This window comes from Streptomyces sp. NPDC020780, from assembly GCF_044334475.1.
GTDB lineage: Bacteria > Actinomycetota > Actinomycetes > Streptomycetales > Streptomycetaceae > Streptomyces.
Genome location: NZ_JBIRTB010000001.1, coordinates 134,326 through 191,054, shown reverse-complemented (window position 1 = coordinate 191,054; position 56,729 = coordinate 134,326). Strand labels below are relative to the sequence as shown.

The window sequence follows — 56,729 nt, the reverse complement described above, 5'->3', positions numbered from 1 at the left end:
CCGGAAGCCGTGGGCCTCCAGGGCCGCCCGCAGGGCCGTACGGCGCCGCGCGTACCGCGCACGCTGCTCGGCCACGTGCGTGTCGTCGCCCAGCGCCGCGACGGTGGCCGCCTGGACCGGCGCCGCGGTCATCATTCCGCCGTGCTTGCGGATCTGGAGCAGTTCGCCCAGCACGGCCGCGTCGCCCGCGACGAAGGCCGCTCGGTAGCCGGCCAGGTTGGACCGCTTGGAGAGCGAGTGGACGGCCACGATGCCGTCGTAGCTGCCGCCGCACACGTCCTGGTGCAGCACCGAGACGGGATCGGCCTCCCAGCCGAGCTCCAGGTAGCACTCGTCGCTGAACACCAGCACACCGTGCTCACGCGCCCACGCGACGATCCTCGTCAGCTCGTCCTTCGCGAGGACGCGGCCCGTCGGGTTGGACGGGGAGTTGAGCCAGAGCAGCTTGAGCCCGGCCGGGTCCAGCTCCGTCGGGTCGTCGTAGACGACGGGTTCGGCCCCGCAGAGCCGGGCGCCGACCTCGTACGTGGGGTAGGCGAGCCGGGGGTAGGCCACTCTGTCGCCCGCGCCGAGGCCGAGCTGGGTCGGCAGCCAGGCCACCAGTTCCTTGGAGCCGACGACCGGCAGGACGTTCTCGTGCGTCACGCCGGCCGCGCCGAGCCGGCGTTCCACCCAGCCCGTCAGCGCGTCCCGCAGGGCGGCCGTCCCCCACACCGTCGGATAGCCGGGGCTGTCGGCGGCGTCGATCAGCGCCCGCTGGATCAGCTCGGGCACCGGGTCCACGGGCGTACCGACGGACAGGTCCACGATGCCGTCCGGGTGGGCGGCGGCCGTCGACTTGTACGGCGCGAGCCTGTCCCACGGGAAGACGGGAAGGCGGGAGGAGACGGGGGCTTCTGCGGACACGGAACTCTGCTTTCTCGTCTTTCCCGTACGGACACTCCCCGTACGGACACTGCCCGTACGGACTGTGCCGTACGGCCGTTCAAGGGGTACGGGGCACGGGGGCCGGGAAACACCTCGGTCCCGCACGGGGACGAGCCGTACGGGACCGGGCGGCGCTCGTGGTGCCGCTGTTACTGGTTCTGCGGCGGCAGCGCGGCGATGAAGGCGTGGTCGCGCTCGATGAGGCCCAGCTTGGACGCGCCACCCGGCGAGCCGAGGTCGTCGAAGAACTCGACGTTCGCCTTGTAGTAGTCCTTCCACTCCTCCGGGGTGTCGTCCTCGTAGAAGATGGCCTCCACCGGACAGACCGGCTCACAGGCTCCGCAGTCGACGCACTCGTCCGGGTGGATGTACAAGGACCGCTGGCCCTCGTAGATGCAGTCGACGGGGCACTCTTCGATGCAGGCCTTGTCCTTCACGTCGACACAAGGCTGCGCGATGACGTAGGTCACGCTGTCGTTCCTCCTCGGTAGGGCGTTGGCTCTCGCGCGGGAGCGCGGCGTCGTCGATGCCCGCCCCTAGTATCTCCGTTCCGGAGCACGATCCGAACAGGAGGGGCGAACAGACCTGTGGAATTCACCATCAGCGGACGACTCGAGGTTCGCATAACACCCGCTGACGTGGGCAAACGCGTGTCCGTACGGCGCGTCGCCGATGCCCCCGAGGCGGGTGCGAGGTTCGCCGACACGGTCGGGGTTCTCACATCCTGGGACAACGGCGTCCTGTCCGTCACGCCGAAGAACGGTGAGAGCGTCCGCATTCCGGAGGCGGCGCTGGTGGCGGGCAAGGTCGTCCCGGCCGCCCCGGCGCGGCGGCGCGGCCCCTCCGCCTCCTTCGGTGAACTGGCCCGGGTCACCGCACGTGCCTGGCAGCCCGTGGAGAGCGAAGCGCTGGGCGAGTGGCGGCTGCGCGCCGCCGCCGGATTCACCCGCCGGGCGAACTCCGTGCTCCCGCTCGGCGGTCCGGGGATGCCGCTGGACGAGGCGCTGCGGCGGGTGGAGCGGTGGTACGGGGCGCGGAACCTGCCGGCCTACGTCCAGACCGCCACCGGAGGCGAGGACACCCAGGAACAGCTCTGCGCGGACCTGGAGGCGTCCGGGTGGCGGCGCGAGGTGTCGGCCGAGGTGCGGGTCGCCGCACTGGCGCCGCTCGGCGACCGGGACGCGGACGTGTCCGCGGTGCGGACGGCCCGCGGAACGGACACCGCGTGGCTCTCCCGGTACCAGCGCTTCGGCACCACCGGCCAGGCCCCGGCGGCCCACGTGCTGAAGGTGCTGGAGAGCGGCCCCTCCGTGTGGTTCGCCACCGTCCCCGGTGAGGACCCGGCGGGCGTGCCCGCCGCGATCGGCCGGTGCGTGGTGGACGGCCGCTGGGCGGGCTTCATGGCCGTCGAGGTGGGGCCGGAACACCGGCGCCGCGGTCTCGCGACGGCCGTGATGACCGCCCTGGCCCGCACGGCGCTGGAGGAAGGCGCGTCCGCGGCCTGGCTCCAGGTGGAGACGGACAATGAAGGGGCACGCGCCCTCTACGACGGCATGGGCTTCGCCACCCACCATCGCTACCACCACTTCCGCGCCGCGTAGCGCGGACACCGGCAGGGGAACGCCAGACATGAGCACGCAGCATCCCGAAACGGCCGGACTCCGGCGGCGGTTCGCCGAGGAGGCGCGCGCGGAACGGCCGGATCTCGCGCTCCTCTGCCTGCTGCTGGGAGCCGAGGCGGGAGAGACCGAGCCGGGCTCCGCCACCGACCCGTACGGCATCGACGCGGCGCAGATCGAACTGGACCGGCTGGCCGGTCTCCTTCCCTACGGCGTGCGCGGGGCCCGGGGGTGGGCGGCGGCGCTCGCGGAACTGCTCGGCGCGCGCTGCGGGTTCGCCGGCACGCCGGGCGACTACCAGCGGCTGGAGTCGTCGCTGCTCCAGCAGGTCCTGCGGAGGCGCAGGGGGCTTCCCATCCTGCTGGCGGTGGTGTGGACCGAGGTGGCGCGGAGGGCGGGCGCCCCCGTGTACGGGGTGGCGCTGCCCGGCCACTTCGTGGTGGGTTTCGGCGACCCCGGGGAGCGGGTGCTGGCCGACCCGTTCGCCGGCGGTGTACCGCTGAGCAGCGAGGACGCGGAGCTGCTGGTGGCCGGGACGACCGGCCGGCCGCTGGAGGCGTCGATGCTGGTGCCCGCCGGGCCGCTGGAGACGGTGCTGCGGATCCTGAACAACATCCGGGCCTGGGCCGCCGCCCGCCCCGAGCGCACGGACGTGGCGCTGTGGGCGCTCGAGCTCTCGCTGCTGCTGCCCTCCCACCCGGCCCGGCTCCGCCTGGAGCGGGCTCACCTGCTGGTGCAGCGCGGGGAGTTCCTGCGCGGGGCCGCCGAGATGGAGGAGTACGCGGAGGTCGTCGACGGCATCGAACCGACGGCGGCCCAGGCCATCCGCCACCGCGCCCGGGCCGCCCGCGCGATGCTGAACTAGGGCGATGTCCCTGAAGGACCGCCGCCCGCCCGCAGGGCAGGACCGCAGGCGTCCGGTGTGTGTCATCGCACGGCGGAGGGCCGCCCCGATACCGGATGTGCCGGGGGCGCTCCCGACCACGCGGCGCGTGTGCGCGCAGGACGCCGCCCGGGTGGGCGGGCCTTTCGGAGCACGCCCTGGTATCCCCTGCGCCGCACCCCGTCCTCCCCGGTCAGCGCCGCTCCCGCGGCCGTCGGACTCCGTCGGATCGGAGCCCTCCACAGCCGGCCCCGGCATCTCGATGTCGAGGGGGCCACGTCGACCCGGCTCACACGCCGCGGCGGCGGTGCCGCCGGTCGCGAGGCGGGCAGGACGGACGTCATGCGGAGCGGATGACGCCGCCCCCGTCCGGGATGCGAGCGGGGGCGGTCGTGCGCGGGTGGGGGCGGCCGGTCAGCCCTCGCCGTCGAGGTTGATCGTGACGGTCCGTTCGGCAGGGGTCTTGCCGATCAGCGCGCTCTGCATGGCATGGGCCACGTCGTCGGCGCTGACTTCGTGCTTCTTACCGTCGCCCTTGGTGATCATGATGCCGTCGAACACGCCGTCCAGCAGGGTGTCGATCGCCTTCTTGTCGTAGACCTCGACGAGCCGGCCGTCGACCGGCTTCATGGACAGGATCTGCGGCAGCGACCTGGCGGGGCCGAAGTCGATCTGCTTGCTCCCGGCCTTGATGGTGATCAGCCCGGACATCGCCGGCTCGGCGAACTCCTTCATCGCCCGGTCGATCTCCGCCTGACTGACGGTGGGTTCGGTGGTGGCGACCGGCAGTTCCACGACAGAGGGCTCGCCGGTCTCGACCTGCGCGCGATACGCGTCGCGTACGGAGATCATCGACCGGTTGACGTCGAGCGCCTTGCCCGATTTCCCGGGAACGGCCACGGCCTTGTTCGGCTCGAACCTGATCGTCCCGTCGTTCGCGGAGCCGGAGGCGCCCGCGAGGTCGGTCAGGGCGACGCCGAGCTTCTCCTCGTCGACCGGGATCACCGGATCGGCGGGGCGCGCCCCGCCGAAGAGGGAACCGATCACCGACACCGGGTTGTAGTCGCTGCCCGCGGCACCGCGGACGGTCTCCTGACTGTCCAGGGTCAGACCGGCCTTGTCCGGGGCGAGCTTCTCCTCCTTGCCGTCCACGGACAGCCGCAGGGGCTTGCGGGCCCGCTCACCGAGGGCGCCGTCGAGCTTGGCTACCGCCTGCTCCTTCGTGCCGCCGCCGATGTCGACGCCGAGGACGGTGGTGCCCTTGGGTACCTCGGAGTGGTTCAGCAGCAGTCCGGCGCCGTAGGCGACTCCGAGGAGGACGAAGACGGCTGCCCCCAGGAGGACGAGCTTGGAACGGCCCTTGGCCGGGGCGGGCGCCGCGTTCGGCGTGGGCCGGGGTGCGGGCGCCGGTGTCTCCGGGCCCGCGGGCCCACTGCCCATCGGGTCGGACGGCCGGCCCCCCAGGGGGGCGCGCGGGCCGCCCGGGGAACCGGGGCCGCCCGGGAAGGGCGAGCGGGACTCCGGGGGGACGACGGGGATGCCGCTGGTGAGCGTGTCACCGGAGACGTGACCGGCGGGGCCGGGCGCGGGGGCGGCGGGCTGCGGCGTGAGGATCGCCGTGTCGTCGGACATCCGCGGCGGTACGCCACCGGGGCCGGACGGACCGCCGGGCCGGGGGCCGGCGGGGCCGCCCAGGCCGGGGATGCCGTCGAGGTTCGGCGTCAGCGACGAACTGCCGGTCACCGGACCGGTGGTGGGCCCCGCCGGGCCAGGAGTGCGTGCGCCCGGGCCCTGGGCGGGGGGCCGGGGGCCGCCGGGGCCGTCCGCGCCGAAGGCGTCGAGGGCGCTCCCGCCCGGTGTGCCGGTTCCCCGGTCACCGGTCCGGGCGTCCGGGCCGTACGGCAGGTCGGAGTGGGGCGGCACGGGGCCGGAACCACTGCCCGGTGCGGCCGGGCCGCCGGGGGCGGGCCCGCCGGCCGGGGCCGCGGAGGGCCCGGCGGCGGGGGCCTTGCGCGGGGCGAACCAGTCGCTGCCGCTCTTCTCCCTCGCGGGCTTCTCGGCCGCCGCCTCGCCGGGTCCACGGTCCCGCGCGCCACCGTCCCGCGCGTCCGGGCCGGTACCGCCGCGCTCACCGGAACCGGACGGCCCGTCAAACGGCCCCGCGGCCGCGGCGGGCCTCGGGGTGCTGCCGGTGCGCTCGGCGTCCGGAGGTCCGCCGGCCGGGCCGGTGTCGCTCATCGGCGTACGCATGACGACAGGCGGGATCGGCCGGGAACCCGGGATGTTGATCCGGATGCGCGTCGTCAGCGTCGTCTCTGTTCTGGGCTCCTCGGGCTGAGCCGGATCCGCAGGCTCCGGAGTCCCCTCCGGCCCGTCCTGGGACGGGTGCGACGACGGATACTGGCGTGATCCGTACGGCGGCGTACCTGACGGGTACGCGGCTCCTCCGCGCCCCTGGGGCCCGGACGACGAACTGTCAGTTTCACGACTCAAAGCAGGTTCTCCCGATTGGCTCCGCCGCCCGTACTTCCCCCATGCCGCAGGCCAGGGGACGGCTCGGCGCGCGCACCACCATACTGGCCGCCGCCGTAAGACTCTCCGCGCCCGGGCTGAACAAGGATGCACCCATGCCCGCCCACGGGGTCAATCCGGGAGCGGACATAGCACATCACGCACCAGGTCGACCGGTGCCGGTGGCCGAATACGGCAGCCTCGACAGGGTGGCACACATCACAGCGAGGGCCGTCCCGCCGAGCATGAAGAGCGTCAGGCCGAGTTCGTCGCCGAAGACGTAGTCGCCCTCCGGCCGCCCGCCGAGCAGCACGAGCAGGGTGAGGAACCAGCCCACCGCCGGTGCCAGCGCGCCGAGCTGGGTGCGGGTGAGCACCCGGCCTCCGTAGAAGAGTCCGGCGGAGGCGGCGAGGGCGAGCAGCAGACCGCCCGGGAACAGAGCGGCCTGGACGAGGGCCCCGGCGAGCCCGACGGCCGCGCCCAGCACGGCGAGGCCCAGATACAGGGGAATCCGCGCCGGATCGAGGGGCGCGGCGAGGCCGGTGGGCGGGGCACCGGCGGGCGAGGACGGCGACGAGGCACGCGGCCTCTGCTTGCTGCTCATACCCCTGCTCCCGGCGCGGCCTCGGTGTCCGGCACGCCCGCGAAGAGGTCGTGCTCCCGGGCACCGCCCTCCGCACCGGCACGGCCACGCACCAACTGGTAGTACTCGGTGGTGAAGACGGGCTGGCCCAGGTCGTTCGAAAGAGCGAAGAACGGGCCGTCCACGGCGATCTGTGTGGCATGCGCCCGCATGGCCGCGGTCTTCGCCGCGGCGTACCGGGAACCGTCGATCTCGGCGGTGATCTCCGCGTCGTCCACCACCCCTGGGACGTCGTCGATCGCGGCGATCCCGGGGAAGGCGCCGGGGGCGGTCTCCCGCAGCCGGGCGAAGCCCTCCTCGGCCGCGGAACGGGGCACCCGGTTCCAGTAGACCTTGGCGACGGTGTGCGGGGCGCCGGCACCGTGCCCGGGGTCGGCGGCCAGATCCACCGCGCGCATCGCCACGCGGTGGGCCTGGATGTGGTCGGGGTGGCCGTAACCGCCCTCGGGGTCGTACGTGATCAGGACCTGCGGGCGCACGGACCGGATGACCTCGACGAGATGGCCGGCCGCCTCGTCCAGGTCCGCGTCCCAGAAGGCACCGGGCCGGTGGTTCTGCTCGGTGCCCATCATTCCGGAGTCGCGGTACCGTCCGGGGCCGCCCAGGAAGCGGTGGTCGGTGACCCCGAGCTCCCGCATGGCGGCGGCGAGTTCACCGATGCGGTGGGCGCCCAGGGTGCCGTCCCGGTCGGCTGCGAGGTGGGCCAGGCCGGGTGGGATGACCTCGCCCTCCTCGCCGAGTGTGCACGTCACCAGGGTGACGTGAGCGCCCTCGGCCGCGTATGCGGCCATGGTGGCGCCGTTGTTGATCGACTCGTCGTCGGGGTGGGCGTGCACCAGGAGCAGACGGCGGGCGGGGAGGTCCTTCATGGGACCACCCTACGAGCCGCCCGCCCCTGCCTCCGACCGCCCCGCGGGGTCCGGCGGCGTGCGGAGCCCCGGGCGCGGGGCTCCGCCTCAGAACTTGATGCCGCCGATCATGCCTGCCACGTTGGACGTCACCTCCGAGATGGTCGGGGCGATCGACGAGCTCGCGAGATAGAACCCGAGCAACATGCAGACCACCGCGTGTCCGCCCTTCAGTCCGGATTTCCGGATCAGCAGGAAGACGACGATCGCCAGCAGCACCACCGCCGAAATCGAGAGTGCCACGGCGGTTCACCTCCATCAGTACGGTCGGGACAGGCAGCACACATGGAGCCAGCAGGTTCTTACCCACCGAGCGCTACGGATCATAACTATCCGTGCCGACGCATTGATCGGGGCACAGCAGCACGAGGGGCGCACGGAGGGGCGGGCGCGGGCTAGGTTCACAGCCATGACCTCGAAGAATCTGTCGTTTCCCCGCCAGCACGCCCGGACCCAGCGGTTCACTCTCGGCGCACCCCGCGCCTTCACCGTCTCACCGGATGGGACGCGGGTGGTCTTCCTCCGGTCGGCCTCCGGGACCGACCGGACGAACCGGCTCCACGTGCTGGACACGGGGACCGGCAAGGAGCGCGTCGCCGCCGACCCGGACGCCCTGCTGGGCGGTTCGACGGAGACGCTGTCACCGCAGGAGCGGGCCCGCCGCGAGCGGCTCCGGGAGGGTTCTGCGGGCATCGTCGCCTACGCGGTGGACCAAGCGGTCGAGTTGGCCGCGTTCGCCCTGTCCGGGAAGGCGTACGTCGCCGAACTGAGAGCGGGCACGGCCCGCGCCCTCCCGGTGCCGGGCCCGGTGCTCGACCCGCACCCCTCGCCCGACGGCCGGCACGTCGCCTACGTCTCGCGGGGCGCGCTGCGGGTCGTGGGCGCGGAGGGCGCCGGCGACCGCGCGGTCGCCGAACCGGAGGACGGGCACACGTCGTACGGGCTCGCCGAGTTCGTCGCGGCGGAGGAGATGAGCCGCTACCGCGGCTTCTGGTGGTCGCCGGAGTCGGACCGCCTGCTGGTCGCGCGGGTCGACGACAGCGCCGTACAGCGGTGGTGGATCGCCGATCCCGCGCACCCCGGCAGCGAGCCCGCCGAGATCGGCTACCCGGCCGCGGGGACGGCCAACGCGGAGGTGCGTCTGTTCCTCATGGACCTGGAGGGGGGCCGGACGGAGGTCGTCTGGGACCGTGCCCGCTTCCCGTACCTGGCCCGGGTGCACTGGTCCTCGTACGGCGCTCCGCTGCTTCTGGTGCAGGCCCGTGACCAGCGCAGTCAGCGGTATCTGGCCGTCGACACGGAGAGCGGCACGACCCGCACGGTCCATGTGGACGAGGACCCGGTCTGGCTGGATCTTTTCGCCGGGGTGCCTGCGTGGGCGCCCGACGGGCGGCTCGTGCGGATCGCGGACGAGGGGGGCGCACGGGTCCTCTCGGTCGGTGACCGGCCGCTGACCGGCGGGCAGTTGCACGTCCAGGCAGTGCTGGACATCGGGGCGTCGGACGTCCTGGTGTCGGCCACCGCGGGCGAGCGGGCCGCGGACCCGGAGACCGGCCAGATCCACGTGTACCGGGTCAACGAACTCGGCGTCGAGCGCGTCAGCGAAGGCCCCGGGGTGCACTCGGCGGTCCGCGCGGGCGGGGTGACGGTGCTGCTCTCGGCCACCCCGGACACCCCGGGGACGGCCGTGCGGGTCCTGCGGGAGGGCAAGGGGATCGCCACCGTCGCCGACCTCGCCCAGGAACCGGTCCTGAGGGCCCGGGTGCGGCTGACGGAGGGGGGCGCACGGCGAATTCCGTGCGCCGTGCTGCTCCCCACCGACTATATGGAATCAGACGGTCCGCTTCCTGTCCTGATGGATCCGTACGGCGGTCCGCACGGCCGCCGGGTCGTCGCCGCCCACAACCCGCACCTCACGTCCCAGTGGTTCGCGGACCAGGGGTTCGCCGTCGTCGTCGCGGACGGCCGCGGCGCGCCCGGCCGGTCGCCCGGCTGGGAGAAGGCGGTCAGGGACGACTTCACGCTCACCCTCGACGATCAGGTCGAGGCCCTGCACGCCCTGGCCGGCCCCTTCCCGTTGGACCTGTCGAAGGTGGCGGTGCGCGGCTGGTCGTTCGGCGGCTACCTCTCGGCACTCGCGGTACTGCGGCGCCCGGATGTCTTCCACGCGGCCGTGGTGGGCGCCCCGGTGACCGACTGGAGGCTGTACGACACCCACTACACCGAGCGCTACCTCGGCGACCCGGCCGAGCGGCCCGAGGTGTACGCGGCCAGCTCCCTGGTGACGGACGAGGGGCTCTCCCGGCCGGCCGCCGAGGCGCGGCCGATGATGATCGTGCACGGCCTGGCCGACGACAACGTGGTGGTCGCCCACGCCCTGCGGCTGTCGTCCGCCCTGCTCTCGGCGGGCCGGCCGCACGAGGTGCTGCCGCTGAGCGGAGTGACGCACATGACCCCGCAGGAGCAGGTCGCGGAGAACCTGCTGCTGCTCCAGGTGGACTTCCTCAGGCGGTCGTTGGGGCTGCCCCGCCCCTGAGACCCCGCGGCCGGCTGGTGGACCAGGGGACCTGGGGGCGAGGCGGGACGGGGGTAACCGGCCGGGGCGACGTGATGAACGCCCCGGCCGGTTCACGGCACCCGCACGGCCGTACGCTCATCATGGTGAGGCGTTCGTATATCGGTGCGGGAACAGCCGAGTTGCCGCGTCGTTAACGAAACGTCCGGCCCCGCGTCAGGGTGTCGTCCCCTCCTCGCCGTCGCCCCGGGGCGGAGGCGGTGGGGCGTCCTCGGGCTCCGGCGTCTCCAGCAGCCCGCCCGGGGGGACGACCCGCTTGTCCTCGGCGAAGTGACAGGCGGAGTCGTGCCTGGCGGGCGTGCGCACGTCCCGCAGGACCGCCGGCACGGCCAGCAGCGGCACCTCCAGCTCGCAGCGCTCCTGGGCCTTCCAGCAGCGTGTGCGGAAGCGGCAGCCCGAGGGGATGGCGGCCGGCGAGGGCACGTCCCCGTGCAGGATGATCCGCTCGCGGTACGCACGGGCCGACGGGTCGGGCACCGGGACCGCGGAGAGCAGCGCCTGGGTGTACGGGTGCGTGGGGTGGTCGTAGATCTCCTCGTCCGTACCGATCTCGACGATCCGGCCGAGGTACATGACCCCCACGCGGTCGGAGATGTGCCGGACGATCGACAGGTCGTGCGCGATGAACAGGAAGCTCAGGCGGAATTCCGCCTGCAACCGGTCGAGCAGGTTGACCACCTGCGCCTGCACCGACACGTCCAGTGCGGAGACCGGCTCGTCCGCGACGATGATCTCCGGGTTGAGCGCCAGGCCGCGGGCGATGCCGATGCGCTGGCGCTGACCGCCGGAGAACTGGTGCGGATACCGGTTGATGTACTCCGGGTTGAGCCCCACGACGTCGAGCAGGTCCTGCACCTTCTGCCGCCGGCTCCCCCGGGGCGCGACCTCGGGATGGATCTCGTACGGCTCCCCGATGATGTCGCCGACCGTCATGCGCGGGTTCAGCGAGGTGTACGGGTCCTGGAACACCATCTGGATGTTGCGGCGCACGGCCTTCAGCGCGCGGCCGGACAGCTTGGTGACGTCCTCGCCCTTGTAGCGGATCGCGCCCGCGGTCGGCGGCTCCAGGTGCACGAGCATCTTCGCGACGGTCGACTTGCCGCAGCCGGACTCCCCCACGATGCCGAGCGTCTCGCCCGCCGCGAGGTCGAAGTCGACGCCGTCGACGGCCTTGACGGCGCCGATCTGCTTCTTGAAGAGGACGCCCTGCGTCAGCGGGTAGTGCTTGACCAGGCCCCGCACCTCCAGGATGGGGTCGCCCCCGGCGTGGGGCCGCGTGGGGCCGGGCCCGCGCCCCTCGGACAGGAGCACGGAGCCTGCGGACGTCCTGTGCCCCCCGGCGCGGTCAGCGCTCATCGAGCGTCTCCTTCCAGAAGTGGCAGGCGCTCCGGCGTTCCGCGTTCACGGTGTACAGCGGCGGCACATCCGTACGGCAGACCTCCCGGGCCTGCGGGCAGCGGGGGTGGAAGGCGCACCCGGGGGGGATGTGCAGCAGGTTGGGCGGCAGTCCCTTGATCGCGTAGAGCTCCTGGCCCTTCTGGTCCAGTCGCGGGATCGACCGGAGGAGGCCCTTGGTGTACGGGTGCGCGGGTGCTTCGTAGAGGGCGTGGACGGGGGAGGTCTCGACGATCCGGCCGGCGTACATCACGGCGATCTTGTCGGCGACGTCGGCCACCACGCCGAGGTCGTGGGTGATGAGGATGAGCCCCATGTTGAGCTCGCGCTGCAGTTCCGCGAGGAGGTCCATCACCTGGGCCTGGACGGTCACGTCGAGGGCGGTGGTGGGCTCGTCGGCGATGATCAGCGAGGGTTCCAGCGCCATCGCCATGGCGATCATGATGCGCTGCCGCATGCCGCCGGAGAACTGGTGCGGGAAGTTCCCGACCCGTTCCCTGGCGGCCGGGATGCGTACCCGGTCCATCAGCTCGACGGCCTTGGCCTTCGCGTCCTTGCGGGACATCCCGCGGTGCACGACGAACATCTCGCCGAGCTGGTCTCCGACGCTGAGCACCGGGTTGAGCGAGGACAGGGCGTCCTGGAAGATCATGGCCATCTCCCGGCCGCGCACCTTGCGCCGTTCATCGGGCCTGAGCTTCAGCAGGTCGCGGTCCTTGAAGAGGATCTCGCCCCCGCTGATCTTCCCCGGCGGCATGTCGAGGATGCCCATGATCGCCTGGGCGGTGACCGACTTGCCCGAGCCGGACTCCCCCAGCACGGCGAGCGTCTCGCCCTCGGCCACCGAGTAGTTGACCCCGTTGACGGCCTTGGCCACGCCGTCGCGGGTGTGGAACTCCACGTGCAGATCGCGCACTTCGAGCAACATGGCAGCGGGCTCCTCAGCGCAGCTTGGGGTCGAGGGCGTCGCGCACCGCGTCGCCGAGCATGATGAAGGCCAGCACCGTGACCGCCAGCGCCGCGGCGGGCCAGAGCAGCATGTGCGGCGCGTTGCGGATGTACGGGGAGGCGGCGGAGATGTCGATGCCCCAGGAGACGGCCGGTGGTTTCAGGCCGACGCCGAGGTAGGAGAGGGTTGCCTCCAGCGAGATGTAGGTGCCCAGGGCGATGGTCGCGACGACGATGACGGGGGCGATCGCGTTGGGCGTGATGTGCCGCAGCAGCATGCGGGAGTCGGAGGCGCCCAGCGCCCGGGCGGCCTGGACGTAGTCGTTCTGCTTGGCGGTGATGACGGACCCGCGGGCGATACGGGCGATCTGGGGCCAGCCCAGCAGCACGATGAAGCCGATGACGGGCCAGACCGTGGAACTGGTGACCACGGAGAGGAAGACGAGTCCGCCCAGCACCACGGGGATGCCGAAGAAGACGTCGGTGAGGCGGGAGAGCAGGGCGTCCCCGGTACCTCCGTAGAAGCCCGCGAGGCCGCCCAGCACCCCGCCGAGCAGGGAGACGCCGAGCGTGGCGCAGACACCCACGGTCACCGAGGTCCGTGCCCCGTAGACGGTGCGGGTGTAGACGTCACAGCCCTGCCCGTCGAAACCGAAGGGGTGGCCCGGCTGCGAGCCTTCCTGGGCCTTGGCCAGGTCGCAGTCGAGCGGGTCGAGGCTGGTGATCAGCGACGGCCAGATCGAGATGACCACCAGGAAGAGGATGATCAGCCCGGAGATGATGAAGACGGGGTTCCGGCGCAGGTCCCGCCAGGCGTCGGACCACAGGCTGCGCGGTCTGCCGGAAGGGCCGGTGCCACCGGGGCCGCCGGGTGTCTTCTCCAGCGTGGCGCCCTCGTCCATGGCGAGGTCCATGGCCCCGCCCGCACCGGCCCCCGAGATCGCTCCGCCCCCTGACGCGTCGTCCCACGGCTTCGGCTCAGGCATAGCGGATCCTCGGGTCGAGTACGGCGTACAGGAGGTCGACGATCAGGTTCGCGGCGAGGAAGACGAGGACCAGTACGGTGACGAAGCCGACGACCGTCTGGGTGTTCTGACGGAGAATCCCCTGGTAGAGCTGGTAGCCGACTCCGTGGATGTTGAAGATCCGCTCGGTGACGATCGCCCCGCCCATCAGGGCTCCCACGTCCGTACCGATGAAGGTGATGACGGGGATGAGGGAGTTGCGCAGCAGATGGCGCACGACGACCCGCCTCCGGGGCAGTCCCTTGGCGACGGCGGTGCGCACGTAGTCGGCGCGGGTGTTCTCGGCGATCGAGGTCCGGGTCAGCCGGGTGACGTAGGCCAGCGAGACGGAGGCGAGGACGAGACCGGGGACGATCAGTTCGTCGAGGGGCGCCTCCGAGGAGACGGACGGTGAGATGACACCCCAGTTCACTCCCAGGAGGAGCTGGAGCAGCAGACCGGTGACGAACGTCGGCACGGAGATGACGACCAGGGTGAGGACGAGGACACCCGTGTCGACGGGCCGGCCGCGGTGCAGACCGGTGACGACACCGAGGCTGATGCCGATGACGATCTCGAACACGATCGCGACGAGGGTGAGCCGGATGGTGATGGGGAAGGCGGTGGCCATCAGTTCCGTGACCTTCTGGCCGTTGAACGCGGTGCCGAAGTTCCCGGTGAAGACGTTGCCCATGTACGTCAGGTACTGCTGCCAGACCGGCTTGTCGAGGCCGAACTCGGCGCGCAGCCGGGCGGCGGTCGCCGGGTCGCACTGGCGGTCGCCGCAGAGGCCCGCGACGGGGTCACCCATCACGTTCACCATGAGGAAGATCAGCAGCGTGGTGCCGAAGAAGACCGGGATCATCTGCAGCAGCCGCCGGATCACATAACGTCCCATGCGGGGCTCCGGAGGTCGGGGCGGACGGGCGAAGGGCCGGAAGCCGGGCTGCCGGCGGGCGGTCGCCGCGCCGGCCGTCCGGCCTCAGTGCGTCACTTGACCTTGATCTGGTCGTACACCGGCACGCTGAACGGGTTGAGCGAGACGTTCTCGACGCGGTCCGAGTAGCCCGCGCTGCCGTTCTGGTACCAGAGCGGGATGACGGGCATCTGCTCGGCGAGGACCTTCTCGGCGTCCTGGAAGGTGGTGACGGCCTGCGCCTTGTCGCTCTCTCCGTTGGCCTTGTCGACCAGGCCGTCGAACTTCTCGTTGCTCCACTTGCCGTCGTTGGACGAGGCGTTCGTGTAGTACAGCGGCTGGAGGAAGTTCTGGATCAGCGGGTAGTCCATCTGCCAGCCCGCGCGCCAGGCGCCCGTCAGCTTCTGGGTGGAGACCTGGCTGCGGAAGTCGGCGAAGGTGCCGACCGGCGCCCCGACACAGGCCTTGTTGTTCCCCATGACGTTGTTGATGCTGTTGCAGACGGCGTCCACCCACTCCTTGTGGGAGCCGGTGTCGGCGTTGTACGAGATCTTGAGCTGGCCGCCGGGGATGCCGCCGCCCTCCTCGATCAGCTTCTTCGCCGCGGTCTTGTCGTACTCGCAGGGGGAGCCGCACAGGCCCGGCTTGTAGCCGCCGTCCTTGCCGAGGACGGGGGAGGTCCAGTCGGTGGCGGGGGTGCGGGTCTTGCGGAAGATCTGATCGGTGATCTGCGCGCGGTTGATGGCCATCGACAGGCCCTGGCGCACCTTGGCCGCGTCCGGGGTGTTCCACGCCTTGACGTAGAACGGGAAGGCGAGCGTCTGGATGATGCCGGCCGGGGTGTTGATGTAGCGGTTGCCCAGGTCCGCCTGGACGTTCTTGAGCTGCGAGGCGGGTACGTCGTCCACCAGGTCGAGGTTGCCCGCCGTCAGGTCGGTGTAGGCGGTGTTGTTGTCGGTGTAGACCTTGAGGTCGATGCCGCCGTTCTGCGCCTTGTCCGTACCGGGATACCCGTCCCACCGGCGCAGGTTCATCGAGGAGCCCTTGGTGTAGGTCTCGATGGTGTACGGCCCGTTGCCGACCGGCTTGGCCAGCCAGGCGTCGTGGTTCTCGTAGAAGGTCTTGGGCAGGGGCACGAAGGCCGCGTAGCCGAGCGTGTCGGGCCAGAGCGAGAACTTCTGCGACAGCTTGACCGTGAAAGTCGTGTCGTTGACGACCTTGAGGCCGGAGAGGGTGCCGACGGAGGCCGAGCCCGACTCGGGGTGCACCGTGTCGTAGCCGTCGATGTACTGGAAGAAGTAGGCGTTCTTCTGGTTGTTCTTCAGTGCGGCGCCGTAGTTCCAGGCGTCCACGAACGACTGGGCGGTGACCTTCTCGCCGTTGCTGAAGGTCCAGTTGTCCTTGATCGTGATCGTGAAGTTCTTGGAGTCCGTCGACTCGATCTTCTGGGCGATCTCGTTCTTGGCCTCACCGGTCTTGGGGTCGTACCGCACGAGGCCGCGGAAGACCATGTCGAGGACCTTTCCGCCCTGCACCTCGTTGGTGTTGGCGGGCTCCAGCGGGTTCTGCGGGTCCCCCCAGGAGGAGCTCACGATCCCGTCGGCGCCGCCACCGCTGCTGCTGCCACCGCCGCAGGCCGTCGCTGCCAGGGCTACGGCGACCGCGCAGGCGGCCCACCTCACCTGTGTGGCTCCGCGCATGGAGTGCCTCCTCGGGTTCCCGTGAGTAGCTCAGTGCCCCATATCACCCCATATCAAGGTATGACGCATGTTCATGTCCTCCGTACGTGCGCCGGGACGCGCGGAGGCGCCCGGCCCCTTGGGGGGCCGGGCGCCTCCGCGCGGCGCGGCGACTAGGCCGCGTGCACCACGTCCTTCTCCTCGGCGAAGTGGCACGCCGACTCGTGAGCGGCGGGCGTGTCCGAGGCCCTGAAGCGCTCGGGGATCGCCAGCAGCGGCACCTCGGTGGCGCACTTGTCCTGGGCCTTCCAGCACCGGGTGCGGAAGCGGCAGCCCGACGGCGGGTTCGCCGGCGAGGGGACGTCACCGGAGAGGATGATCCGGTCACGGCCCTCACGGGCGTCCGGGTCCGGGACCGGGACCGCCGACAGCAGCGCCTGGGTGTAGGGGTGCGTCGGGTGGTCGTAGATCTGCGTGTCCGTACCGATCTCGGCCATCTTGCCGAGGTACATGACGCCGACCCGGTCCGAGATGTGCCGGACGATCGACAGGTCGTGCGCGATGAAGAGGTAGGACAGGTTGAACTCGTCCTGGAGCTTCTCCATCAGGTTGATGACCTGTGCCTGCACCGACACGTCGAGCGCGGAGACCGGCTCGTCGCAGATGATGATCTCCGGGTTCAGCGCGAGGCCGCGGGCGATGCCGATGCGCTGGCGCTGACCGCCGGAGAACTGGTGCGGGTAGCGGTTGATGTACTCGGGGTTGAGCCCGACGACGTCCAGCAGGTCCTGGACCCTGCGGCGCCGCTCGCCCTTCGGGGCCACCTCGGGGTGGATCTCGAACGTCTCCCCGATGATGTCGCCGACCGTCATGCGCGGGTTCAGCGAGGTGTACGGGTCCTGGAACACCATCTGGATGTTGCGGCGCACGGCCTTCAGCGCGCGGCCGGACAGCTTGGTGATGTCCTGGCCCTTGTAGAAGACCTCACCGGCGGTGGCCCGCTCCAGCGTCATCAGGAGCTTGGCGACCGTCGACTTGCCGCAGCCGGACTCACCGACGATACCGAGCGTCTCGCCCGCGTACAGGTCGAACGAGATCCCGTCGACCGCCTTGACGGCGCCGACCTGCTTCTTGAACAGGATGCCCTGGGTCAGCGGGAAGTGCTTGACCAGGTTGCGCACCTGCAGGATCGGCTCCCCCTGCGCCACCGGGGCGTCGACGGCCGCCACGGCCTCGGCCTCGGTGGCCGCGTTGACCGTCCCCACTTCGGTGACGTTCGGGGTGGCGTCCACGGGCTCCTTCTTGAGCTCAGCCATGGATCGTCTCCTTCCAGAAGTGGCACGCGCTGCCGCGGCCGACCAGCTCGGTGCCGTCCTGCTCGGTCACCGGAAGCAGTGCCGGGATCTCCGTACGGCAGATGTCCTGCGCCATGGTGCAGCGCGGGTTGAAGGCACAGCCCGAGGGGACGTGCAGCAGGTTGGGCGGCAGCCCCTTGATCGCGTAGAGCTCCTGGCCCTTCTGGTCCAGGCGCGGGATCGACTCGAGAAGACCCTTGGTGTACGGGTGCGCGGGGCGCTTGTAGATCTCGTGGACCGGGGCGGTCTCGACGATCCGGCCCGCGTACATCACGGCGATCTTGTCGGCGACGTCGGCCACGACACCGAGGTCGTGGGTGATGAGGATCAGACCCATGTTGAAGTCGCGCTGGAGCTCCGCGAGCAGGTCCATGACCTGCGCCTGCACCGTGACGTCGAGCGCCGTGGTGGGCTCGTCCGCGATGATCAGGTCGGGTTCCAGGGCCAGCGCCATCGCGATCATGATGCGCTGGCGCATACCGCCGGAGAACTGGTGCGGATAGTCGTTGATCCGCTCCTTCGCCGCCGGGATGCGCACCCGGTCCATCAGCGCGATGGCCTTGGCCTTCGCGTCCTTCTTGGACATGCCCTTGTGGACACGGAACATCTCGCCGAGCTGGTAGCCCACCGAGAGCACCGGGTTGAGGGAGGAGAGCGCGTCCTGGAAGATCATCGCGATCTTCTGTCCGCGGATCTGCCGGCGCTCCTCGTTGCTCATCTTGAGCATGTCCTGGCCGCGGAAGAGGATCTCGCCCTTCGGGATGCGGCCCGGAGGCATGTCCAGGATGCCCATGATCGCCTGCGCGGTCACGGACTTGCCGGAGCCGGACTCGCCGAGCACGGCGAGGGTCTCGCCGGCACTGACGTGGTAGTTGACTCCGTTGACGGCCTTGGCGACGCCGTCGCGGGTGTGGAACTCCACGTGCAGGTCGCGGACTTCGAGCAGCGGGCCGCTCTCGTCGTTCGAACCACGCGGAGCAGGAACATCCGCCGTCTTGTCGATGATGGTCATGTACGCCTCCCTCAGCGCAGCTTGGGGTCGAGGGCGTTGCGTACCGCATCGCCGAGCATGATGAACGCCAGGACGGTGATCGACACCATGACCGACGGGATGATCAGGACGAACGCGGCGTTACGCAGCTGCTCCTGGCCCGAGGAGATGTCGACACCCCAGGACACGGTGGGCTCGGCGAGGCCGATACCCAGGAAGGACAGCGTGGCCTCGGCCGAGATGTAGCCGCCGAGCGCGATGGTCGCGACGACGATCACCGGGGCGATCGCGTTGGGCAGGATGTGACGGAGCAGGATGCGGGTGGTCGAGGCGCCGAGCGCCTTGGCCGCCATCACGTAGTCGGCCTGCTTGATCGTCAGCACCGAGCCGCGTGCGACACGGGCTATCTGGGTCCAGCCGAGGAAGGCCAGGGCCAGGATGACGACCCAGATGTGCCGCTCCTCGAACGAGGTCAGGACGACCATCGCGCCGAGGATGAACGGGACGCCGAAGAAGATGTCGGTGACCCGGGACAGGATCGTGTCGATCCAGCCGCCGAAGTACCCGGCCAGCATGCCGACCACGGTGCCCAGGACGGTGACGAGCGCGGTGACGACCACGGCGACCATGATCGAGGCGCGGGCGCCGTAGACGACACGCGCGTAGATCGAGCGGCCCTGGATGTCGTAGCCGAACCAGTCCTCCTGGAAGAAGTTCCCCCACTTGGGCTTCTGCAGGTAGTGGTGGGCCAGGTCCGCGTAGCGCGGGTCCGCGCCCGTGAACAGGCCGGGGAAGACCGCCATCACCAGCAGGAAGACGATCAGGATCGCCGACACCACGAACAGCGGGCTGCGCCGCAGGTCGTGCCAGGCATCCGACCACAGGCTGCGGGGCTTGCCTGCCGCGGCCGCGGGGACCGGCGCGGCCGCAGCCTCGACGGTCGGGTCCGGGGTGGTTTCCTTGAGCGTCTCAGGCATAACGGATCCTCGGGTCCAGGACCGCGTAGAGCAGGTCGACGAGCAGGCTGGTGACGAGATAGACGATGACGATCAGCGTCACGATGCCGACGACCGTGGCGCCCTCCCGGTGCTGCAGCGCGCCGAACACGGCCCGGCCGACACCCTGGACGTTGAAGATGCCCTCCGTCACGACCGCGCCGCCGAGCAGCGCGCCGAGGTCGGTGCCGAGGAAGGTGACGACGGGGATCATCGAGTTGCGCATGAGGTGGACCCCGACGACGCGGCGTCGCGGCAGCCCCTTGGCCACTGCGGTCCGCATGTAGTCGGCGCGCAGGTTCTCCGCGACCGACGTACGGGTCAGCCTCGCGACGTAGGCCAGTGACAGCGACCCGAGGACGACGGCGGGCAGGAACAGTTCGCTCCAGTTCGCTTCGGCGCTCACGTTGGGATCGACCCAGCCGAGCTGGAAGGCGAAGAGGTACTGGCCGAGGAAGCCGAGCACGAACGAGGGCACCGAGATGAGCAGGAGCGTCAGGATGAGCAGCCCGCGGTCGCGCAGGGTGTCGGCCTTCAGGCCCGCGAAGACGCCCATGGAGATGCCGACGATGACCGTGAAGAGGAAGGCAAACAGAGCCAGCCGGATCGTGATCGGGAACGCGTCCGCGATGGTGTCGGCCACCGGACGTCCGCTGGCGATCTCGGTACCGAAATCCCATTGGAACAGACCCGTGAGGTAGTTCCAGTACTGGTGCCACAGCGGCAGGTCGAGACCGAGCTTGTGCTTCATTGCCGCGATCTGCGCCGGGTCGACGGTCTGTTCGCCTGCCAGTGCGCGCACGGGGTCGCCGGGAAGCGCGTACATCATGGCGAAGACCAGCATTGTTGATCCGAGGAAGACCGGGATCATCTGGAGCAGTCGCCGCGCGACATAACGCCCCATGTTTGCCTCCGATAGGGATAATGCAGCCCAGGGGCCGCTCTCCGGATGCGGAGAGCGGCCCCCGGGGCCTACTGCCTGGTGTGGGCGGCTGATGGCCGAGTGGGGGCCCTCAGGCGTGTGTTACTTGACGGTGACGTCGGTCATGACGTAGTCGCCGCGGTAGTCGATGCCGACGTTGTCGACGGCCTTCGAGTAGCCACCGTTGATCTTGTAGTTCCACAGCGGGATCGCCGGCATCTTCTGCAGGACGAGCTTCTCCGCGTCCTGGTAAGCCTTGATCGACTCGTCCAGGCTGGCCGCGTTGTCGCCCTTCTTGAAGGCCGCGTCGACCTCCTTGTCGGAGAACCGGCCGTTGTTGGCCTCGGCCGTGGTGCCGTACAGCTCGCGCATGAAGTTGACGTTCAGCGGGTAGTCGGCCACCCAGCCACCGCGGTACATCGACTTGACCTGGTTGTTGTCACGCGCTTCCAGGTCCGTCTGGAAGTCCGGCTTGGCGTCCGGGGTGCAGTCGACCCCGGTCGAGTTGCGGATGGACTCGCAGACAGCGGTCACCCACTCCTTGTGGCCGCCGTCGGCGTTGTACTGGATCCAGAGCTTGTTCTCCGGAACGCCGCCGCCTTCCTTGATGAGCTGCTTGGCCTTCGCCGGGTCGAACTTGAACACGTCGGTGTTCAGGTCCTGGTTACCCGCGACGCCCGGAGGCGTGAAGCTGGTGGCGGGCTGACGGGTGCCGTTGAGCACGGTCTTGGTGATCGTGTCGCGGTCGATACCCATCGACAGACCCTGGATGACCTTCGGGTCGATGCCCTTGAAGGTCTTCGAGTAGAAGACGGGGACGAGCGACTGGACGGCCGCGTACGCCTGGTCGACGGTGCGGTCGCCGAGGTCCGTCTTGTACTTCGGCAGGTCCTTCGGGCCGATCTGGCGGATCATGTCCAGGTTGCCGGACAGGAGGTCCTGGTACGCGGCCTCGACGGTCGCGTAGTTCTTGAACAGGATGCCCTTGTTCTTGGCCTTGTTCGGACCCTGGTAGTCCGGGTTGGCCTTGACCTGGATGAGCTTCTTGTGGTCCCACTTCTCGAAGACGTAGGGACCGTTGCCGACCGGCGCCTGGCCGAACGCCTTGGTGTCCTTGTAGAACACCTCGGGCAGCGGGGCGAAGGTGTAGTAGCCGAGCTTGTACTCGAAGTACGGCACGGGCTTGTCCAGCTCGATCGTGAAGGTGGTGTCGTCCACCGCCTTCAGACCGGACATCTCCGTGCCCTTGGGGTCACCCTTCTCAGGGTGGACGTCCGCGTAGCCCTTGATGTCCTCGAACCAGAAGGCGTTCTGCTGGTTGTTCTTGATGTTGGCGTACCAGTTCCACGCCTTGATGTACGACTCGGCGGTGACAGGGGTGCCGTCGTGGAACTTCCAGCCGGGCTTGAGCTTCACCGTCCACGTCTTGTTGTCGTCCGACTTCACGGACTCCGCGTTCGTGTAGACGATGTTGCCCTTGGCGTCGAATTCCAGGAGCTGGGTGAACAGGGCCTGGATGACGTAGCTGCCGAGCGACTCGTTGGTGTCAGCCGGGATCAGCGGCTTCTGCGGCTCGCCGACGTCGACGGAGACGTAGCCCGCAGGCTTGCCCTTCTCCTTCGAAGCCGAGTCGCCGCTGTCGTCGTTGCCGCCGCCACAGGCGGTCGCGGCCAGGGCGATGATTGCCGCTCCCGCGACCCACTTGGCGCTCTTGGCACCGCGCATGGGTTTCCTCCTCATGAGTCCACTTTTGACTACAAGAGGGGCACTGCAGAGATCCACCGACACCCCTGACGGTGATCGTTTCCAGTGCCCCGAGTGTGCTCGTGAGTCCGCACTCCCCACAGTGCGTCGACCCATTGACCCGAGCTCAATGGAGCCAACTATTAAGGAACACCGGGCTGTAAACCACACTTAAAGGGTCTCGGTTTGACAACATCAGCAAGCCATGGTTGCCCGAAATCCGGACAAAATGATCCCAGACAGACACCCCCGAAACGGACCGTTAACACATGTTCCGGAGAGCGACGCCCGATAACCGGACACCTCGGTCGGAAAAACCGTTTGACGAAAGGCCCGGGCCCCCACAGTCTCTGCGGGGGCCCGGGCCTCATGACAACGGCTCTGCGCCGGCGGACGGCCGGCGGACGCCGACCGTCCGGTTCAGCCGTTCTTCGCGCGCGAGGCCGTGCGGCCACGCTGCTTCTGGTCCAGGACGACCTTGCGGATGCGCACGGTCTCCGGGGTCACCTCGATGCACTCGTCCTCGCGGCAGAACTCGAGCGACTGCTCCAGGGAGAGCTTGCGAGCGGGCACCACGTTCTCGGTGGTGTCCGCCGAAGCCGCACGCATGTTGGTGAGCTTCTTCTCCTTGGTGATGTTCACGTCCATGTCGTCGGCGCGCGAGTTCTCGCCGATGATCATGCCCTCGTAGACCTCGGTGCCCGCCTCGGTGAAGATGACACCGCGCTCCTGGAGGTTGACCATCGCGAACGGCGTGACCGTGCCCGCGCGGTCGGCGACCAGCGAGCCGTTGTGACGGGTGCGCAGCTCACCGAACCACGGCTCGTGGCCCTCGAAGATGGAGTGCGCGATGCCCGTACCGCGGGTCTGCGTCAGGAACTCCGTGCGGAAACCGATCAGGCCGCGGGAGGGGACGATCCACTCCATACGGACCCAGCCCGAACCGTGGTTCGTCATCGTCTCCATGCGGCCCTTGCGGGTCGCCATCAGCTGCGTGATGGCGCCGAGGTGCTCCTCGGGGGAGTCGATGGTCATGCGCTCGATCGGCTCGTGCGTCTTGCCGTCGATCTGCTTGGTGACGACCTCCGGCTTGCCGACCGTCAGCTCGAAGCCCTCACGGCGCATCTGCTCGACCAGGATCGCCAGCGCGAGCTCACCACGGCCCTGGACCTCCCAGGCGTCGGGGCGCTCGGTGTCCAGGACGCGGAGCGAGACGTTACCGATCAGCTCACGGTCCAGACGGTCCTTCACCTGACGGGCGGTGACCTTGTGGCCCTTGCCGCCCTTACCGACGAGCGGCGAGGTGTTCGTACCGATGGTCATGGAGATGGCCGGCTCGTCGACCGTGATCAGCGGGAGCGCGATCGGGTTCTCGGGGTCGGCGAGGGTCTCGCCGATCATGATGTCCGGGAAACCGGCGACCGCGCAGATGTCGCCCGGGCCCGCCTTCTCGGCCGGCTTGCGGGTGAGCGCCTCGGTCATCAGGAGCTCGGTGATGCGCACGTTGGACATCGTGCCGTCACGCTTGATCCAGGCGACCGTCTGGCCCTTGCGCAGCTCGCCCTGCTCGACGCGGCAGAGCGCGATGCGGCCGAGGAAGTTGTCGGCGTCGAGGTTGGTGACGTGGGCCTGCAGCGGGGCCTCTTCGTCGTACTCGGGAGCCGGGACGGTGGAGAGGATCGTCGTGAAGAACGGCTCCAGGCTGTCGCTGTCCGCCGGGACGGTGCCGTCCTCGGGCTTGGTCAGCGACGCGACGCCGTCACGGGCGCAGGCGTAGACGATCGGGAACTCGATCTGCTCCTCGTCGGCGTCCAGGTCCAGGAAGAGGTCGTACGTCTCGTCGATGACCTCGGAGATCCGCGAGTCCGGCCGGTCCGTCTTGTTGATGCAGAGGATGACCGGCAGCTTGGCCGTCAGCGCCTTGCGGAGCACGAAACGGGTCTGCGGGAGCGGACCCTCGGAGGCGTCGACCAGCAGGACGACCGCGTCCACCATCGACAGACCGCGCTCGACCTCGCCGCCGAAGTCGGCGTGGCCGGGGGTGTCGATGATGTTGATCGTGATCGGGTCCCCGCCGTCCTTGGGGTGATACTTCACCGCCGTGTTCTTGGCGAGGATCGTGATGCCCTTCTCACGCTCCAGGTCGTTCGAGTCCATCATGCGTTCGTCGAGGTTCTCGGCAGCGTGCGCCGCGAAGGCGCCGGCCTGCTTGAGCATGGCGTCGACCAGGGTGGTCTTGCCGTGGTCGACGTGGGCGACGATGGCTACGTTACGGATGTCGTGACGCGTGGGCATGGGTGGCTTGCGCTTCTCTCGCTCGGGGATCAGGCGTCTCAGTCGGTCTCGAGTCCTCGTACGCCCGCCGGGCGGCACGCCACGGCTAGTCCAATGGTACGGGCCCGACGCGTCCGGAGCTTCCCGGCCCGATCCGCGGGACCGTTCTCCAGTCACTGTTCAGCCGGTATTCAGCTGGTATCCAGCCATCGTCCGGCCGGTGGGGACCGGCCGTCAAGGGGGGTGTGGGGGTGGGAGGCCCGGGTCTGGGCGGACAACACCTTGCCCGCCGGCGGCACCGACGGGCAAGAGACTTGAGCGGGTTCTGAGGTTCGAATATGCGTGTGACCTGCTACTTCTTACGATTCGCGGCGGTACCTTCCGCTTGTCACCGGGTGAATCCGATGTCTTCGTAGCGGGGCGTGGCGAACCCGAAGGCGCCGACGTTCGCCAGTTTCCTGTCGACGGCGACCAACTGTGGCCGCTGATACAGCGGAATCGATCCGGCGGCGGCCCAGATTCGGGCGTCCGCCTGCTTCAGCAGCTCCCTGGAGGCGTTCGCGTCGAGCTCGGAGACGGCACGGTCGAAGAGCTGGTCGATGTGGTCGGAGCCCACCCGTGTGTAGTTCTGCTCGACGAGCAGCGAGCCGTCGGTGGCGGGCTCCGGCTTGGCGAAGATCGGGCGGCCGTCGGTCGCGGGGTAGGCGGTCGCCGGCCAGGAGTACAGGGCGAGGTCGTAGTCGCCGGAGGCGACGTGGTCAGTGAAGTAGCTGTCGTCGGGGACCTTGGTGATCACCGTGCCGACGCCGATGGCGTCCAGCATGGCGACGATCTTGTCGCCGACCCCGCGCAGGGACTGCGAGCCCGGGCCCGACGGGAGTACGAAACGCAGGGTGAGCGGCTTGCCGTCCTTGCCGAGACGGCCGCGCAGGGAGGCCGGGGCGGGCGCGGGGGTACCGGCGGGGGCGTAGGCGCCTGCGGCACCTCCCTGCCGCCTGTCCCGGGCGGTGACCCCGGCGGCGTCGTCGCCGGTGGCTTCGAGGGCTCCGGCCTGACGGCGCGGCGGCGCGCCGTGGGCCACTGCCGCGGGGACGGTGGCGAGGGCCCCGGAGGCGGAGGCCGGCGCGGGGCGGTCGCCCGGCTTCTCGTCGTCACCGACGATGTAGAGCCCCTCGTCGCGGGAGGCCTTGTCGTCGCCCTCCTCCTCGCCGGCCTTCTTGCCGCCCTCTGCCTTCGTTCCTTCTCCGGTCTTCGTTCCTTCTTCGGTCTTCCCGCCCGTCCCGGTCTTCTTGTCCGCCTCGCTGCCGGCCTTGGTGTCCCCGGGCTTGCGCACGGCCCCGCCCACGGTCCAGCCGGCGTCCGCCAGGAGCGCCTGCGCCTCCTTGGGGTCCTGGTCGCCGAGCGCGCCGCTGCCGTCCCGGTACGCCGGCTGCCCGGCCAGGGCCAGGTGGCTGCCGGGCGGCTTCGCGGGCAGGCCCAGCGGTTTGAGTACCGTCTCGGCGAGTTCCTGGCGGTCCAGTGCGCGGGCGATCGCACGGCGCACCCGGTCGTCGGCGAGGGGCCCGGACTCACCGTTCAGCGCCAGCTGCGTGTAGGCGGGCTCCAGGGACTTGCGTACGGCGAAGCCGGCCAGGGACTTCTGCTCGGCCGCGTACACCGCGACGGCCTCGCGGTTCTTCGCCCGGGCGGCCTGGGCGGTCTCGGCGGCCTTCTCGTCCGATCCGTGGGCCAGCGCCCAGGAGCGCAGGGCGGCGGCCGGGGTGATGTCGGAGCCGGGTCCGTGGGCGGGCGGCTGCCCGTTCCCGCCGCGGTAGCGGGCGGCCCGGGCGACGGCGTTCGCGGTGGCCGGGTCGATGTCGGCGACGTCCACCGTGCCCTCGGTCAGGGCGTCGGCGCGCTTCTTCGGGTCGACGGCCCGGAAGACGAGCGATTCGAGCTTCGCCTCGTCGCCCCACCAACGCGGGTTCCGGTCCAGCGTGACCGTCCCCTCGTCCTTGTTCACACGGCGCAGGCGAAACGGTCCTGCGGTGTTCTTGAGGGCGGCCCTGGCGCCGTCGTTGAAGGTGCCGGGCGAGCCCGTCACCTCCTTCGGGTACAGCGGCGAGAAGAGCGAGCGCCAGTCCCCGTACGGCTTGGCGAACGTCACCCGGACCTGGAGGTCGTCCTTGCCGCGTTCGATCTTCTCGATCCGCTCGTACCCCGCGTTTCGCGCGGTCCAGAACGCCGAGTCCTTGCCGCTCAGCGCGCGCCACTGGGCGACGAAGTCGGGGGCCCCGATCTCCCGGCCGTCGCTCCACACGGCTTGCTGGTTGAGCTTGTACAGGACGACCTGCTTGGGCTCCCGCTCGATGACCTTCGCCGACTCCAGGTAGTCCGGGTTGAGCCGCGGCTCGCCCCGCGTGTCGAGCGGGAAGAGGGTGGGCAGCAGGGCGCCGGTGATCCGCGTGGTCGCGCCGTCGGCGTCGGCCTGGAAGGCGTTGAGGGTGGCGGGCACCGCGTCGATCGCCCAGGTGAGCTCGGACCCCGCGGTGACCACGTCCCGTGACGCCGGGGCGATGTCCTGCCCCGCGGCCGGGGCGACGGGGCCCTCGCCGCCCGAACTGCAGCCCGTCAGTACCGGGACGGTGAGTACGCCCGTCGCCAGGAACGCGAGGGAGCGGCGCGTGCGGGCCGTCCCGCGTGGGACGCCGACGTGGGCCATGGCTGATACCTCCGGGACCGGCCCGGCCCACCCGTACCGGAAGGGACCGGATCATGCGTTTAGGTGGCTTTGCGGTTGATCACACTGGTTCGCTGGTCCACTGAACGCACCTCCCCGCGCGAGGAACGGCAGACACGGCCGGTGGGGCCCCCGACATCACCCGTGCGGCCCCGCGGCCACCCTGCCCGCTCCTCCACAAGACCGGCCTCCCGGCGGCGCGGCCGGAGGCACCGGCCCGTCTTGCCCGCCCGCATGCCCGCGACCTAGGGTGAATGCGCTTTCAGAAGAGGGTCGGTACGTGCAGCGGCAGGTACGCGAATGCGGAAGAAGAAGCGGACGGTCGAGTGAGCGCGCCCACGGTGTACGACGTCGCCGAGCGGTCGGGCGTCTCCATTGCCACGGTCTCCCGGGTGTACCGCAATCCCGACTCCGTGCGCGGCGAGACGCGCGAGCGGGTCCTGGCGGCGGCCCGCGAGCTCGGTTACGTACCGAGCGGCAACGCCCGGGGCCTGGCCAGCCGCACCACCGGCGTGCTGGGGCTCTGCTTCCCGGACTACGCCGATCCGGACGCCGAGGCCGACGCCGAGGCGGACAGTGACGCCGACGACGCCGTGATGCTGTACTCCGACCAGATCATCCGGGGCATGGAGCGAGCGGCCCGGCGCCACGGCTACGCGCTGCTGATCGCCGCCTCCCTGCAGGGCGGCCCGGAGAGCCTCGTCGCGAAGGTCGCGGGGCGGGTGGACGGTTTCGCGGTGCTGGCGCAGACCGTGCCGACCCAGGATCTCGAGGTGATCTCGCGCCGGCTCCCCGTGGTGATGCTCGCCGGACCCCGGGAGATCGACCACCTCGACCACCTCGTCGTCGCGAACGCCGACGGCGAGCGCGAGCTGGCCCGCCACCTGATCGAGGACCACGGGCTGCGCAGACTCGCCTTCGTCGGGGGCGACCCGGACTCGCCGGACGCCGAGGCGCGGTTCCGCGGCTTCCGGGAAGCGTGCCGCGACGCCGGGCTCCCGGTCCCCCAGGAACCGGATCTGCGCACCGCGATGATGACCCAGGCCGAAGGTGCGCGGGCCGCCGAGACACTGCTGGACCGGGGCTCCGGCAGGCCCGACGCGGTGCTGTTCGCCAACGACCAGATGGCGGTGGGGGCACTGCGCGCCCTGGAGCGGCGCGGGGTACGGGTGCCCGAGGACATCGCCGTGACCGGCTTCGACGGCATCCCGCTGAGCCGGATCGTACGCCCGTCGCTGACGACCGTGCGGCAGCCGATCCGGCAGCTGGGCGAGCAGGCCGTGGAGCTGCTGGTGCAGCGCCTTGCGGACCGGAGCCGGGAGCCGGTGTCGCTGGAGCTGCCCGTGTCCCTGGCCCGCCGGGCGAGCTGCGGCTGCGGCTGACGCCCGAGCTGCCGGGATCTTCACCCGGAGGTGTTCGGTCCGGGCGGCCGCACGTGAGGAGCCGCCGCCGGTCATCGTCCGGGCCACGCATGCCCCGCCGTCACCGCCCGGCTCACGCCCCCGCCGTCACCGCCCGGCTCACGCCCCCGCCGTCACCGCCCGGCTCACGCCTCCGCCGTCACCGCCCGGGCCACACGGCGCCCCGCCGTCACCACCCGGGCCACGTCGCGAAGAGGGGTGCGCGTCGCGCGTCCAGCTCCGCCCGCTCCTCCGTGATCCCGCCGTACGTCAAGGGTGCCCCGCACGCACACCACGAGTTCCCGTTCGGCGGACAGGGCACTGCGAGGGCCCGCCCACGGAACGGTGGGTGGGCCGTCACGGGCCCCTGAGACAAGCGGAATCGGTCACATGTGCGCCAATGACGCAAACGGTGCACTTACGGTGCACCGAGGGGGCAACCACATGCCCAGCACGTTGCACGAGTGTGACCCAGCACCCTCTTGCGGATTCCCGAAGGCCTGCCCCAGAGTGATGTATGCGCTTACAGGCAGCGCATACATCCGGACCGCTCAAGGAGGAGCCTCCATGTCCCGAACCGCCAGAACCGCCTCCGTCGCGGTCACCGTCGCGCTCGCCCTCGGCGTCTCCGCCTGCGGCGGCTCCGGCGGGGACGTGTCCGCCGACCAGAAGCAGACGCTCACCGTGTGGGCCATGGGCGCCGAGGGCGAGAAGCTCGCGGAGGTCGCCGAGGTGTACGAGAAGGCCCACCCGAACATCACGGTCAAGGTCACCCCGGTCGGCTGGGACGTCGCCCACCAGAAGCTCGTCTCCGCCGCGGCGGCCGGCACCATGCCGGATGTGGCCCAGATGGGCGGCAGCTACATGGGAGAGTTCGCCGAGCTCGGTGTCCTGGAGCCGGTGGACACCAAGGTCTTCGACAAGGCCGACTTCTTCCCCGCGGGATGGCAGCAGGGCGAGGTGGACGGCACCGCGTACGGCGTGCCGTGGTACGTCGACACCCGGGTCCTCTTCTACCGCACCGACCTGGCCGAGAAGGCCGGCATCGCCAAGGCTCCGGCGAACTGGAAGGAGCTCTCGCAGCTCGCCGCCGCCTACCAGGCGAAGGCGGGCACGAAGTGGGGCCTGTCCATCCAGCCCAGCGGCCTCGACACGGTGCAGAACTTCTACCCCTTCCTCTACTCCGCCGGCGGGGAGATCCTCGACGCCGAGGGCCGGGCAGCCGTCGACAGCCCGGAGGCCGTCAAGGCGCTCAAGGAGTACGGCAGTTACTTCGACAAGGGGCTCTCCGACAAGTCGGTGCAGCCGGGCTACGACGTAGTGAAGGACTTCGGCAACGGCCGGGTCCCGATGTTCTTCGGCGGCCCCTGGCACGTCACGCTGCTCGACGAGGGGCAGCCGCAGATCAAGGGCAAGTGGGCCGTGGCCCCCGTCCCGGCGGACACGTCCTCCGTGTCCATGGCCGGCGGCTCCTCCCTGGTGGTCTCCAAGGACAGTGCGCACAAGGCCGCCGCGACCGAGTTCGTCAGCTACCTCACCAGCACCGAGGGCCAGGCCGACTGGTACGGACGCACCAAGGACCTGCCCGCGAACACGTCGGCCTGGAAGTCCAGCGCGCTCGCCGGCGACGCGACCCTGCAGGTCTTCAGAAAGCAGATGGACACCGCGAAGTCCTCGCCCACCACCCCCAAGCTGACCGAGGTCACCGACAAGGTCGACCGGGCCATCGCGAAGGTGACCCAGGGCAAGGCCTCCGCCGAGGACGCGCTGAAGACGGCGCAGTCCGAGATCGAAGGCATCGTGAAGTAGGAGCCATGGCCACCACGACCTCCAGGGCCGCACAGCCGGCCACGACGCAGGACGGCCCCGGGAGACTTCCACCGCCGGCCGGCCGTGCCGGGTCCCGGCGCGGACCACGCTCGCTGGGTGTGCAGAACGCGGCGGGCTGGCTCTTCTCCACCCCCTTCCTCGTCCTGTTCACCGTCTTCATGGCGTTCCCCATCCTCGCCACGCTGCTGATGAGCTTCACGGACTTCGGGCTGCGCAACGTCACGCGCCCGCTGGAGGCGAACTTCGTCGGATTCGACAACTACACCGCGCTCTTCGGCGACGAGAAGTTCCTCAGGTCCCTCCTGAACACCGGCTACTTCGTCGTGGTGGGCGTTCCGCTGACGATCGCCCTCGGGCTGGTCGTCGCCGTGCTGCTGAACAACGGCATCGACCGCGCGCGGACCTTCTTCCGCGTCGGTTTCTACGCCCCGGTGGTCACCTCGATCGTGGCCGTCGCCGTGGTGTGGCGGTTCGTCCTCGACCCGAGTGACGGGCTCGTCGCCGGTCTCTTCTCCGAAGTGGGCCTGACAGCACCGGACTTCCTGGGATCCGAGGCGCTGGCCATGCCCTCGTTGATCGCCATGGCGGTCTGGCGCAACGTCGGTACGGTCATGGTGCTGTTCATCGCGGGGCTGCAGGCCATCCCCACCGAGGTCCGGGAGGCCGCGCGGCTCGACGGGGCCGGGGTGTGGCAGGAGTTCCGCAGGATCACGATCCCCCTGCTGCGGCCCACGGTGGTGTACGCCACGGTCATCACCACCATCGGTTACCTCAACGTGTTCGAGGAGCCTTTCGTGATGACCGAGGGCGGGCCCTCCGACTCCACGCTCACGGTCTCGCTGAACATGTACCGCGAGGGCTTCAACTTCTTCCACATGGGCTATGCGAGCGCCATGGCGTATGTCCTCTTCGTAGTGATCATGGGCATCACGGTGCTGCAGCTCCGACTGCTGAAGGACAACACGAAATGACCGTCGGCCACGCACCCGGCACCGCGCGGAACGCGCCGGCCAGGCCCCGCGGCCCGAAGCGGTTCCTGGTCTACGTCCTGCTCTCGCTGGGCCTGCTGATCATGTCCGCGCCGTTCCTCTGGATGGCGCTCTCCTCCTTCAAGACGACGAGCGAGCTCTCGGCGTCCCCGCCCGTCTGGATTCCCACCGAGTGGACCCTGGGCAACTTCCGGCAGCTGCTCGACAAGCTCGACCTGCCCCTCTACTTCGTGAACTCCGTGATCGTGGCGGTGCTGGTCACCGTCTCGAACCTGCTGTTCTGCTCCATGCTCGGATACGCGCTGGCCAAGCTGCACTTCGCCGGCCGCAACAAGATCTTCGGGCTGGTCCTGGGCGCTCTGATGGTGCCGGGCAACCTGATGCTGCTGCCGCTGTTCGTGCTGATGAGCAAGCTCCGTCTGATCGACTCGTACGGAGGTCTGGTGCTGCCCTTCGCCGCCGGCGCCTTCGGCGTCTTCCTCATGCGGCAGTTCATGCAGTCGATCCCGGACGAGCTGCTGGAAGCGGCGCGGATGGACGGCGCCGGCGAGTGGTACATCTTCCGGCGGATCGTGATGCCGCTCGTGAAGCCCGCCCTCGCGACGCTGTCGATCTTCACCTTCCTCGGTTCCTGGAACAACTTCGTCTGGCCGCTGATCGCGACCAACGATCCGGACAAGTACACCCTGCCGGTCGCCCTGGCCACCTTCGCCACCGACCCCAACAAGGCGGGCGGCTCCAACGGCCTGCTGATGGCGGGGGCCTTCCTGGTCGTGCTGCCGGTGCTGGTCCTCTTCATCGCCCTGCAGCGGCACTTCACCCAGGGCATCGCCACGGCCGGCATGAAGTAGCCCACCGCGGCCACCGCCCACCACCGAGGCCGCGCGGCCCGCCCCGCGGCCGGACCCTCCACGCCCACAGAGAGACATTCCGCGATGACGCACACCCAGGTCCCGTTCCCCGAAGGCTTCCTGTGGGGCGCCTCCACGGCCGCCCACCAGATCGAGGGCAACAACACCAACAGCGACTGGTGGGTCAAGGAGCACTCCACCGGCACCCACATCCAGGAACCCAGCCTGGACGCCTGCGACAGCTACCACCGCTGGCGCGAGGACATGGACCTGCTGGCCGGCCTCGGCTTCACCGACTACCGCTTCTCCATCGAGTGGGCCCGCATCGAGCCCGCCGAGGGACGGTTCTCCCGGGCGGAACTGGCGCACTACCGGCGCATGGTCGAGGGAGCGGTCGCCCGCGGTCTGCGCCCGATGGTCACCCTGCACCACTTCACGGTGCCGCAGTGGTTCGAGGCGCGCGGCGGCTGGACGGCGGACGGCGCCGCCGAGCTGTTCGCCCGCTACGTCGCGGCCTGTGCACCGGTCATCTCCGACGGCGTCGGCCACGTGTGCACCATCAACGAGCCGAACATGATCGCCGTGATGGCCGGCCAGGCCAAGCGGGGCGACATCGGGTTCCCGCCCGCGGGCCTGCCCACCCCCGACGACGAGACCACCCTGGCCGTCATCGCCGCCCACCACGCCGCCGTGAAGGAGATCCGGGCCCTCGACGCCGGGATCCAGGTCGGCTGGACCATCGCCAACCAGGTCTACCAGGCCCGCCCGGGCGCCGAGGACGTCACCGCCGCCTACCGGCACCCGCGCGAGGACGTCTTCATCGAGGCGGCCCGCGACGACGACTGGATCGGCGTCCAGTCCTACACCCGTACGGAGATCGGCCCCGACGGCCCCGTCCCGGCGTCCCAGGACGTCGAGCGGACGTTGACGCAGTGGGAGTACTACCCGGCCGCCGTCGGCCACGCCCTGCGCCACACCGCCGAGGTGGCCGGGCCCGGCATGCCGCTGATCGTCACGGAGAACGGCATCGCCACCTCCGACGACACCCGCCGCGTCGACTACTACACGGGCGCCCTGAACGAGGTGGCGTCCGCGATCGAGGACGGGCTGAACGTTCGGGGCTACCTCGCGTGGAGCGCGCTCGACAACTACGAATGGGGCTCCTTCGCGCCGACGTTCGGTCTGATCGCCGTGGACCGGGAGACGTTCGAGCGGGCCCCGCGCCCCTCCGCCGTGTGGCTGGGTTCGCTCGGCCGCTCCCGCGAGCTGCCCCGTACCGCCGGCTGAGACCGGCCCCCCGACCGGGAGCCACCTGACGGCTCCCCGGGTACGGGCGCCGGCGGCACCTGACGGCCGCCGGCTCCCGTACCGTCCGCCGCGCACGGGCGCTCCGCGCGGCGGCCACCGCACGTGACAGCCGATGACTCCTCCCCGAGAGGCTCCGATGGACCGTCGCACCTTCCTCACCGCTGCCGGGACCGGGGCCGCCGCCCTGTCCCTGGGCGCCTTCGCCGCTCCCTCCGCCACCGGGGCGGTGGGCTCCGGCGCCGTGCCGTCCGGCCGCGCGGACACGGCACTGCTCCTTGCCTGGTTCCGCGACACGTACCGCTCGATCGAGGCCATGACGACGGACTTCGGTCTGGCCGCCGACCGCGCCGACCTCAGCGGCACCGCGCCCGTGGTCTCCCGCCAGACCTCGCCCACCGACATCGGCTGCGGGCTCTGGTCCGCGGTGGCCGCCGCCGGTCTCGGCGTGATCGACGGCGCGGCGCTGCTGCGGACCCTGGAGCGGACCGTGTCCGCCGTCGAGACCCTGGAGCGGCACGACGGCTTCTGGCTCAACTGGTACGACGCCCACGACGGTTCGGTGCTGACCCGGTGGCCGGGGACCGGAGCCCCCGTACGCCCGTTCCTCTCCTCGGTGGACAACGCCTGGCTGGTCACCGGCCTGCGGATCGCCGCCGACGCCGCGCCGTCGCTGCGTCCGCGCATCGCCCGGCTGCTGGCCGGCGCCGACTGGTCCACGTACTACACGCCGTACGATCCGGCCGACCCGGTCGCCGGCCCGGGCCAGCTGCGCGGCGGCTTCTGGACCGACACGGGCGAGCCGACCGGCCACCACTACGGCGCCCTGAACACCGAGCCGCGCATGGCCAGTTACCTCGGCATCGCGGACGGCTCGCTGCCTGCGGAGCACTACTGGCACCTCCTGCGCACGATGCTGCCCGAGCACGAGCAGGAGCAGCCTCCGCAGGGCGCCTACGCGGTCATGGACGGCGTACGGGTCTGGCAGGGGCACTACACGCACCGGGGCCGGAAGATCGTTCCCAGCTGGGGCGGCTCGATGTTCGAGGCCCTGATGGTGCCGCTGTTCGTGCCGGAGGCGGAGTGGTCGCCGGGATCCTGGGGTGTGACCCACCGGCGCTACGTACGCGGTCAGATCGAGCACGGGCTGGCGGAGGCGCGGTACGGGTACTGGGGCTTCTCCCCCGCCGACGTGCCCGAGGGCGGCTACCAGGAGTACGGGGTCGACGCCCTGGGCATGCAGGTCGACGGCTACGCCTCCAACACCGACCGCACGTACACCACGCACGGTGCGCCGCTGCCGGACCCGTCCGCCTTCACCAACGGGGTGGTCACCCCGCACGCCTCGTTCCTCGCCCTGCCGTACGCCCCGGGCGAGGCGGTGGCCAACCTGCGGGCCCTGGCCCGTGACTTCGGGGCGTACGACGAGGGGTACGGCTTCCGGGACTCCGTCAACGTCTCCACCGGCCGGGTCAGCGACTTCGTGCTCGCCCTCGATCAGGGCATGACCGCCGCAGCCCTGGCCCAGGCGCTTTGTCCGGGACTGCTGCAGCGGCCGTTCCGCACGGGTGGCTTCCGCTCGCGGGTGCGCCCGCTGCTCGCCCGGGAGCGCTTCAGCGTCTGAGCGGCGTCCCGCGAGCCACGCCGGCAGCCCCCGGCCGACCACCCTCCGCCACCGTCCAGGCCGGTCACGTCACCCCACCGGCTCTGGGCGCAGGCGGCGGGGCCCGGGCCGGGTCGCGGGCACGGAAAGGCGGACATAGCCTCCCGAATGTGACGCCGTCCGCGAGCCGTATCCCGATATCCCGGCCTTCGGCACCCGGCAGCCTCCTGCTCGCCGCGCTGACGGCCGCGCTGGCCGCGCTGTGCTGGGTGTCCGCGGTCACCGCCCCATGCGCCCGCGCCGACGAGCGAGTGTTCCACGCCGGGCGGATCACCGGCGAGGTGGGGGCACAGGGCGCCCGGGAACCGCGGGCCGGGACCCCGTTCGGCGGGGGGCCCGGGAGGCGCCGGGCCCAGCCGCCCGTGGCGTACGCGCCTGACCTCGCCGGCCCCGGGGCCGGTGTCCCGGTCCCGGGGATCACCCCGGCGACCGGGGCCCTCGGCGCCGGCGACCCCTCCGACGCGGGCAGCGCCGTGAACCTGATCGTGCCCGTCGCCGTGCTCGTCGCCGCCCTGCTGGCCGCCTTGTACGCCTCCACGCGCCGCAGGCGGCGTACGACGATCCGGACCACGCCGGCGGCGACCGGCTGGGGCGGCATCGGAGCGGCCGGGCCGCAGGCCCCCCTGCCGCTCCTCGACGCCCGGACGGCGGCCGATCTGGTCGACACGGACGACGCCGTGCGCACGAGCGAGGAGGAGCTGGGTGTCGCCACCGCCCAGTTCGGGGAGGAGGCCGTGGCCCCGTTCGCCGTGGCCCTGGACCAGGCCAGGGCCGAGCTGGCGGCGGCCTTCCGGCTACGGCAGCGGCTCGACGACGGGGTACCGGAGGACGAGGCCGCCCGCCGTCGCGCGCTGGAGGACATCGTGCGCCGGTGCGCGGACGCCCACAGCCGCCTGGACGCCGTCACCGAGGACTTCGACCGGCTGCGCGGCCTGGAACACCACGCTGCGCGGCCCATGGCCGCCGCCGAATCCGCGTTCAGCGGTCTGGCGGGCCGCGTGGCCGCTGCGGAGGCGACTCTCGGCGGGATGGCGGAGCGGTACAGGGAATCGGCCACCGCACCCGCGGCCGATGATCTCGGGCGGGCCCGGGAGCGGATGGCCTTCGCGGCGACCGGCCTCGACCAGGCCCGCACAGCCGTGGACGGGGGCGCCGGCGCCGATGCGGCGGTGTACGTGCGCGCCGCCGAAGGGGCGATCGGGCAGGCCACCGCGCTCGTCGTGGCCGTGCGGCGACGGGCCGCGGAGCTGGCCGAGGCGGCGGAGAAGCTCCCCGGGGTGCTCACCGGGACGGAGAGCGACCTGGCCGAGGCCGCAGAGCTGCTCGAAGGCACCCCCGAGGACGCGTGGGCCGTTGATCTGCGGGCCAGGACCGCGCGGGCCCAGGCGGTGCTCGACGAGGTGGACCAGGACCTGCGGGCCGGCCGCTACGACCCCGTCGACGCCCTGCGCAGGGCCGGGGAGGCGGACACGGCACTGGACGCGGCCCTTACGGAGGTCCACGAGCTGGAGCACGGCAGCCTGCGGGCGCGCACGCTCCTGGACGGGTCGATGCTCACCGCGCGTGCGGCGATCGGCGCCGCCGCGGACTACATCTCCACCAACCGGGGAGCCGTCGGCAGCCGGGCCCGCACCCGGCTCGCCGAGGCGCGGCGGAAGTGGCGGCGGGCCTCCGGGCTCGCCGAGGCCGACGACCCGCGGGGCGCCCTGGCCGAGGCGCGGCATGCGGACGCACTGGCCGTCCGGGCGCGGACCCTGGCCGAGCAGGACGTACGGGACTACCTCGGCCCGGAGGGCGCGGGCGGTCCGTACGCCCCCGGCGACGCTACGGGCGGTGCCGTGCTGGGAGGCATCCTCCTCGGCGGGCTCTTCGGCGGGAACGGCGGCCCCGGGGAAGGGTTCGGCGGCGGTCCGGGCAGTTTCGGTGGTGGGGGTACCCGTGGCCGGAGGGGAGGGGGAGGCCGTTTCTGACCGACGGCTCGTGACCGGACGTTCCGACAAGGAGACGACGAGGCCATGCCCAAGCAGACGGTTCTCGGCCGTGCCACCCAGCTGGCGCGGGCCGATGTCAGCGCCCTTCTCGCCCAGGCGGAAGACCCCCGGAAGATGGCGGACCAGCTGATCCGCGAGTACGCCGGCACCATCGCGCACGCGGAGGAGGCGGTATCCGCCACGATGGGCGGTCTGCGGCAGATGGAGCAGGACCGCCGGGAGGACGTCGACTCCGCCCGCGAGTGGGGGCAGAAGGCCCTCGCGGCCAGCAGGAAGGCCGACGAGCTGCGGGCCGAAGGAGCGGGACCGGACGCCGACAGGTTCGACACTCTGGCCAGGGTGGCGCTGGGGCGGCAGCTCCAGGCGGAGCAGGAGGCGAGGACGGCGGAACCCGCCATCGCCTCGCAGCAGGTGGCGGTGGAGAAGCTGCGATCCGGCCTGGACCGGATGCGGGCGAAGCTGACCCGGCTCACGTCCGAGCGCGACGCACTCGCCGCCCGGGCCACGTCCGCCCCGACGCGGAACGTGATGACGGACGCGGTCAGGACCATCGGCCTCCTCGATCCGGCGACCGAACTCGGCCGCTTCGAGGACAAGATGCGGCGCGAGGAGGCCAGGGCGGTGGGCGGGCGCGAACTCCCGGCGTCGACCCTGGACGCCGAGTTCGAGCAGGTGGAGAGCCTCGGCAACGACGCGGAGGTCGAGGCCCGCCTCGCCGCCCTCAAGTCGGGCTGAGTCTCAGTACATGCTCATCAGCTGCTCGACAGAGAGTTCGGCGGCAGGTTCGCCGTCGGGCAGTGCGAGCTCGAACCACACCGTCTTGCCGCGCGGGGTGCGCCGCGATCCCCAGGCGGCGCTGAGCAGCCCGACCAGCTGCAGACCGCGCCCGCCCTCGTCGGTGTCGCGTGCGCGGCGGCGCCGGGGCTGAACCAGGCCCGCGTCCCAGACCTCGCAGACGAGGGTGCGGTCGCGCAGCAGGCGGAGCCGTATCTCGCCCTCGCCGTAGCGCAGGGCGTTGGTGACGAGTTCACTGACGAGCAGTTCGGTGGTGTCCACCAGGTCGTCCAGGTCCCAGGCGGTGAGCTGGGCGCGTGCGAGGTCACGGGCCCGGCCCACGGAGCGCAGCTCGCGCGGGAGCCGCCAGTCCCCTACCGCCTCCGCGGGCAGCCCTTGGATACGGGCCATCAGCAGGGCGATGTCGTCCTCGCCGTGCCCCGTGTGGAGGGTCGTCAGCACGTGGTCGCAGACGTCCTCCAGGATCGGCGACGGCTGGGCGAGTACGCGCCGGAAGGCCTCCAGGCCCTCTTCGAGCGGGTGGTCGCGGGACTCGACGAGCCCGTCGGTGTAGAGCGCGAGGAGGGCGCCCTCCCGCAACTCCACCTCGACCTCCTCGAAGGGTTCGCCGCCGACGCCGAGCGGCATGCCTGGCGGTACGTCGAGGAGCAGGGCGGGTTCCCCCGGTTCCACCACCACGGGAGGGAGGTGGCCCGCGTTGGCGAAGGTGCACCGCCGGGTGACGGGGTCGTACACCGCGTACACACACGTCGCCAGATAGACCTCGGAGAGGTCCGCCTCACGCGACTTGTGGGCGGCCCGGGAGGGCCACTGCGCGCCGCCGCCCCCGCCGAACCCCTCGCTGCGCGCCCCGCCGCCCGGGGTGCCGAGGCCCCGGGCGACCTCGTCGAGCGCGGACAGCACCTCGGCGGGTTCCAGGTCCAGGAGCGCCAAGGTGCGTACGGCCGTACGGAGTTCGCCCATCGCGACGGCGGCCCGCAGGCCGCGGCCCATGACGTCGCCGACGACCAGCGCGGTGCGGTGGCCGGGGAGTTCGATCACGTCGAACCAGTCGCCGCCGACCTCGGTGGCGGTGTTGCCCGGCAGGTAGCGGCAGGCGATGTCGAGACCGGCGGCCTCGGGGTCGCCCGGGGGGAGCAGGCTGCGCTGGAGGATGAGCGCGCGCTCGTGCTCGCGCCGGTACAGGCGGGCGTTGTCGATACAGACGGCGGCGCGGGCCGCCAGTTCCGTGGCCAGGGCCCGATCCCGCTCGCCGAAGGGTTCGCTGCCCTTGGTGCGGGAGAACTGTACGAGGCCGACGACGATGTCGTGCGCGACCATCGGCACGGCGAGCGTGGAGTGGACGAAGCCGCGTTCGTCCCCGGATACGTCGGTGACGTGGCCCGTGCGCAGGGCGACGGAGCAGGGTGAGTGGAAGGGGTAGCGGTGGACCGACCCCAGCGCTGGCGGGCCCATGTCCCCTCCGGGGGCTGTACCGCTCCCCGGCAGGACACCCGGCAGTGCGTCGGACACGGCGCTGGCCTGCGCGACGCGCCGCAGCTCGGCGGAGCCGCTACCGGGCTCCTGGTGGTACCGGCCCCAGCTGCCCGGGGCGGCCTCCTCGCCGGTGAGCAGCCCCTGGTAGAGGTCGACGGAGGCGAGGTCGCAGAAGCCGGGCACGGCGACGTCGAGCAGTTCCCGGGCGGTCGTCTCCAGGTCGAGGGAGTTACCGATGCGCGCGCTGGCCTCGTTGAGCAGGGCGAGGTTGCGCCGGGCGCTGGCCGCCTCGCGGGCGGCGATGTGCCGCTGGGTGACGTCGATGGCGAGTGCGGCGATGCCGATGGGCCGCCCGGAGCGGCTGTGCACCCGGTAGAGGTTCATGGACCAGTGGCGCCGGTCCGCGGAGCCGGGCGGCGTGCCGACGAGCTGGAGGTCGGTGACGGCGTTCCCCGTCTCCAGGACGCGCTCCAGCGTCGTGGAGAGACGGTCGGCCTCGGGCTTCGCCAGGTAGTCCGAGACGGTGTTGCCGCAGTGGTCGTCGGCCTCTCCCCCGAAGACGGTGGCGAACCGCTGGTTGGCCCGGACGACGGTGAGGTCCGTGCCGAAGAGAACGAAGCCGAAGGGAGATTGACCGAATATCGCCTGCGAGGCCGCCAGGTCCGTCTCGATGCGCCGCAGCGCCCGGACGTCCACGACGATGCAGAGCGCGGCCCGTTCCCCCGCCCCGGTCTCGCTCGGCATGACGTAGATCTCGGCGAGTCCGCGGACACCGTTCTCGCCCGGCATCCGGAAGGGTACGAGGCCCGTCCACTCCTTGCCGTCGAGGATCTCCCCGACCCGCCTACGGGCGCCCGCCCGCAGCTCGGCGGGCATGAACGCCTCGACCGGATCTCTGCCCACCGCGTCGCGGGAGGCCATGCCGAAGAGACCGGCGGCCCGCCGGCTCCACTGCTCGATCAGCCCGTCGGGCCCGATCGAGAAGGAGGCGACCCTGATGTAGTCATAGATCGAGCCAGGCGGGCTGCTCTGCCACATGACGTCGCCCGCTGTCCCAGGTATCTCGCTCACGCGACCGTCCCCTCCAGCTCACACACCGGACCGGTCCTGCACGCAGTATTCAGCACTACGGGCTCCACCGGCACGGCGTTCACGATCACAGCACGGTCTCAGTCCCTTTCAGCCAGGTCCTGCCCGACCTCCGGTGATCGTGTGCGTCCCTCCCACTCCTAACCAGGCAGAGGCAGCTCGAACCACACCGTCTTGCCGCTCTTTCCGTGCCTGATCCCCCAGCGGCGCGCGGAACACGCCATGAGCCGCAGTCCCCGCCCCGTCTCGTCGTCGGGTCCGGCACTGCGTTCCGTGGGCGGATCCGGAACCGGATCGGAGACTTCCACCAGCAGCCCCCGCGGCCCGGACTCCACGGCCGGGGCCGTGCCGGGCGGCGCGTCCGGCCCGGGACCGGGCCCCTGGCCGCCGGGACGCGGGCGCACCATCCGGACGCCGATGGGCCCGGAGGCATAGCGCAGGGAGTTGGTCACCAGCTCGCTGACGAGAAGGACCGCCACGTCACCCACCGCGTCGGCCATACCCCATTGGTGCAGTGCGTCACGTACGGCGTGCCTGGCACTGCGCACCGAGCCCGGCACCGCCGGAAAGCTCCACTCGGCGCTCTCGCCTTCGGTATCGGTCACGCCGCTCACTTCCCAGGGCCGGCAGCAGCGGGGGCACACCCCCTTCAGACGGGGCTATTCACCACATACCCAACATTGAGGACAACTTAGCGTGCCGGGCGAAGGGTGGGGCGCACGGGCGCAGGGACCCTCGCGCGAGGACGGGCCCTCACCGGCGCGCGGCCGCCCGCAGACGGCGTACGGCTTCGGCCACGGCGGGGCGGTCCTGGTCCAGCCAGTCGACGGTGTCCACCTCGTCCGGGGCGAGCCACCGCAGCGCGTCGTGGTCCTCCAGCGGGCGGGGCTCGCCCGAGATCAGACGGGCCGTCCACACCTGCAGCACATAACCGGGCTTCAGCGGCCACTGGCCGGGGATGCGCTCCAGCGGCTCCGCCTCCACGCCGAGCTCTTCCCTGAGCTCGCGCACGAGCGCCTGCTCGCCGCTCTCGCCCGGCTCCCGCTTTCCGCCGGGAAGTTCCCAGCGTCCGGCCAGCTCCGGCGGGGCGCTGCGACGGGCGGCCAGGAGCCGCCCCGCGTCGCACACGGCCCCGGCCACCACCACGGATTCGTTCATGGGGCGGAGCGTAACCGCCCGGGCGGGCGGGCTTCCTTCGCGGGCCCGCTTCAATTCCGGAGCCCGGCCCCGCCGTGCGCGTCAGGGGCGCGCGCTCTACCCGAGACGCTCCACCCAGTACAGCTGCTTGTGTCCGTGCCGGCCCAGGTCGTCCGCCGTCTTCTGCGCCTCGTCCTGCGTGGCGTAACGGCCGACGCGGTACCGGTTGCCGTTGTCGTCCTGCCTGATCACCAGCCAGGGGAGCACGGCTCCACTGTCGGTCATCGCGCCCCTCCCCAGCATGTCGCCCCTCTCCCTGACGGCGTGCACGTCTCTAAGGATCCCCAGGAAACCGCAGTACGCATATGCCCGAGCGTACGCCTGACCTTCACTCAGCGGATGCGTCTTTACACAAAGAGATACGCATCCGGCCATACCCCCAGGGGCGCACTCTGTCGGGCGCGCCCCCTTGCGGTGGCACCGCGGGGCGTCAGCCGGACGCCGCCCGCACCGGGCACACCGTGAGCAGCGACATCAGGGCGGGCCCGGCCGCGGGCTCCCTGCGGCAGACGTCTCCGCTCTCCGCGGTGCGGTGAACAGCACAGGGAGCGACTCGGCCCCGCCGGGACGGCGCCATCGGCGAAGCCGGCCGGTTCGCGTACTGTCCCGCACCCCTCACAGGTACGGGTGGCCGTGATGGCAGCGATCTCGACGCCGGGCCGCCCGTAAAGCGGGGCGGCTCCGAAGGGACGGAGACTCCGCGTGACCGACGGGCAGGCCGTCACGACCGGCGGTCGTCACAGACGACGGCCGGTCACCGGACCGGCAGGTGGTAGGCGATCCGGTACCGGTCGGCGGGCACGATCACGTCGGCGGTCTCCACGGCCCGCCCCGACGCGTAGTACGTCCGCGCGATGACCATCACCACATGGCCGGGGACCCCGCCGAGCGCCAGGAGCTCCTCCGCCAGCCCCGGGCGTGCGCCGACCTCCTCGGCGACGTTGTCCACGACCACGTCGATCGCCGCCATCCTCTCCACCACGCCGCAGCCGCCCAGCGGGCCCTCCTCGGGCAGCATCACCGGCGTGCGCCCCGTGACGGCGAGCGGCTCCCAGGAGGTGGAGAGCATCATCGGTTCCCCCGCCTCACGGAAGACGTACCGCGTGCGCATCACCCGGTCCCCCGCCTCGATGCCGAGACGCTCGGCGATCTCCGGGCCGGCCTCCTCCTGCTCGCTGCGGGACTCCCAGGTGCCCCGCGCCCCGTCCGCCGTCTGCTCCTGGCGGAACGGACTCGCCCCTCCCTCGGCCCGGTAGCCGGACCGGGCGATCCGGCGCGGAACCGGGCGCTCGCGCACATACGTGCCGGATCCCGACCTCCCCTCCACCAGTCCCTCGGCCATCAGCACCTTGCGCGCCTCCAGGGCGACCGTGTCCGAGACCCCGTACTCCTGGCGGATGCGGGCCTGGGACGGCAGGCGGGTATGGGGCGGCAGCGCGCCGTTGACGATCTTCTCCCTGAGATCGCTCGCCACGCGCAGATAGGCGGGCTGCTCACCGAAAGCCACAGGCCACTCCCAACAGATTGACAGACAGCAACAGCCTGGCAACCGTGGGTTGAGAATCGCAAGCGCGGGCCAGAGTTTCACTCGATGTGATGATTCGACGCCGACCAGCACCTGTGCCCGGCCGTGCGTCAACGGGCCATTGACCAGGCGTGGTTCGGATCCCTGGCTGCCCGGCGCGCGGCGCGGCTCGCGCAGCGCGGATCGCACCGCCCCGTGCCGGATCGGCCCACGAGAACCAGCCCTCGTGCGCCGATGAACGTGGTCCGGTCGGCCCTCACCTCGCGCGGCGGGCACGGGCTCGTGACGCGGATGCGCCTCGATGCTCCCGCGCCCTCCGGCGAGCCGGGCGCCGGGGGCCGCGCGGGAGCCGGGTGCACCCGCCGGCGGTCGTGCCCGCCGGAGGGCGGGCCGCCGAGGCCGTGCGGCCGTGCCTCAGTCGGTCCAGTACGTGTCGTGCTTGATGAAGAACTCCGCCCGCTCCTTCTCCGGCCAGTCGGAGACCTGCGACACCTTCTCGAAGTACTCCTCGCGCGGCGCCCCCGGTGTGAAGAGCAGCAGCATCGACGCCGGTTCGTCGGAGTCGTTGCGGAAGGCGTGCAGCCCGCCCTGGGGCACGTACAGGAAGTCACCCGCCGTGGTGCCGGTCCACTGCTCGCCGTTGTAGATCCGGACCGTCCCGTCGAGGATGAAGAACGACTCCGAGATCGACCGGTGGAAGTGCGTGGCCGGACCGCCCGCCCTGGGCGCCATGTTGATCCGGTACAGCCCGAACTCGCCGTGCGTGCTCTCCGTCGTCGCCAGGTAGTGCGTGCTGCCGCCGGTGCGCGTCAGCAGATTCGGGGCGGTGTCCGCGGGCCGGTACTGCGCGCTGATCTCGCCCTCTCCGCCCGCGTAGGTGGGTTCGGGGTACGACATGCGGTTCTCCCTGTCCTGGTCGGGCTGCCGGCCACCGCCGGAAAGGCGCCGGCCACCGGTCACTCATCGCTGGTCGCTGGTCGCTGGTCGCTGACTACTGTCGCTGGTCAGGTGGCCCGGCCGCTCGTAGTTTCACGACGACCCGCGCCGCGCGGACGACCACGTGAAGACACGCGCGCCGTAACCGTGCCCACGCCGCCGCCCTGCCTACCGTCGTACGGTGAGCCTCACGCGCTGGTGTCTCGTCACCTCTCTGGTCGCGGCCGCGTCGATCGCGCCCCTCCCACCCCGCTCGTACGCCGCGGAGCCGGGCCACGCCCCCACGTGCGGTCGGGCGGACCCCTTGTGGGCGCCGGTGTCCACGTCCTTCGGCGAGGCCTCCGGGTACGACCCCTACGTGGGCAACGGCTACCTCGGCCACCGCGTGCCCGCTACCGGCGCCGGGTACGCGGCACCGGGCGGCAGGACCGGGTGGCCCCTGTACACCCCACGGTACGACGGAGCCTTCGTCTCGGGGCTCTACGCCCGCGACAAGGACCTCGCCGGTGGCCGCGAGGTGCTCGCCGCGCTTCCCAGCTGGACGACCCTGGACGTGCGCGTCGGCTCGGAGACGTACGGCACCGGCACGCCCGCCGGCCGGATCTCGCACTACCGCCAGAGCCTCCTCCTGCGCTGCGGCACGGTCGTCACCTCACTGCGCTGGACCACCGCCGACGGCCGTGCGACCGACCTGACCTACGAGGTACTGGCCGACCGCTCCGACGTGCACGCCGGAGCCGTACGCCTGCGGATGACCCCGCACTGGTCCGGCACCGCGACGGTGACGGGCCGCCTGGACACGCGCGGGGCGCGCCGGATCACGGTGGCGGACGACGGCACGTTCCGGACCCTGGGCACCGGAACGGAGGGAGCGGTCGTCCAGACCGGCAGCGGCGCGGGCACCCGAACAGCCCGCGTCCGGGCCGGCCACGCCTACACCTTCGAGAAGTACGTGGGCGTGGACACCGCCCTCACCTCCCGCACACCGCTCGCCTCCGCCCGCGCCGCCGCGCGCCGCGCCGCCCGGCGCGGCTGGGCCGGTGTGTTCGCCGACAACGCGGCGGCCTGGCGGCCGGCCTGGGCGGCCGAGATCTCGGTACCGGGCAGCACCGCTCTCCAAGGCTGGCTGCGGGCCGCGCAGTACGGTCTGCTCGCGAGCAGCCGGCCAGGTTCCTCCGACAGCCTCGCCCCGGCCGGGCTGACCAGCGACAATTACGCGGGCATGGTGTTCTGGGACGCCGAGACCTGGATGTACCCGGCACTGCTCGCCACCCGGCCCGAGCTGGCGCGCTCGGTCGTCGAGTACCGCTTCCGCACCCGGCACGCGGCCCGCGCCAACGCCGAACAGCTCGGGTACGAGGGGCTGTTCTACCCCTGGACGAGCGCGAGCAGGGGCCGGCTCGACTCCGAGTGCCAGAGCTGGGACCCACCCCACTGCCTGACCCAGAACCACCTCCAGGGCGACGTCTCGCTGGCGGTCTGGCAGTACTACCTGGCCACCGGTGACCGCACCTGGCTGGCGGCCCGCGGCTGGCCGCTGCTGAAGGGCATCGCCGACTTCTGGCAGTCGCGGGCCACCGAGAACACCGACGGCACCTACTCGGTGCACGACGTGGCGGGCCCGGACGAGTACAGCAACGGCGTCACCGACGGCGTGTTCACCAACGCGGTGGCCGCCACCGCCCTGCGCAACGCCACCCGCGCCGCCGCGGTACTGGGCCAGCCGGCGCCCGTCGGCTGGAACCGGACCGCCGACGGGCTGCGCATCCCGTACGACCCCGCGCGGAAGCTGTTCCTCCAGTACGCGGGCTACAACGGCTCGACCATCAAGCAGGCCGACACCGTGCTGCTCGCCTATCCGCTGGAGTGGCCGATGGAGGAGGGTGCCGCCGCCGCGACGCTCGACTTCTACGCCGCGCGTACCGACCCCGACGGGCCCGCGATGACGGACTCGGTGCACGCGATCGACGCAGCGGCGATCGGGGAGCCAGGCTGTTCCACGTACACGTACCTCCAGCGCGCCGTACGCCCCTTCGTCCGTGGTCCGTTCAGCCTCTTCTCCGAGGCGCGCGGCGAGAAGTCCGGCGCCGAGGACCCGCTCTCCGGGTTCCCCGCCGAGGACTTCCTCACCGGTAAGGGCGGCTTCCTCCAGGTCTTCACGCACGGCCTGACCGGGCTGAGGCTGCGCGAGAACGGCGTACGACTCGATCCGCTGCTGCCGCCGCAGCTCCGCGAGGGCGTGGAACTGACGGGCCTGCACTACCGAGGGCGTACGTACGACATCTCGATCGGCGCCGCGCGGACCACGGTCCGGCTGACGGACGGCGCCCCGTTCACCGTGCACACCCCGCAGGGCCCGCGCCGTCTCTCCACGACGCTCACCCTCCCCACCCGCCGACCCGACCTCACCCCGACACCCGACGCGGCCCGCTGCCGCCCGGCGAAGGCCACCTCCGAGACGCCGGGCCTGTACGCCGAAGCGGCGGTGGACGGCAGTCCTTCGACGGCCTGGTCCCCGGACGGCGCCACCGGCGCCCTGACGGTGGACCTGCCCAGCACGGCCCGGGTCACCTCCCTCGTCCCCCACTGGACCGACGTCGCACCGGCCTCCCACACCTTGGAGACCTCGGTGGACGGACGCACCTGGCGACCCTTCCGGGCCGGTACCCCGGCCCGGCACGTACGCGTGACGGTCACCTCGCAGGACGCGGCGAAGCCCGCGGGGGTGAGCGAACTGACCGTCGGCACGCGGGAGCGGAGGGACTGAGGGCGGACCCGCTGTGACATGACCGGTCCGAGGTCCGTACGAGGACGGGCGCCGGGGAGCGGAGCGTCACCGCGGCGACGAGGGCGTCGATGGCGTGCTTGTGGCCGTGTTCTCGGACGAGGTGAGTCCCTGCTGAGCGTCGGGTGTTCTGGGACTGGTTGCGGCCTGGCCGGGTGTCCCCGAGGCCGAGAGAGCACCGCTGGACCGACTTCCGGTGCGCCTTCGCCGACAGCTGGTCGCGTCCGTAGCTCGAGGTTCTGGACCGTGGGCTACCCATGTGCCAGACGCTGCCCGGTGTCCGGGGCTTCAGTCGAGTTCGCAGCCGATCCCATCACCGTCGCGGTCGAGGCGGTGGGGGTCGGAGGGGCCGACCCAAACGGGACCAGGAAGGTCAGAGCAGTCGACGTCGGGAACGCCCGCAGGAGGACCCGGGGGTATGAGCGGTTGGTGTCCTCCGGCACTGTCGGTGCTGCGGTCTCCAGCGTCGGGCTCACTCCTGGCCGTACGTCGGCGTCGACAGTCACGCCGTTCCTGGTCTCCGGAGGAGCCACAGCCGCTCACCCCTGCGAGTGCCGGCGCCAGGAGAGATGCGCACCGGCGGAAAGGATGCGGCGCATCGGATCACCTCGCGGAGCGGATCGCACTCGCTTCAGCGTGCGTCGCCCGACTCAGCGGCGCCTGCGAACCCTGGTGACCCACTCCTCCGGCCCTGAAGGGATGGCTTCTCGCTGACCGGGGTGGACTTCGCCACGGACCAGCCCGGCCCGTGGAACGTCGATCCCCATCTCCCCGCCGACGCCACCGCGTCCAGTCTGTCCATGGGGCCGTTCACCTCACGAAGCCTTACCACCACTGGTAGGATCGGCATCATGAGCGGTAGCAGGAAGTACTCGATCAGCCTGCCCGAGGACCTCGCCGAGGCCGTACGCACCCACGTCGGCCCGGGCGGCTTCTCCGCCTACGTCGCCGAGGCCCTCGAACAGAGAGTCGCCATGGACAAGCTGCGGGAGATCGTCGCCGACTTCGAGACCGACAACGAATCTCTCACTCGCGAGGAGGTCGAGGCCGCCCGGGCACTGCTGCGTCACGACCACCGCCAGGCCGGCGGGGCCGCCGCCTGATGCCCGGCACCCTCCTACTCGACAGCGAAGGCCTCTCGAAGCTCTACCGCAAGGACCGTACCGTCGTGGCTCTGGTACAAGCGGCGTCGGAAGAGGGCATCCGCGTCGCCACCAGTGCCATGACCACTCTTGAGGCCGACTACGAGCGCGTCCACCCGGCCCGCATCAAGTGGATCCTCTCCCGCGTCGACGTTCACGACGTCACCAAGGAGATCACCGACCAGGCCGCCGCGCTTCTGCGTACCCATCACCTCCACGGCCACAAGTACGCCATCGATGCCGCCTTCGCCGTCATCGCCCGCAACGCGTCCCGGCCGGTCACGGTCCTCACGTCCGACCCCGAGGATCTGACACTCCTGTGCGGCCCTTCCGTGGAGGTCGTCAAGGTCTGAGGCGACCTGACGCCGACCAGACCTGCCGCTGCCCCACATCGCGATAGTCGCCGACTCGTAGGCGGCGGCGCTCAGGCTGGGATACAAGTGCCGTGGTGTCGAAGCCGGTCTACGACACGTAGCCGCTCCACGTTCTGCGGACTATTGCGGACAGCACAACGGCCTGACCTGCCTTCTCGCAGGTCAGGCCGTTATTCACGTCCAATCAGACGTTGAAGCGGAACTCCACCACGTCGCCGTCCTGCATCACGTAGTCCTTGCCCTCCATGCGCGCCTTGCCCTTGGCTCGGGCCTCGGCGACGGAGCCCGTTTCGACCAGGTCGTCGTACGAGATGATCTCGGCCTTGATGAAGCCCTTCTGGAAGTCGGTGTGGATCACACCGGCCGCCTCCGGGGCCGTGGCGCCCTTCTTGATCGTCCAGGCGCGGGCTTCCTTCGGGCCTGCTGTCAGGTAGGTCTGCAGGCCCAGGGTGTCGAAGCCGACGCGGCCGAGGGTGGCGAGGCCCGGTTCTTCCTGGCCCATCGACTGGAGGAGCTCGAGCGCCTCGTCGTCGTCGAGTTCGATCAGCTCGGACTCGATCTTGGCGTTGAGGAAGATGGCCTCGGCCGGGGCGACCAGGGCGCGCTGCTCGTCCTTGAAGTCCTCGTCGACCAGTTCGTCCTCGTCGACGTTGAAGACGTACAGGAAGGGCTTCGTGGTGAGCAGATGCAGCTCGTGGAGGAGGCGGCCCTTCTCCGTGCCCGCCGTGATGCCCTTGGCGAAGAGGGTGTCGCCCGCCTCGAGGATCTTCTGGGCCTCTTCGACCGCGGCGAGCACCGCGACCTTGTCCTTCTGGAGGCGGGACTCCTTCGTCAGGCGCGGGACGGCCTTCTCGACGGACTGGAGGTCGGCCAGGATCAGCTCGGTGTTGATCGTCTCGATGTCGTCCTTGGGCGAGACCTTGCCGTCCACATGGACGACGTTCTCGTCCTTGAAGGCGCGGATGACCTGGCAGATCGCGTCGGACTCGCGGATGTTCGCCAGGAACTTGTTGCCCAGCCCCTCGCCCTCGCTCGCGCCGCGCACGATGCCCGCGATGTCGACGAAGTCGACGGTGGCAGGGAGCAGCTTCTGGGATCCGAAGATCTCGGCGAGCTTGTTCAGACGGGGGTCGGGGACGCCCACCACGCCGACGTTCGGCTCGATGGTGGCGAACGGGTAGTTGGCCGCCAGCACGTCGTTCTTGGTCAGGGCGTTGAACAGGGTCGACTTGCCGACATTCGGCAGGCCGACGATTCCGATCGTGAGCGACACGTTGGCGACTTCCTGAAGTGAGGAGCGGGGCTGTGCGGGCGGGCCGGAGGTGGACCGGTTCTCCAGTTTACGGGCGGTGCGGCGCGGCCCGTCACGGGTGCGGAGGGGGAGGACGGCCCGGGGCCGAACGGACCCGTTTCGGCCGTGTGACGTCGAACGCAGGGCCAAGGTCGGCCAAAGCGCGTGTCCCACGCCCGAAAGAGCCCGCTTCGCGACCTAGGTTGTCCGGGTGGAGCAGCACAGGACACGTAGCCCGCAGCGCAGGCAGCCCCAGCAGGCCCCGCTGTCCCCGCCGGGCGGCCCCGGCGAGGCCGAGGCCGGCCGTCCGGTGGCGGTCACGGTCGCCCCGGCCGCGCCGGGAGCGAAACCGGCGGCGGGGCAGGGCCGCACCTCGGGGCGCAGGCCCCGGGGCGGACCGGTCGCGCCCGTGGTTCTCGCACTGCGCCGATTCCCCAACCCCCGGCTGACCGGCATCGGCGCGGGGCTCTTCGCGGCCCTGGCGATGTTTCTGCTGGCCTGCCTCGACCGGCTGTTTCTCAGCAGTTCGGAGCTCGTCTTCGGACTGCTGTTCCTGCCGGTCAGCGCGCTGACCGCGTTCTGGGTGCGACCCGCCGACCTGGTCACGGCGCCGATCTGCGTGCCCATCGCCTTCGCGGTCGGCGTGATCCCGATCGCGGGTGGCACGGGCGGTTTCGGCGGTCAGGCGATGGCGGTCGTCACCGCGCTTGCCGTCCACGCGGGCTGGCTGTACGGGGGCACGCTCGTCGCGGGGCTCATCGCCACCGTGCGCAAGATCCGGCAGATGCGGGAGCGGCAACGGCACCTGGCCAGGGCTGCCGCCCAGGGTGCCCGCCGCCCCCGCCCCTGAACCCCTCGCCCGGACCGCTGCGGAGCGGCCGGTCACCTGTTGACGCGGCCGGGGCAACAGGTGAGCGGCCGCTCGCCTGTTGCCCCGGCCGGTCGCCTGCCGTTGGGGTCAGCCGCCTACCGGCGTGGTCAGGTGTCCTCCCGGTGGGGCCGTGACTGCCGCGGCCATGGCCGCGCCCACGATGCCGGCGTTGTTCTGCAACTGGGCCGGGACCATCTCGGCCCGTACGTTCTCGATCAGCGGCAGGAACTTCTCCGCCTTGCGGCTCACGCCCCCGCCGATGATGAAGAGTGCGGGTGAGAACAGCATCTCCACGTGGACCAGGTATTTCTGCACCCGGTGCGCCCAGTGCTGCCAGCTCAGGTCCTCGTCCTCCTTGGCCTTCGTGGAGGCCCGCTTCTCCGCATCGTGCCCGTGCAGCTCCAGGTGGCCCAGCTCGGTGTTGGGGACGAGCTGCCCGTCGGTGAAGACGGCGCTGCCGATCCCCGTACCCAGCGTCAGCACGATCACCGTGCCCTTGCGGCCCCGGCCGGCGCCGAAGGTCATCTCGGCCACTCCGGCCGCGTCGGCGTCGTTCAGGATCGTGACGGACTGCCCGATACGACTGCTGAGCAACTCCCGGGCGTCCAGGTCGATCCATGCCTTGTCCACGTTGGCCGCGGTACGCGTGACGCCGCCGGTGATGACGCCGGGGAACGTGATGCCGATCGGACCCCGCCAGTCGAAATGGCCGACGACCTCGGCCACACCGTCGGCCACGCCCTCGGGCGTGGCCGGATGCGGTGTCAGTACTTTGTGGCGCTCCCGCGCCAGCTCTCCACGGTCCAGGTCCACGGGAGCACCCTTGATCCCTGACCCGCCGATGTCCACACCGAAGATCTCCATGGAAACCACGGTACGGGGAGGTGGCGCGGATCACGCCCCGGGGAGTGATCCGCGCGCCCCACGGGCCGGTTGCCCGCGTGTCCGGCGTACCTGTTCCCCCCGGACTGTCGGCTTCGCCCGCTCCTCTTCCTTTCCACGGAGGGAGACGAGGGGGCTCACGCGAAGAAGCAGAAGGCGGACTCACAGGGATCGACACGCGGCGGGTTTCCCCCGGCGCGACCGCTCGGCTCGCACCGCCGACGTCTGGCTCGTCTACTGCGCCGAGAGCGCGGCCGCCTCGGCCCGCAGATCGCGCCGGAGCTCCTTGGGCAGCGAGAAGGTGATGGACTCCTCCGCGGTCTTCACCGTCTCCACGTCCCCGTAACCCCGCTCGGCCAGCCACTCCAGTACGCCGTCGACCAGGACGTCGGGGACCGAGGCGCCCGAGGTCAGCCCGACCGTGGTGACGCCCTCCAGCCAGGCCTCGTCGATCTCGTCGGCGAAGTCCACCAGATGGGCGGCGGGCGCTCCCGCGTCCAGGGCGACCTCGACCATACGGATCGAGTTGGACGAGTTCTTCGAGCCGACGACGATGACCAGCTCGGCGTCCTCCGCGAGCTTCTTCACCGCGATCTGGCGGTTCTGCGTGGCGTAGCAGATGTCGTCGCTCGGCGGGGAGAGCAGCTGGGGGAACTTCTTCTTGAGGGCGTCGACCGTCTCCATCGTCTCGTCGACGGAGAGCGTCGTCTGGGAGAGCCAGACGACCTTCGACTCGTCGCGCACGGTGACGTCGGCGACGTCCTCGGGCCCGTCCACCAGGGTGATGTGGTCGGGGGCCTCGCCGCTCGTCCCGATGACCTCCTCGTGGCCCTCGTGGCCGATCAGGAGGATGTCGTAGTCCTCCTTGGCATAGCGGACGGCTTCCTTGTGGACCTTGGTGACCAGCGGGCACGTCGCGTCGATCGTGGCCAGCCTGCGCTCGGCGGCCTCCGCGTGGACGGTGGGCGCGACGCCATGCGCGGAGAACATCACGATGGAGCCCTCGGGGACCTCCGCGGTGACGTCGACGAAGATCGCGCCCTTCTTCTCCAGGGTTTGCACGACGTATTTGTTGTGCACGATCTCGTGGCGGACGTAGATCGGGGCCCCGTACTGCTCCAGGGCCTTCTCGACGGCGATCACGGCACGGTCCACGCCGGCGCAGTAGCCACGGGGTGCTGCGAGGAGGACTCGGCGGGCAGGCGAAGCAGTCATGCGTCCCATCGTAAGGCCGTACCGAACAGGCGCCGGATCGACGGGCTCGGGAGACTGAAGCCCCGGGTGACGGGGCAGGCGAAGCGACGGAGGTCATATGGCCGGCAGCAGCGCGGACGAGCAGAGACTGCGGCGCACCCTCGGATTCCGGGACCTGGTGGTCTACGGCCTCCTGTTCATCGCCCCGATGGCCCCGGTGGGCGTGTTCGGCACCCTGGACGCGAGGTCGGGCGGCGCCGTCGCACTGGTGTACGTGGTCGCGACGGTCGTGATGGCGTTCACCGCCTTCAGCTACGCCCAGATGGTGCGCGTCGCACCGCTGGCCGGCTCGGTCTTCGCCTACGCCCGCAAGGGGCTCGGCGAGGGGCCCGGTTTCATCGCCGGGTGGATGGCGATGCTCGACTACCTGCTCATCCCCGCCGTCGCCTACCTCTTCTCGGGGATCGCGATGAACGCGCTGGTGCCGGAGGTGTCGCGGTGGGTGTGGACGGCGATCGCGGTCCTCGTGACCACGCTGCTCAACCTCTGGGGCGTACGGGCGGCGGCCCGGGTGGGCTTCGCGGTGCTCGCCATGGAGATCGCGGTCCTGCTGGTGTTCGTGGTGTCCGCGGTGGTGGTGCTCGCACGGGACGGGGCTCAGCGCGGCTGGCTGACCCCGCTCACCGGGGACTCCGGGTTCTCGATGACGGCGGTGATCGGGGCGGTGTCCGTCGCGGTGCTGTCGTACCTGGGTTTCGACGCGATCGCCTCGTTCGCGGAGGAGGTCACGGGCGGCTCGGCGAAGGTGGCGCGCGCGGTGCTGTTCTGCCTGGTGCTGGCCGGGGCGCTGTTCGTCGTCCAGTCGTATCTGGCGGCCTTGCTGGAGCCGGTGTCCTCCATGGAGCTGGCGGCGGATCCGGTGAAGCAGGGACCGGCCTTCTACGACGCGGTCGACGCCTCGGTCGGGACCTGGCTGCACGATCTGGTGGCCGTCAGCAAGGCGATCGGCGCGGCCTTCGCCGCGCTGGCCGGGCAGGCGGCGGCGGGGCGTCTGGTGTTCGCGATGGCGCGTGAGCGGCGGCTTCCGTCGTTCCTCTCCCGGATCGACGGCCCGTCCGGGGTGCCGCGGGTGGCGATCATCTGCGCCGCGCTCGTGACGCTGGTCGCGGCGGTGTGGGCCGCCCGGCGCGACGACGGACTCGACCATCTGGTGTCGGTGGTGAACGTCGGGGCACTCACGGCGTTCGTGCTGCTGCACGCGTCGGTGGTGGGCTGGTTCGCCGTGCGCCGCATGGAGGGCCCGCCCAGCTGGTGGCGCCATGTGGTGATGCCGGTGGTGGGTGCCGGGGTGCTGGTCGCGGTGATCTGGGAGGCGACGGCCACCGCTCAACTGGTGGGGCTGTGCTGGCTGGGTGTGGGGCTGGTGGTGCTCGCCGTCCAGTGGGAGCGGCGGACCGCCTGAGTGCGGGCGCGCGGGCGGACCCCGGATGTCGGTACCGGCCGATACGCTCCCCCGTATGGCTCTCACTACGTCCCCGGAAGCCCCGCTGCCCGTCGGCGACGTGTCGCGCCTGATCGGGGGGTGGATCGACCGGCTCGGCGCGGTCTGGGTCGAGGGGCAGATCACCCAGCTGTCGCGGCGGCCGGGCGCGGGGGTGGTCTTCCTGACGCTGCGCGACCCGTCCCATGACATCTCCGTGAGCGTGACCTGCTTCCGGCAGGTGTTCGACCGGATCGCCGACGTGGTCACCGAGGGCGCGCGTGTCGTCGTCCTCGCCAAGCCCGAGTGGTACGCGCCGCGCGGGCAATTGTCCCTGCGGGCGACGGAGATACGGCCGGTGGGCATCGGGGAGCTGCTGGTCCGCCTGGAGCAGCTGAAGAAGGCGCTGGCCGCCGAGGGACTCTTCGCCCTGGACCGCAAGAAGCCGCTCCCGTTCCTGCCCCAGCTGATCGGGCTGGTCTCGGGCCGGGCGTCGGCGGCCGAGCGCGACGTCCTGGAGAACGCCCGGCGCCGCTGGCCCGCGGTGCGCTTCGAGGTGCGCAACACGGCCGTACAGGGCGTGCACGCGGTCAGCCAGGTGGTCCAGGCGGTGCGGGAGCTCGACGAGCTGCCCGAGGTCGACGTGATCGTCGTCGCCCGGGGCGGCGGCAGTGTGGAGGACCTCCTGCCGTTCTCCGACGAACAGCTGATCCGGGCGGTGGCCGCGTGCCGCACGCCGGTGGTGTCGGCGATCGGCCACGAGCCGGACTCCCCGCTGCTGGACCTGGTCGCCGATCTGCGGGCGTCCACGCCGACGGACGCGGCGAAGAAGGTGGTCCCGGACGTGGGCGAGGAGCTCGACCGTGTCCAGCAGCTGCGGGACCGGTCGTTGCGGACCCTGCGGGGGCTGATCGACCGCGAGGAGCGGGGCCTGGCGCACGCGCTGGGCAGGTCCTCCATGGAGCGGCCCCAGCGGATGGTGGACGAGCGGGAGGCGGAGATCGACGCGCTGACCGGGCGCAGCCGCCGGGTGCTGGGGCACCTGCTGGACCGCGCCGACTCCGAGCTCGCGCACACCCGCGCCCGGGTGGTCGCCCTGTCGCCCGCCGCCACGCTGGAGCGGGGGTACGCGGTGCTGCAGCGGCCGGACGGTCACGTGGTGCGCTCCCCCGCGGACGCCGGGCCCGCCGGCGCGGAGCTGCGGGCCAGGGTCTCGGAGGGCGAGTTCACGGTACGGGTGGAGGGGTGACCGGCCGGCTCCCGGATACCCACGGGTTTCCCGCGCTCTGCGGACTCCCCGGCACCGGCGGTTCCCGGCGGCCCGGTGGCCGGGAGGCCTCGGGGGCGGGTGGCCCGGGTTGTCAGACCTCACGCATAGGGTGCATCACATGACGGACGACGGGACGACGACGGCTGCCGCGACGGGCACGCTCGGGTACGAGCAGGCGCGGGACGAGCTGATCGAGGTCGTGCGCCGCCTGGAGGCGGGCGGCACGACGCTGGAGGAGTCGCTGGCCTTGTGGGAGCGGGGTGAGGAGCTGGCGAAGGTGTGCCGCCACTGGCTCGAAGGCGCTCGCGCCCGGCTGGACGCGGCGCTGGCCCGCCCCGAGGAGCCTGCGGAAGGCGGCGGCACGGACTGACCGGGCACGGGCACCGGCCCCTGGACCCGCCGGGACGTGACACCGGCGGGGTCAGTGAAGTGGTGTGCAGTGGATCACCCTGCCACCGATTTAGTTGAAAGTTAACCTACCTCTCGGCTACGGTGATCGCATCGCTCATCCCCGTACCACCGGAAGGTAGTTCCCCCGATGTCCCTCGTTCTTGACCCCGCCGCCCAGGACCTCCTCTTCCGTGAGGCCCGCACCGCCAACACGTTCACCGACGAGCCGGTGACCGATGAGCAGGTCCAGGCGATCTACGACCTGGTCAAGTACGGTCCCACCGCCTTCAACCAGTCGCCGCTGCGCGTCGTCCTGGTCCGCTCCGCCGAGGCCCGTGAGCGCCTCGTCACGCACATGGCCGAGGGCAACCAGCCCAAGACCGCCACCGCGCCGCTGGTCGCGCTCCTCGTCGCGGACCACGAGTTCCACGAGGAGCTCCCGGCCCTCCTGCCGCACTTCCCGCAGGCCAAGGACGCGTTCTTCTCCGAGCGCCCGGTCCGCGAGCAGTCCGCTCTCCTCAACGCCGCTCTGCAGGCCGCCTACTTCATCATCGGTGTCCGCGCCGCCGGCCTGGCCGCCGGCCCGATGACCGGCTTCGACGCCGCGGGCATCGAGAAGGAGTTCCTGGACGGCGACCACAAGCTGCTCATGGCCGTCAACATCGGCAAGCCGGGCGAGGACGCCTGGTTCCCGCGCCTGCCGCGCCTGTCCTTCGACGAGGTCGTCACGACCGTCTGACCGTCACGCCCACCGAGAGGCCCCGCGGCGCCGAAACACGCACCGCGGGGCCTCTCCGCGTGCGGGGAGGCCGAGGCGGCCCTTCGCCGGACGGATACGGGCGGGCGTACAGGCACGGGCGTACGGGCACGGGCGTACGGGCACGGGCGTACGGGCACGGGCGTACGGGCCTTCTGGCGTAGGGGCGTGTGGCGTACGAGCGGCCCTACCAGCGAGCGGCACACACGCCGGCAGGCGCACAGGGCAGTGGACGTCCG

The 56,729-nt window shown here is 71.1% G+C and carries 47 protein-coding genes and 1 pseudogene (1 of these 48 running past the window's edge); 19 read left to right on the top strand and 29 right to left on the bottom strand.

Features of this window, described 5'->3' with window-relative positions; translation table 11 throughout:
• A protein-coding gene (locus tag ACH4VO_RS00860) for a bifunctional succinyldiaminopimelate transaminase/glutamate-prephenate aminotransferase (RefSeq protein ID WP_360997866.1) crosses the window boundary here: on the bottom strand, positions 1-906 show its 5' portion. The gene continues 198 nt to the left of window position 1, outside the view; only the first 906 of its 1,104 coding nucleotides appear in the window; its start codon is at positions 904-906; its stop codon lies beyond the left edge, outside the window.
• 170 nt (positions 907-1,076) lie between these two features.
• Entirely contained in the window at positions 1,077-1,397 is a 321-nt protein-coding gene (gene fdxA, locus ACH4VO_RS00855; RefSeq protein ID WP_018956287.1) for a ferredoxin, read from the bottom strand.
• Positions 1,398-1,514: 117 nt separating this feature from the next.
• Here fdxA and ACH4VO_RS00850 point away from each other — a divergent pair, with 117 nt between their 5' ends.
• On the top strand, positions 1,515-2,528 hold the full coding sequence (locus ACH4VO_RS00850; protein ID WP_360997868.1) for a GNAT family N-acetyltransferase: 1,014 nt from the start codon (positions 1,515-1,517) through the stop codon (positions 2,526-2,528).
• Positions 2,529-2,556: 28 nt separating this feature from the next.
• Positions 2,557-3,411: a transglutaminase-like domain-containing protein gene (locus ACH4VO_RS00845; RefSeq protein ID WP_360997870.1), complete on the top strand. Its 855-nt coding sequence runs from the start codon at positions 2,557-2,559 to the stop codon at positions 3,409-3,411.
• Positions 3,412-3,843: 432 nt separating this feature from the next.
• Here ACH4VO_RS00845 and ACH4VO_RS00840 read toward each other — a convergent pair whose 3' ends face one another.
• From ACH4VO_RS00840 to ACH4VO_RS00825, 4 genes are all read right to left on the bottom strand, one after another.
• Complete coding sequence (locus ACH4VO_RS00840) at positions 3,844-5,667, bottom strand: hypothetical protein (protein WP_360997872.1); 1,824 nt, start codon at positions 5,665-5,667, stop codon at positions 3,844-3,846.
• A gap of 430 nt (positions 5,668-6,097) precedes the next feature.
• Positions 6,098-6,544, bottom strand: a complete 447-nt coding sequence (locus ACH4VO_RS00835) for a DUF6113 family protein (protein WP_360997874.1) — start codon at positions 6,542-6,544, stop codon at positions 6,098-6,100.
• A complete protein-coding gene (mshB, locus tag ACH4VO_RS00830; RefSeq protein ID WP_360997875.1) occupies positions 6,541-7,452 on the bottom strand; it encodes an N-acetyl-1-D-myo-inositol-2-amino-2-deoxy-alpha-D-glucopyranoside deacetylase in 912 nt (303 codons plus the stop codon). The genes ACH4VO_RS00835 and mshB overlap by 4 nt, the downstream gene beginning before the upstream one ends.
• 87 nt (positions 7,453-7,539) lie before the next feature.
• Positions 7,540-7,734: a hypothetical protein gene (locus ACH4VO_RS00825; RefSeq protein WP_014154257.1), complete on the bottom strand. Its 195-nt coding sequence runs from the start codon at positions 7,732-7,734 to the stop codon at positions 7,540-7,542.
• Positions 7,735-7,900: 166 nt separating this feature from the next.
• On the opposite strand from ACH4VO_RS00825, the gene ACH4VO_RS00820 reads away from it, so the two are divergent.
• Positions 7,901-10,027 (top strand): prolyl oligopeptidase family serine peptidase, encoded by a 2,127-nt coding sequence (locus tag ACH4VO_RS00820; protein ID WP_360997877.1) that lies wholly within the window; start codon positions 7,901-7,903, stop codon positions 10,025-10,027.
• A gap of 195 nt (positions 10,028-10,222) precedes the next feature.
• Here the strand turns inward: ACH4VO_RS00820 and ACH4VO_RS00815 are convergent, their stop codons facing one another.
• From ACH4VO_RS00815 to ACH4VO_RS00760, 12 genes are all read right to left on the bottom strand, one after another.
• On the bottom strand, positions 10,223-11,422 hold the full coding sequence (locus tag ACH4VO_RS00815) for a dipeptide ABC transporter ATP-binding protein (protein WP_360997879.1): 1,200 nt from the start codon (positions 11,420-11,422) through the stop codon (positions 10,223-10,225).
• On the bottom strand, positions 11,412-12,389 hold the full coding sequence (locus ACH4VO_RS00810) for an ABC transporter ATP-binding protein (RefSeq protein ID WP_360997880.1): 978 nt from the start codon (positions 12,387-12,389) through the stop codon (positions 11,412-11,414). Before ACH4VO_RS00810 ends, ACH4VO_RS00815 begins: the two co-directional genes overlap by 11 nt.
• Before the next feature lie 13 nt (positions 12,390-12,402).
• Positions 12,403-13,395 (bottom strand): ABC transporter permease, encoded by a 993-nt coding sequence (locus ACH4VO_RS00805; RefSeq protein ID WP_360997882.1) that lies wholly within the window; start codon positions 13,393-13,395, stop codon positions 12,403-12,405.
• Entirely contained in the window at positions 13,388-14,311 is a 924-nt protein-coding gene (locus tag ACH4VO_RS00800; protein WP_360997884.1) for an ABC transporter permease, read from the bottom strand. Before ACH4VO_RS00800 ends, ACH4VO_RS00805 begins: the two co-directional genes overlap by 8 nt.
• A gap of 92 nt (positions 14,312-14,403) precedes the next feature.
• Positions 14,404-16,029, bottom strand: a complete 1,626-nt coding sequence (locus ACH4VO_RS00795) for an ABC transporter substrate-binding protein (RefSeq protein ID WP_360997886.1) — start codon at positions 16,027-16,029, stop codon at positions 14,404-14,406.
• Positions 16,030-16,181: 152 nt separating this feature from the next.
• Entirely contained in the window at positions 16,182-17,324 is a 1,143-nt protein-coding gene (locus tag ACH4VO_RS00790; protein ID WP_360992958.1) for a dipeptide ABC transporter ATP-binding protein, read from the bottom strand.
• On the bottom strand, positions 17,317-18,375 hold the full coding sequence (locus ACH4VO_RS00785) for an ABC transporter ATP-binding protein (RefSeq protein WP_360992961.1): 1,059 nt from the start codon (positions 18,373-18,375) through the stop codon (positions 17,317-17,319). The genes ACH4VO_RS00790 and ACH4VO_RS00785 overlap by 8 nt, the downstream gene beginning before the upstream one ends.
• 11 nt (positions 18,376-18,386) lie before the next feature.
• Positions 18,387-19,331 (bottom strand): ABC transporter permease, encoded by a 945-nt coding sequence (locus tag ACH4VO_RS00780; RefSeq protein ID WP_360992963.1) that lies wholly within the window; start codon positions 19,329-19,331, stop codon positions 18,387-18,389.
• Entirely contained in the window at positions 19,324-20,253 is a 930-nt protein-coding gene (locus tag ACH4VO_RS00775) for an ABC transporter permease (protein ID WP_360992966.1), read from the bottom strand. Before ACH4VO_RS00775 ends, ACH4VO_RS00780 begins: the two co-directional genes overlap by 8 nt.
• Before the next feature lie 120 nt (positions 20,254-20,373).
• On the bottom strand, positions 20,374-21,996 hold the full coding sequence (locus tag ACH4VO_RS00770) for an ABC transporter substrate-binding protein (RefSeq protein ID WP_360992968.1): 1,623 nt from the start codon (positions 21,994-21,996) through the stop codon (positions 20,374-20,376).
• A gap of 438 nt (positions 21,997-22,434) precedes the next feature.
• On the bottom strand, positions 22,435-24,309 hold the full coding sequence (gene typA, locus ACH4VO_RS00765) for a translational GTPase TypA (RefSeq protein WP_360992971.1): 1,875 nt from the start codon (positions 24,307-24,309) through the stop codon (positions 22,435-22,437).
• 367 nt (positions 24,310-24,676) lie between these two features.
• On the bottom strand, positions 24,677-26,989 hold the full coding sequence (locus ACH4VO_RS00760) for an ABC transporter family substrate-binding protein (RefSeq protein WP_360992973.1): 2,313 nt from the start codon (positions 26,987-26,989) through the stop codon (positions 24,677-24,679).
• Between the two features lie 344 nt (positions 26,990-27,333).
• Between ACH4VO_RS00760 and ACH4VO_RS00755 the strand changes: the two genes are divergently transcribed.
• From ACH4VO_RS00755 to ACH4VO_RS00720, 8 genes are all read left to right on the top strand, one after another.
• Entirely contained in the window at positions 27,334-28,389 is a 1,056-nt protein-coding gene (locus ACH4VO_RS00755; RefSeq protein WP_360992976.1) for a LacI family DNA-binding transcriptional regulator, read from the top strand.
• 585 nt (positions 28,390-28,974) lie between these two features.
• Positions 28,975-30,216, top strand: a complete 1,242-nt coding sequence (locus tag ACH4VO_RS00750) for a sugar ABC transporter substrate-binding protein (protein ID WP_360992978.1) — start codon at positions 28,975-28,977, stop codon at positions 30,214-30,216.
• A 5-nt stretch (positions 30,217-30,221) separates the two neighbouring features.
• Positions 30,222-31,208, top strand: coding sequence for a sugar ABC transporter permease (locus tag ACH4VO_RS00745; RefSeq protein WP_360992980.1), 987 nt, complete (start codon positions 30,222-30,224; stop codon positions 31,206-31,208).
• On the top strand, positions 31,205-32,077 hold the full coding sequence (locus tag ACH4VO_RS00740) for a carbohydrate ABC transporter permease (RefSeq protein WP_360992983.1): 873 nt from the start codon (positions 31,205-31,207) through the stop codon (positions 32,075-32,077). The genes ACH4VO_RS00745 and ACH4VO_RS00740 overlap by 4 nt, the downstream gene beginning before the upstream one ends.
• Positions 32,078-32,161: 84 nt before the next feature.
• Positions 32,162-33,364 carry a family 1 glycosylhydrolase gene (locus tag ACH4VO_RS00735; protein ID WP_360992986.1) on the top strand — a complete coding sequence of 401 codons (1,203 nt, stop codon included), beginning with the start codon at positions 32,162-32,164 and terminating at the stop codon, positions 33,362-33,364.
• Positions 33,365-33,521: 157 nt separating this feature from the next.
• The gene (locus tag ACH4VO_RS00730) at positions 33,522-35,006 is read left to right on the top strand and encodes a glucoamylase family protein (RefSeq protein WP_360992989.1); all 1,485 of its coding nucleotides are present in this window, start codon (positions 33,522-33,524) and stop codon (positions 35,004-35,006) included.
• A 149-nt stretch (positions 35,007-35,155) separates the two neighbouring features.
• A complete protein-coding gene (locus ACH4VO_RS00725) occupies positions 35,156-37,015 on the top strand; it encodes a TPM domain-containing protein (RefSeq protein ID WP_360992993.1) in 1,860 nt (619 codons plus the stop codon).
• 45 nt (positions 37,016-37,060) lie between these two features.
• Positions 37,061-37,771, top strand: coding sequence for a PspA/IM30 family protein (locus ACH4VO_RS00720; RefSeq protein WP_360992996.1), 711 nt, complete (start codon positions 37,061-37,063; stop codon positions 37,769-37,771).
• 3 nt (positions 37,772-37,774) lie between these two features.
• Here the strand turns inward: ACH4VO_RS00720 and ACH4VO_RS00715 are convergent, their stop codons facing one another.
• The 6 genes from ACH4VO_RS00715 to ACH4VO_RS00690 all read right to left on the bottom strand — a co-directional run bounded on the left by ACH4VO_RS00715 (position 37,775) and on the right by ACH4VO_RS00690 (position 44,015).
• Positions 37,775-40,345: a SpoIIE family protein phosphatase gene (locus ACH4VO_RS00715; RefSeq protein WP_360993307.1), complete on the bottom strand. Its 2,571-nt coding sequence runs from the start codon at positions 40,343-40,345 to the stop codon at positions 37,775-37,777.
• 191 nt (positions 40,346-40,536) lie between these two features.
• On the bottom strand, positions 40,537-41,010 hold the full coding sequence (locus ACH4VO_RS00710; RefSeq protein ID WP_360992998.1) for an ATP-binding protein: 474 nt from the start codon (positions 41,008-41,010) through the stop codon (positions 40,537-40,539).
• A gap of 139 nt (positions 41,011-41,149) precedes the next feature.
• Complete coding sequence (locus tag ACH4VO_RS00705; protein WP_360993001.1) at positions 41,150-41,554, bottom strand: (deoxy)nucleoside triphosphate pyrophosphohydrolase; 405 nt, start codon at positions 41,552-41,554, stop codon at positions 41,150-41,152.
• A 96-nt stretch (positions 41,555-41,650) separates the two neighbouring features.
• Complete coding sequence (locus tag ACH4VO_RS00700) at positions 41,651-41,818, bottom strand: SPOR domain-containing protein (protein WP_360993004.1); 168 nt, start codon at positions 41,816-41,818, stop codon at positions 41,651-41,653.
• A gap of 529 nt (positions 41,819-42,347) precedes the next feature.
• Positions 42,348-43,100, bottom strand: a complete 753-nt coding sequence (locus tag ACH4VO_RS00695; RefSeq protein ID WP_360993007.1) for a GntR family transcriptional regulator — start codon at positions 43,098-43,100, stop codon at positions 42,348-42,350.
• 432 nt (positions 43,101-43,532) lie between these two features.
• The gene (locus ACH4VO_RS00690; protein WP_360993010.1) at positions 43,533-44,015 is read right to left on the bottom strand and encodes a cupin domain-containing protein; all 483 of its coding nucleotides are present in this window, start codon (positions 44,013-44,015) and stop codon (positions 43,533-43,535) included.
• A gap of 220 nt (positions 44,016-44,235) precedes the next feature.
• Between ACH4VO_RS00690 and ACH4VO_RS00685 the strand changes: the two genes are divergently transcribed.
• Entirely contained in the window at positions 44,236-46,821 is a 2,586-nt protein-coding gene (locus ACH4VO_RS00685) for a glycosyl hydrolase family 65 protein (RefSeq protein ID WP_360993013.1), read from the top strand.
• Here ACH4VO_RS00685 and ACH4VO_RS00680 read toward each other — a convergent pair.
• Positions 46,748-46,930: pseudogene (locus tag ACH4VO_RS00680) on the bottom strand (hypothetical protein); the annotation flags it as partial. The gene ACH4VO_RS00685 and the pseudogene ACH4VO_RS00680 sit on opposite strands and share 74 nt — an antisense overlap.
• Before the next feature lie 197 nt (positions 46,931-47,127).
• Positions 47,128-47,382: an excalibur calcium-binding domain-containing protein gene (locus ACH4VO_RS00675; protein WP_360993016.1), complete on the bottom strand. Its 255-nt coding sequence runs from the start codon at positions 47,380-47,382 to the stop codon at positions 47,128-47,130.
• Between the two features lie 308 nt (positions 47,383-47,690).
• On the opposite strand from ACH4VO_RS00675, the gene ACH4VO_RS00670 reads away from it, so the two are divergent.
• Together ACH4VO_RS00670 and ACH4VO_RS00665 are read left to right on the top strand one after the other, a co-directional pair.
• Positions 47,691-47,942, top strand: a complete 252-nt coding sequence (locus ACH4VO_RS00670) for a hypothetical protein (RefSeq protein WP_360993019.1) — start codon at positions 47,691-47,693, stop codon at positions 47,940-47,942.
• Positions 47,942-48,334, top strand: a complete 393-nt coding sequence (locus ACH4VO_RS00665) for a DNA-binding protein (protein WP_360993022.1) — start codon at positions 47,942-47,944, stop codon at positions 48,332-48,334. Before ACH4VO_RS00670 ends, ACH4VO_RS00665 begins: the two co-directional genes overlap by 1 nt.
• Positions 48,335-48,539: 205 nt before the next feature.
• Here ACH4VO_RS00665 and ychF read toward each other — a convergent pair whose 3' ends face one another.
• Positions 48,540-49,628, bottom strand: a complete 1,089-nt coding sequence (ychF, locus tag ACH4VO_RS00660) for a redox-regulated ATPase YchF (protein WP_360993025.1) — start codon at positions 49,626-49,628, stop codon at positions 48,540-48,542.
• 229 nt (positions 49,629-49,857) lie between these two features.
• Between ychF and ACH4VO_RS00655 the strand changes: the two genes are divergently transcribed.
• Positions 49,858-50,496: a DUF6542 domain-containing protein gene (locus tag ACH4VO_RS00655; RefSeq protein ID WP_360993028.1), complete on the top strand. Its 639-nt coding sequence runs from the start codon at positions 49,858-49,860 to the stop codon at positions 50,494-50,496.
• A gap of 108 nt (positions 50,497-50,604) precedes the next feature.
• Here ACH4VO_RS00655 and ppgK read toward each other — a convergent pair whose 3' ends face one another.
• Positions 50,605-51,381, bottom strand: coding sequence for a polyphosphate--glucose phosphotransferase (ppgK, locus tag ACH4VO_RS00650; protein WP_360993031.1), 777 nt, complete (start codon positions 51,379-51,381; stop codon positions 50,605-50,607).
• Positions 51,382-51,633: 252 nt separating this feature from the next.
• Entirely contained in the window at positions 51,634-52,623 is a 990-nt protein-coding gene (locus ACH4VO_RS00645) for a 4-hydroxy-3-methylbut-2-enyl diphosphate reductase (protein ID WP_360993034.1), read from the bottom strand.
• Positions 52,624-52,711: 88 nt separating this feature from the next.
• On the opposite strand from ACH4VO_RS00645, the gene ACH4VO_RS00640 reads away from it, so the two are divergent.
• From ACH4VO_RS00640 to ACH4VO_RS00625, 4 genes are all read left to right on the top strand, one after another.
• A complete protein-coding gene (locus tag ACH4VO_RS00640) occupies positions 52,712-54,055 on the top strand; it encodes an APC family permease (protein WP_360993037.1) in 1,344 nt (447 codons plus the stop codon).
• Between the two features lie 55 nt (positions 54,056-54,110).
• Positions 54,111-55,322, top strand: coding sequence for an exodeoxyribonuclease VII large subunit (gene xseA / locus ACH4VO_RS00635; protein ID WP_360993040.1), 1,212 nt, complete (start codon positions 54,111-54,113; stop codon positions 55,320-55,322).
• A gap of 139 nt (positions 55,323-55,461) precedes the next feature.
• Entirely contained in the window at positions 55,462-55,713 is a 252-nt protein-coding gene (locus ACH4VO_RS00630; RefSeq protein ID WP_360993043.1) for an exodeoxyribonuclease VII small subunit, read from the top strand.
• A gap of 168 nt (positions 55,714-55,881) precedes the next feature.
• Complete coding sequence (locus ACH4VO_RS00625) at positions 55,882-56,472, top strand: malonic semialdehyde reductase (protein ID WP_360993045.1); 591 nt, start codon at positions 55,882-55,884, stop codon at positions 56,470-56,472.
• Positions 56,473-56,729: the final 257 nt, after the last annotated feature.

What these genes read in the sequence shown, in the direction of transcription:
- ACH4VO_RS00845 (WP_360997870.1), top strand. Translation starts at nt 2,557, where the DNA reads ATGAGCACGCAGCATCCCGAAACGGCCGGACTCCGGCGGCGGTTCGCC.
- ACH4VO_RS00840 (WP_360997872.1), bottom strand. Translation starts at nt 5,667, where the DNA reads ATGAGCGACACCGGCCCGGCCGGCGGACCTCCGGACGCCGAGCGCACC.
- ACH4VO_RS00835 (WP_360997874.1), bottom strand. Translation starts at nt 6,544, where the DNA reads ATGAGCAGCAAGCAGAGGCCGCGTGCCTCGTCGCCGTCCTCGCCCGCC.
- mshB (WP_360997875.1), bottom strand. Translation starts at nt 7,452, where the DNA reads ATGAAGGACCTCCCCGCCCGCCGTCTGCTCCTGGTGCACGCCCACCCC.
- ACH4VO_RS00820 (WP_360997877.1), top strand. Translation starts at nt 7,901, where the DNA reads ATGACCTCGAAGAATCTGTCGTTTCCCCGCCAGCACGCCCGGACCCAG.
- ACH4VO_RS00815 (WP_360997879.1), bottom strand. Translation starts at nt 11,422, where the DNA reads ATGAGCGCTGACCGCGCCGGGGGGCACAGGACGTCCGCAGGCTCCGTG.
- ACH4VO_RS00810 (WP_360997880.1), bottom strand. Translation starts at nt 12,389, where the DNA reads ATGTTGCTCGAAGTGCGCGATCTGCACGTGGAGTTCCACACCCGCGAC.
- ACH4VO_RS00805 (WP_360997882.1), bottom strand. Translation starts at nt 13,395, where the DNA reads ATGCCTGAGCCGAAGCCGTGGGACGACGCGTCAGGGGGCGGAGCGATC.
- ACH4VO_RS00800 (WP_360997884.1), bottom strand. Translation starts at nt 14,311, where the DNA reads ATGGGACGTTATGTGATCCGGCGGCTGCTGCAGATGATCCCGGTCTTC.
- ACH4VO_RS00795 (WP_360997886.1), bottom strand. Translation starts at nt 16,029, where the DNA reads ATGCGCGGAGCCACACAGGTGAGGTGGGCCGCCTGCGCGGTCGCCGTA.
- ACH4VO_RS00790 (WP_360992958.1), bottom strand. Translation starts at nt 17,324, where the DNA reads ATGGCTGAGCTCAAGAAGGAGCCCGTGGACGCCACCCCGAACGTCACC.
- ACH4VO_RS00785 (WP_360992961.1), bottom strand. Translation starts at nt 18,375, where the DNA reads ATGACCATCATCGACAAGACGGCGGATGTTCCTGCTCCGCGTGGTTCG.
- ACH4VO_RS00780 (WP_360992963.1), bottom strand. Translation starts at nt 19,331, where the DNA reads ATGCCTGAGACGCTCAAGGAAACCACCCCGGACCCGACCGTCGAGGCT.
- ACH4VO_RS00775 (WP_360992966.1), bottom strand. Translation starts at nt 20,253, where the DNA reads ATGGGGCGTTATGTCGCGCGGCGACTGCTCCAGATGATCCCGGTCTTC.
- ACH4VO_RS00770 (WP_360992968.1), bottom strand. Translation starts at nt 21,996, where the DNA reads ATGCGCGGTGCCAAGAGCGCCAAGTGGGTCGCGGGAGCGGCAATCATC.
- typA (WP_360992971.1), bottom strand. Translation starts at nt 24,309, where the DNA reads ATGCCCACGCGTCACGACATCCGTAACGTAGCCATCGTCGCCCACGTC.
- ACH4VO_RS00760 (WP_360992973.1), bottom strand. Translation starts at nt 26,989, where the DNA reads ATGGCCCACGTCGGCGTCCCACGCGGGACGGCCCGCACGCGCCGCTCC.
- ACH4VO_RS00750 (WP_360992978.1), top strand. Translation starts at nt 28,975, where the DNA reads ATGTCCCGAACCGCCAGAACCGCCTCCGTCGCGGTCACCGTCGCGCTC.
- ACH4VO_RS00745 (WP_360992980.1), top strand. Translation starts at nt 30,222, where the DNA reads ATGGCCACCACGACCTCCAGGGCCGCACAGCCGGCCACGACGCAGGAC.
- ACH4VO_RS00740 (WP_360992983.1), top strand. Translation starts at nt 31,205, where the DNA reads ATGACCGTCGGCCACGCACCCGGCACCGCGCGGAACGCGCCGGCCAGG.
- ACH4VO_RS00735 (WP_360992986.1), top strand. Translation starts at nt 32,162, where the DNA reads ATGACGCACACCCAGGTCCCGTTCCCCGAAGGCTTCCTGTGGGGCGCC.
- ACH4VO_RS00730 (WP_360992989.1), top strand. Translation starts at nt 33,522, where the DNA reads ATGGACCGTCGCACCTTCCTCACCGCTGCCGGGACCGGGGCCGCCGCC.
- ACH4VO_RS00720 (WP_360992996.1), top strand. Translation starts at nt 37,061, where the DNA reads ATGCCCAAGCAGACGGTTCTCGGCCGTGCCACCCAGCTGGCGCGGGCC.
- ACH4VO_RS00715 (WP_360993307.1), bottom strand. Translation starts at nt 40,345, where the DNA reads ATGTGGCAGAGCAGCCCGCCTGGCTCGATCTATGACTACATCAGGGTC.
- ACH4VO_RS00705 (WP_360993001.1), bottom strand. Translation starts at nt 41,554, where the DNA reads ATGAACGAATCCGTGGTGGTGGCCGGGGCCGTGTGCGACGCGGGGCGG.
- ACH4VO_RS00700 (WP_360993004.1), bottom strand. Translation starts at nt 41,818, where the DNA reads ATGACCGACAGTGGAGCCGTGCTCCCCTGGCTGGTGATCAGGCAGGAC.
- ACH4VO_RS00690 (WP_360993010.1), bottom strand. Translation starts at nt 44,015, where the DNA reads ATGTCGTACCCCGAACCCACCTACGCGGGCGGAGAGGGCGAGATCAGC.
- ACH4VO_RS00670 (WP_360993019.1), top strand. Translation starts at nt 47,691, where the DNA reads ATGAGCGGTAGCAGGAAGTACTCGATCAGCCTGCCCGAGGACCTCGCC.
- ACH4VO_RS00665 (WP_360993022.1), top strand. Translation starts at nt 47,942, where the DNA reads ATGCCCGGCACCCTCCTACTCGACAGCGAAGGCCTCTCGAAGCTCTAC.
- ppgK (WP_360993031.1), bottom strand. Translation starts at nt 51,381, where the DNA reads ATGGAGATCTTCGGTGTGGACATCGGCGGGTCAGGGATCAAGGGTGCT.
- ACH4VO_RS00645 (WP_360993034.1), bottom strand. Translation starts at nt 52,623, where the DNA reads ATGGGACGCATGACTGCTTCGCCTGCCCGCCGAGTCCTCCTCGCAGCA.
- ACH4VO_RS00640 (WP_360993037.1), top strand. Translation starts at nt 52,712, where the DNA reads ATGGCCGGCAGCAGCGCGGACGAGCAGAGACTGCGGCGCACCCTCGGA.
- xseA (WP_360993040.1), top strand. Translation starts at nt 54,111, where the DNA reads ATGGCTCTCACTACGTCCCCGGAAGCCCCGCTGCCCGTCGGCGACGTG.
- ACH4VO_RS00630 (WP_360993043.1), top strand. Translation starts at nt 55,462, where the DNA reads ATGACGGACGACGGGACGACGACGGCTGCCGCGACGGGCACGCTCGGG.
- ACH4VO_RS00625 (WP_360993045.1), top strand. Translation starts at nt 55,882, where the DNA reads ATGTCCCTCGTTCTTGACCCCGCCGCCCAGGACCTCCTCTTCCGTGAG.